Annotated in this window: 53 protein-coding genes, 1 tRNA gene, 1 pseudogene and 1 riboswitch (1 of these 56 only partly in view); of the genes and pseudogenes, 32 read left to right on the top strand and 23 right to left on the bottom strand. The window is 64.6% G+C overall.

Annotated elements, in window-relative coordinates; all coding sequences use genetic code 11:
* The 3 genes from JZZ72_RS15990 to JZZ72_RS15980 all read right to left on the bottom strand — a co-directional run.
* A protein-coding gene (locus JZZ72_RS15990) for a DUF1302 domain-containing protein (RefSeq protein WP_088515274.1) crosses the window boundary here: on the bottom strand, positions 1–160 show its 5' end (the start). The gene continues 1,724 nt to the left of window position 1, outside the view; the window shows 160 of its 1,884 coding nt (coding positions 1–160); the start codon lies at positions 158–160; its stop codon lies beyond the left edge, outside the window.
* A gap of 337 nt (positions 161–497) precedes the next feature.
* Complete coding sequence (locus JZZ72_RS15985) at positions 498–2,180, bottom strand: fatty acid--CoA ligase (protein WP_054916228.1); 1,683 nt, start codon at positions 2,178–2,180, stop codon at positions 498–500.
* Positions 2,181–2,312: 132 nt separating this feature from the next.
* On the bottom strand, positions 2,313–2,942 hold the full coding sequence (locus tag JZZ72_RS15980) for a LysE family transporter (RefSeq protein WP_043864359.1): 630 nt from the start codon (positions 2,940–2,942) through the stop codon (positions 2,313–2,315).
* A gap of 188 nt (positions 2,943–3,130) precedes the next feature.
* Here JZZ72_RS15980 and JZZ72_RS15975 point away from each other — a divergent pair, with 188 nt between their 5' ends.
* The 3 genes from JZZ72_RS15975 to JZZ72_RS15965 all read left to right on the top strand — a co-directional run bounded on the left by JZZ72_RS15975 (position 3,131) and on the right by JZZ72_RS15965 (position 5,969).
* Positions 3,131–4,093 (top strand): 2-hydroxyacid dehydrogenase, encoded by a 963-nt coding sequence (locus JZZ72_RS15975; RefSeq protein WP_054916229.1) that lies wholly within the window; start codon positions 3,131–3,133, stop codon positions 4,091–4,093.
* 42 nt (positions 4,094–4,135) lie between these two features.
* Positions 4,136–5,134 (top strand): class I SAM-dependent methyltransferase, encoded by a 999-nt coding sequence (locus JZZ72_RS15970; RefSeq protein ID WP_043864357.1) that lies wholly within the window; start codon positions 4,136–4,138, stop codon positions 5,132–5,134.
* Between the two features lie 38 nt (positions 5,135–5,172).
* Positions 5,173–5,294: riboswitch (yybP-ykoY riboswitch) on the top strand.
* 87 nt (positions 5,295–5,381) lie between these two features.
* Positions 5,382–5,969, top strand: coding sequence for a TMEM165/GDT1 family protein (locus tag JZZ72_RS15965; RefSeq protein WP_043864356.1), 588 nt, complete (start codon positions 5,382–5,384; stop codon positions 5,967–5,969).
* An 87-nt stretch (positions 5,970–6,056) separates the two neighbouring features.
* Here the strand turns inward: JZZ72_RS15965 and JZZ72_RS15960 are convergent, their stop codons facing one another.
* The gene (locus JZZ72_RS15960; RefSeq protein WP_043864476.1) at positions 6,057–6,872 is read right to left on the bottom strand and encodes a M48 family metallopeptidase; all 816 of its coding nucleotides are present in this window, start codon (positions 6,870–6,872) and stop codon (positions 6,057–6,059) included.
* Between the two features lie 154 nt (positions 6,873–7,026).
* Between JZZ72_RS15960 and JZZ72_RS28305 the strand changes: the two are divergent.
* Positions 7,027–8,313, top strand: a pseudogene (locus JZZ72_RS28305) (HAMP domain-containing protein); the annotation flags it as partial.
* A 12-nt stretch (positions 8,314–8,325) separates the two neighbouring features.
* Positions 8,326–9,168: a methyl-accepting chemotaxis protein gene (locus JZZ72_RS28300; RefSeq protein WP_408004346.1), complete on the top strand. Its 843-nt coding sequence runs from the start codon at positions 8,326–8,328 to the stop codon at positions 9,166–9,168.
* Between the two features lie 31 nt (positions 9,169–9,199).
* Here the strand turns inward: JZZ72_RS28300 and JZZ72_RS15950 are convergent, their stop codons facing one another.
* The 3 genes from JZZ72_RS15950 to JZZ72_RS15940 are packed head-to-tail and all read right to left on the bottom strand — an operon-like array spanning position 9,200 to position 10,272.
* Positions 9,200–9,820, bottom strand: coding sequence for an SOS response-associated peptidase (locus tag JZZ72_RS15950; protein WP_043864354.1), 621 nt, complete (start codon positions 9,818–9,820; stop codon positions 9,200–9,202).
* Between the two features lie 9 nt (positions 9,821–9,829).
* Positions 9,830–10,090, bottom strand: a complete 261-nt coding sequence (locus JZZ72_RS15945) for a putative signal transducing protein (RefSeq protein WP_043864353.1) — start codon at positions 10,088–10,090, stop codon at positions 9,830–9,832.
* Positions 10,090–10,272, bottom strand: coding sequence for a CPXCG motif-containing cysteine-rich protein (locus JZZ72_RS15940; protein WP_054916232.1), 183 nt, complete (start codon positions 10,270–10,272; stop codon positions 10,090–10,092). The genes JZZ72_RS15945 and JZZ72_RS15940 overlap by 1 nt, the downstream gene beginning before the upstream one ends.
* A 123-nt stretch (positions 10,273–10,395) precedes the next feature.
* Between JZZ72_RS15940 and JZZ72_RS15935 the strand changes: the two genes are divergently transcribed.
* Positions 10,396–11,559, top strand: coding sequence for a 1-acyl-sn-glycerol-3-phosphate acyltransferase (locus JZZ72_RS15935; RefSeq protein WP_043864351.1), 1,164 nt, complete (start codon positions 10,396–10,398; stop codon positions 11,557–11,559).
* 107 nt (positions 11,560–11,666) lie between these two features.
* On the opposite strand, the gene JZZ72_RS15930 is transcribed toward JZZ72_RS15935, so the two are convergent.
* On the bottom strand, positions 11,667–11,927 hold the full coding sequence (locus JZZ72_RS15930; RefSeq protein ID WP_054916233.1) for a hypothetical protein: 261 nt from the start codon (positions 11,925–11,927) through the stop codon (positions 11,667–11,669).
* 163 nt (positions 11,928–12,090) lie between these two features.
* On the opposite strand from JZZ72_RS15930, the gene JZZ72_RS15925 reads away from it, so the two are divergent.
* Complete coding sequence (locus JZZ72_RS15925; RefSeq protein WP_043864349.1) at positions 12,091–12,297, top strand: hypothetical protein; 207 nt, start codon at positions 12,091–12,093, stop codon at positions 12,295–12,297.
* A 72-nt stretch (positions 12,298–12,369) separates the two neighbouring features.
* On the opposite strand, the gene JZZ72_RS15920 is transcribed toward JZZ72_RS15925, so the two are convergent.
* Positions 12,370–12,954 (bottom strand): YajG family lipoprotein, encoded by a 585-nt coding sequence (locus tag JZZ72_RS15920; RefSeq protein ID WP_043864348.1) that lies wholly within the window; start codon positions 12,952–12,954, stop codon positions 12,370–12,372.
* A 791-nt stretch (positions 12,955–13,745) separates the two neighbouring features.
* Here JZZ72_RS15920 and mqo point away from each other — a divergent pair.
* The gene (gene mqo / locus JZZ72_RS15915) at positions 13,746–15,251 is read left to right on the top strand and encodes a malate dehydrogenase (quinone) (protein ID WP_043864347.1); all 1,506 of its coding nucleotides are present in this window, start codon (positions 13,746–13,748) and stop codon (positions 15,249–15,251) included.
* Between the two features lie 54 nt (positions 15,252–15,305).
* On the opposite strand, the gene JZZ72_RS15910 is transcribed toward mqo, so the two are convergent.
* The 3 genes from JZZ72_RS15910 to JZZ72_RS15900 form a co-directional block, all read right to left on the bottom strand.
* On the bottom strand, positions 15,306–15,593 hold the full coding sequence (locus tag JZZ72_RS15910) for a PA4642 family protein (RefSeq protein ID WP_054916234.1): 288 nt from the start codon (positions 15,591–15,593) through the stop codon (positions 15,306–15,308).
* Positions 15,594–15,664: 71 nt separating this feature from the next.
* Complete coding sequence (locus JZZ72_RS15905; RefSeq protein ID WP_054916235.1) at positions 15,665–16,132, bottom strand: hypothetical protein; 468 nt, start codon at positions 16,130–16,132, stop codon at positions 15,665–15,667.
* 154 nt (positions 16,133–16,286) lie between these two features.
* The gene (locus JZZ72_RS15900) at positions 16,287–16,844 is read right to left on the bottom strand and encodes a hypoxanthine-guanine phosphoribosyltransferase (RefSeq protein WP_043864344.1); all 558 of its coding nucleotides are present in this window, start codon (positions 16,842–16,844) and stop codon (positions 16,287–16,289) included.
* Positions 16,845–17,009: 165 nt separating this feature from the next.
* Between JZZ72_RS15900 and upp the strand changes: the two genes are divergently transcribed.
* Both upp and JZZ72_RS15890 read left to right on the top strand, forming a co-directional pair.
* Positions 17,010–17,648, top strand: coding sequence for a uracil phosphoribosyltransferase (gene upp / locus JZZ72_RS15895; protein WP_043864343.1), 639 nt, complete (start codon positions 17,010–17,012; stop codon positions 17,646–17,648).
* A gap of 2 nt (positions 17,649–17,650) precedes the next feature.
* On the top strand, positions 17,651–18,925 hold the full coding sequence (locus JZZ72_RS15890; RefSeq protein WP_043864342.1) for a uracil-xanthine permease family protein: 1,275 nt from the start codon (positions 17,651–17,653) through the stop codon (positions 18,923–18,925).
* A gap of 87 nt (positions 18,926–19,012) precedes the next feature.
* Here JZZ72_RS15890 and hemH read toward each other — a convergent pair whose 3' ends face one another.
* Both hemH and JZZ72_RS15880 read right to left on the bottom strand, forming a co-directional pair.
* Complete coding sequence (gene hemH / locus JZZ72_RS15885; RefSeq protein WP_043864341.1) at positions 19,013–20,029, bottom strand: ferrochelatase; 1,017 nt, start codon at positions 20,027–20,029, stop codon at positions 19,013–19,015.
* Positions 20,030–20,041: 12 nt separating this feature from the next.
* Entirely contained in the window at positions 20,042–20,944 is a 903-nt protein-coding gene (locus tag JZZ72_RS15880) for a TIGR01777 family oxidoreductase (RefSeq protein WP_043864340.1), read from the bottom strand.
* Between the two features lie 185 nt (positions 20,945–21,129).
* Here JZZ72_RS15880 and JZZ72_RS15875 point away from each other — a divergent pair, with 185 nt between their 5' ends.
* From JZZ72_RS15875 to JZZ72_RS15855, 5 genes are all read left to right on the top strand, one after another.
* A complete protein-coding gene (locus JZZ72_RS15875; protein WP_043864339.1) occupies positions 21,130–22,116 on the top strand; it encodes an NAD(P)/FAD-dependent oxidoreductase in 987 nt (328 codons plus the stop codon).
* 112 nt (positions 22,117–22,228) lie between these two features.
* A complete protein-coding gene (locus tag JZZ72_RS15870) occupies positions 22,229–23,185 on the top strand; it encodes a YbgA family protein (protein ID WP_043864338.1) in 957 nt (318 codons plus the stop codon).
* The gene (locus tag JZZ72_RS15865) at positions 23,175–24,065 is read left to right on the top strand and encodes a MerR family transcriptional regulator (RefSeq protein ID WP_043864337.1); all 891 of its coding nucleotides are present in this window, start codon (positions 23,175–23,177) and stop codon (positions 24,063–24,065) included. The genes JZZ72_RS15870 and JZZ72_RS15865 overlap by 11 nt, the downstream gene beginning before the upstream one ends.
* Positions 24,066–24,093: 28 nt before the next feature.
* Entirely contained in the window at positions 24,094–25,521 is a 1,428-nt protein-coding gene (gene phrB / locus JZZ72_RS15860; protein WP_210014691.1) for a deoxyribodipyrimidine photo-lyase, read from the top strand.
* A 10-nt stretch (positions 25,522–25,531) separates the two neighbouring features.
* Positions 25,532–26,233 (top strand): SDR family NAD(P)-dependent oxidoreductase, encoded by a 702-nt coding sequence (locus JZZ72_RS15855; protein WP_160296671.1) that lies wholly within the window; start codon positions 25,532–25,534, stop codon positions 26,231–26,233.
* 57 nt (positions 26,234–26,290) lie between these two features.
* Here JZZ72_RS15855 and JZZ72_RS15850 read toward each other — a convergent pair whose 3' ends face one another.
* The 6 genes from JZZ72_RS15850 to hemA all read right to left on the bottom strand — a co-directional run bounded on the left by JZZ72_RS15850 (position 26,291) and on the right by hemA (position 31,644).
* Positions 26,291–26,809 carry an acyloxyacyl hydrolase gene (locus JZZ72_RS15850; protein ID WP_043864335.1) on the bottom strand — a complete coding sequence of 173 codons (519 nt, stop codon included), beginning with the start codon at positions 26,807–26,809 and terminating at the stop codon, positions 26,291–26,293.
* Positions 26,810–26,923: 114 nt separating this feature from the next.
* Positions 26,924–27,715 carry a glutamate racemase gene (gene murI, locus JZZ72_RS15845; RefSeq protein ID WP_058540662.1) on the bottom strand — a complete coding sequence of 264 codons (792 nt, stop codon included), beginning with the start codon at positions 27,713–27,715 and terminating at the stop codon, positions 26,924–26,926.
* Positions 27,708–28,463 carry a molybdopterin-synthase adenylyltransferase MoeB gene (locus tag JZZ72_RS15840; RefSeq protein WP_054916242.1) on the bottom strand — a complete coding sequence of 252 codons (756 nt, stop codon included), beginning with the start codon at positions 28,461–28,463 and terminating at the stop codon, positions 27,708–27,710. The genes murI and JZZ72_RS15840 overlap by 8 nt, the downstream gene beginning before the upstream one ends.
* Positions 28,457–29,287: a peptide chain release factor N(5)-glutamine methyltransferase gene (prmC, locus tag JZZ72_RS15835; RefSeq protein WP_058540645.1), complete on the bottom strand. Its 831-nt coding sequence runs from the start codon at positions 29,285–29,287 to the stop codon at positions 28,457–28,459. The genes JZZ72_RS15840 and prmC overlap by 7 nt, the downstream gene beginning before the upstream one ends.
* Positions 29,288–30,370, bottom strand: coding sequence for a peptide chain release factor 1 (gene prfA, locus JZZ72_RS15830; protein WP_054916244.1), 1,083 nt, complete (start codon positions 30,368–30,370; stop codon positions 29,288–29,290).
* Positions 30,367–31,644, bottom strand: coding sequence for a glutamyl-tRNA reductase (gene hemA, locus JZZ72_RS15825; protein ID WP_043864331.1), 1,278 nt, complete (start codon positions 31,642–31,644; stop codon positions 30,367–30,369). The genes prfA and hemA overlap by 4 nt, the downstream gene beginning before the upstream one ends.
* A gap of 177 nt (positions 31,645–31,821) precedes the next feature.
* On the opposite strand from hemA, the gene JZZ72_RS15820 reads away from it, so the two are divergent.
* The 9 genes from JZZ72_RS15820 to JZZ72_RS15780 all read left to right on the top strand — a co-directional run bounded on the left by JZZ72_RS15820 (position 31,822) and on the right by JZZ72_RS15780 (position 41,021).
* On the top strand, positions 31,822–33,552 hold the full coding sequence (locus JZZ72_RS15820; protein ID WP_054916245.1) for a tetratricopeptide repeat protein: 1,731 nt from the start codon (positions 31,822–31,824) through the stop codon (positions 33,550–33,552).
* A gap of 4 nt (positions 33,553–33,556) precedes the next feature.
* Positions 33,557–34,174 (top strand): lipoprotein insertase outer membrane protein LolB, encoded by a 618-nt coding sequence (gene lolB, locus JZZ72_RS15815; RefSeq protein ID WP_043864329.1) that lies wholly within the window; start codon positions 33,557–33,559, stop codon positions 34,172–34,174.
* Entirely contained in the window at positions 34,174–35,022 is an 849-nt protein-coding gene (gene ispE / locus JZZ72_RS15810) for a 4-(cytidine 5'-diphospho)-2-C-methyl-D-erythritol kinase (protein ID WP_043864328.1), read from the top strand. Before lolB ends, ispE begins: the two co-directional genes overlap by 1 nt.
* 34 nt (positions 35,023–35,056) lie before the next feature.
* Positions 35,057–35,131 (top strand) — tRNA-Gln (locus tag JZZ72_RS15805).
* Between the two features lie 47 nt (positions 35,132–35,178).
* On the top strand, positions 35,179–36,120 hold the full coding sequence (locus tag JZZ72_RS15800) for a ribose-phosphate pyrophosphokinase (RefSeq protein ID WP_010225730.1): 942 nt from the start codon (positions 35,179–35,181) through the stop codon (positions 36,118–36,120).
* A gap of 138 nt (positions 36,121–36,258) precedes the next feature.
* Positions 36,259–36,855, top strand: coding sequence for a 50S ribosomal protein L25/general stress protein Ctc (locus JZZ72_RS15795; RefSeq protein WP_043864327.1), 597 nt, complete (start codon positions 36,259–36,261; stop codon positions 36,853–36,855).
* Between the two features lie 75 nt (positions 36,856–36,930).
* Positions 36,931–37,515, top strand: a complete 585-nt coding sequence (pth, locus tag JZZ72_RS15790) for an aminoacyl-tRNA hydrolase (RefSeq protein ID WP_043864326.1) — start codon at positions 36,931–36,933, stop codon at positions 37,513–37,515.
* Between the two features lie 21 nt (positions 37,516–37,536).
* The gene (gene ychF / locus JZZ72_RS15785) at positions 37,537–38,637 is read left to right on the top strand and encodes a redox-regulated ATPase YchF (protein ID WP_054916246.1); all 1,101 of its coding nucleotides are present in this window, start codon (positions 37,537–37,539) and stop codon (positions 38,635–38,637) included.
* A gap of 179 nt (positions 38,638–38,816) precedes the next feature.
* The gene (locus JZZ72_RS15780; protein WP_058540633.1) at positions 38,817–41,021 is read left to right on the top strand and encodes an OsmC domain/YcaO domain-containing protein; all 2,205 of its coding nucleotides are present in this window, start codon (positions 38,817–38,819) and stop codon (positions 41,019–41,021) included.
* Between the two features lie 99 nt (positions 41,022–41,120).
* Here the strand turns inward: JZZ72_RS15780 and metE are convergent, their stop codons facing one another.
* Positions 41,121–43,409 carry a 5-methyltetrahydropteroyltriglutamate--homocysteine S-methyltransferase gene (gene metE / locus JZZ72_RS15775; RefSeq protein ID WP_210014690.1) on the bottom strand — a complete coding sequence of 763 codons (2,289 nt, stop codon included), beginning with the start codon at positions 43,407–43,409 and terminating at the stop codon, positions 41,121–41,123.
* A gap of 208 nt (positions 43,410–43,617) precedes the next feature.
* Here metE and JZZ72_RS15770 point away from each other — a divergent pair, with 208 nt between their 5' ends.
* The 5 genes from JZZ72_RS15770 (at position 43,618) to JZZ72_RS15750 (ending at position 50,230) form a co-directional block, all read left to right on the top strand.
* On the top strand, positions 43,618–44,994 hold the full coding sequence (locus JZZ72_RS15770; RefSeq protein ID WP_043864322.1) for a pyridoxal-phosphate dependent enzyme: 1,377 nt from the start codon (positions 43,618–43,620) through the stop codon (positions 44,992–44,994).
* Entirely contained in the window at positions 44,991–46,157 is a 1,167-nt protein-coding gene (locus JZZ72_RS15765; RefSeq protein WP_210014689.1) for a trans-sulfuration enzyme family protein, read from the top strand. Before JZZ72_RS15770 ends, JZZ72_RS15765 begins: the two co-directional genes overlap by 4 nt.
* Positions 46,158–46,258: 101 nt before the next feature.
* Entirely contained in the window at positions 46,259–46,789 is a 531-nt protein-coding gene (locus JZZ72_RS15760; RefSeq protein ID WP_210014688.1) for a sigma-70 family RNA polymerase sigma factor, read from the top strand.
* Positions 46,786–47,754: a FecR domain-containing protein gene (locus tag JZZ72_RS15755; protein ID WP_229589133.1), complete on the top strand. Its 969-nt coding sequence runs from the start codon at positions 46,786–46,788 to the stop codon at positions 47,752–47,754. Before JZZ72_RS15760 ends, JZZ72_RS15755 begins: the two co-directional genes overlap by 4 nt.
* An 85-nt stretch (positions 47,755–47,839) precedes the next feature.
* On the top strand, positions 47,840–50,230 hold the full coding sequence (locus JZZ72_RS15750; protein WP_210014687.1) for a TonB-dependent siderophore receptor: 2,391 nt from the start codon (positions 47,840–47,842) through the stop codon (positions 50,228–50,230).
* Positions 50,231–50,237: 7 nt separating this feature from the next.
* On the opposite strand, the gene JZZ72_RS15745 is transcribed toward JZZ72_RS15750, so the two are convergent.
* Both JZZ72_RS15745 and JZZ72_RS15740 read right to left on the bottom strand, forming a co-directional pair.
* Positions 50,238–51,593 carry an amidase gene (locus JZZ72_RS15745; RefSeq protein WP_054916250.1) on the bottom strand — a complete coding sequence of 452 codons (1,356 nt, stop codon included), beginning with the start codon at positions 51,591–51,593 and terminating at the stop codon, positions 50,238–50,240.
* A gap of 13 nt (positions 51,594–51,606) precedes the next feature.
* Positions 51,607–52,938, bottom strand: coding sequence for an MFS transporter (locus JZZ72_RS15740; protein WP_043864317.1), 1,332 nt, complete (start codon positions 52,936–52,938; stop codon positions 51,607–51,609).
* 247 nt (positions 52,939–53,185) lie between these two features.
* Between JZZ72_RS15740 and JZZ72_RS15735 the strand changes: the two genes are divergently transcribed.
* From JZZ72_RS15735 to JZZ72_RS15725, 3 genes are all read left to right on the top strand, one after another.
* Entirely contained in the window at positions 53,186–54,184 is a 999-nt protein-coding gene (locus JZZ72_RS15735; RefSeq protein ID WP_229589130.1) for a LacI family DNA-binding transcriptional regulator, read from the top strand.
* A gap of 110 nt (positions 54,185–54,294) precedes the next feature.
* Positions 54,295–54,810 carry a sigma-70 family RNA polymerase sigma factor gene (locus JZZ72_RS15730; RefSeq protein ID WP_043864315.1) on the top strand — a complete coding sequence of 172 codons (516 nt, stop codon included), beginning with the start codon at positions 54,295–54,297 and terminating at the stop codon, positions 54,808–54,810.
* A complete protein-coding gene (locus JZZ72_RS15725; protein ID WP_058540627.1) occupies positions 54,797–55,753 on the top strand; it encodes a FecR domain-containing protein in 957 nt (318 codons plus the stop codon). Before JZZ72_RS15730 ends, JZZ72_RS15725 begins: the two co-directional genes overlap by 14 nt.
* Positions 55,754–55,866 lie beyond the last annotated feature (113 nt).

Genomic DNA, 55,866 nt, shown 5'->3' with positions numbered 1-55,866 from the left:
CCGTCGACCAGCTGGCCCCCACGGACAGCGACGAGTCGAACTGACCTTCGATTTCACCGATGTTGAAACTGACGCCGAATGCAGGGCCGGCGAGCGTAGAAGCGAGGCTGACGGCCAATGGCAATTTCGCCCGGCGCCAGAACAGATTTACTGATGTCATCGACGCTACTCCATGTACTTTATTTTTATGGCAGTGAGTCCTTTGAGAAACGCATCGAACGACCGACGTGAATACGCCTGCTGGTCGACCAACGTGGCAGTGCGCAGTCATTTGCGCGGGCCCCCGTCCCTAAAAATCCCCTGACCCGACTATAGCCAGCAGGTACCTGTGCTTGATCCCTCTAAAGTGTGATTTGCACGTTGGTACTACACCCAAAGAGCTGATTCGCTCGCCAACTGCGCGGGCAGCGGCAAGGATGGCCTATTTTTTCGCTTTGACAAGGCGCGCAGGTGTCTGGCGCAAGGGTCGCACCCGCCAGGGCGCGACCGGCCCGCCTTCAGAGGGTGGACAGAAATGCGCTGTTGCTGGCCTGCCAGTGGCTGATGTCGACGCGGATGCGCTTCTTGTCCAGCTTGCCCACGCTGGTCTTGGGAATTTCGGTAACAAGGGCGATCTGGCTGGGGATTGCCCACTTGTTGATCATGCCCAGCTCCACGTAGGGCTTGAGGTGCTCCTTGAGCTCGCGGGCGTCGATGCTGGTGCCGTCACGCACCACCAGCAGGGCAAACGGACGCTCGCCCCACTGCGGATCGGGTACACCCACCACCGCCACTTCGCGCACCGAGGGGTGGCGGCTGACGAGGTCTTCGAGGGCCAGCGACGACACCCACTCCCCGCCGGTCTTGATCACGTCCTTGATGCGATCGCGGATATCGACCACGCCCATGCTGTCGATGGTCGCCACATCCCCGGTGTGCAGCCAGCCGCCCTGCCACAGCTCGGCGCCTTTCTCCGGTTCGCGGAAATACCCCATGCTCAGCCACGGCGCGCGTAGCACCAGTTCGCCCTGGGACTCGCCGTCAGCCGGCAGGAAGCCGCCTTCGGCATCCATCACCGCGGCCTCCACCAGCGGCACCGGCACGCCGGCCTTGATGCGATAGCTGATGCATTCGTCGTCGCTGCCGGCCAGCAGCTCTTCGTTGAGGTGGGCACAGGCCACCAGCGGGCAGGTTTCCGACATGCCATAGGCCGCCGTGAGCTGGATGCCCTGGGCCTTGGCCGACTCATACAGGGCGCGGTTGAGCGAGCTGCCGCCGATGATGATCTTCCAGCCGCCGAAATCCTGGCCCTGCGCGCCCTTGGCGTTGAGCAGCATCTGCAGGATGGTCGGTACGCAGTGCGAGAAGGTGACCTTTTCGTCCCGCCACAGCTGACACAGCATCTCCGGCTCGTAGCGCCCCGGGTAGACCTGCTTGAGCCCGAGCATGGTGGCCACGTAGGGGATGCCCCAGGCGTGCACGTGGAACATCGGGGTGATGGGCATGTACACATCATCGGTGCCCAGCAGGCGGATGCTGTCGATGCTGCCGGTCACGGTAGCCACGCCCAGGGTGTGCAGCACCAGCTGGCGGTGGGTGAAATACACCCCCTTGGGGTTGCCGGTGGTACCGGTGGTGTAGAAGGTGGTGGCCACCGAGTTCTCGTCGAAGTCGGGGAAGTCGTAGGTGGTGGCCGCGCCGGCCAGCAAGTGCTCGTACTCGCCCACCAGGTTCGGCAGTTCGGCATGCTTGTCGGGGCCGTCGGTGAGCAGCAGGGTCTTCTCGACCGTGGTCAGTTGCGGCGCGATGGACTGATACAGCCCGATGAAATCGCTGTTGACCAGTACGAAGCGGTCTTCGGCGTGGTTCATGGTGTAGAGGATCTGCTCGGGCGACAGGCGCACGTTGATGGTGTGGGCCACCGCGCCGATCATCGGGATGGCGAACATGCACTCCAGGTAGCGATGGCTGTCCCAGTCCATCACCGCCACGGTGTCGCCGGCCTTGACCCCGGCTGCGGTGAGCACGTTGGCCAGGCGCGCGATGCGCTCGCTCAGGGTCAGATAGTTGTAGCGCAGCTGATCGCGGTACACGATCTCGCGGGTTTTCTCGTAGCGGCTGCCCGACATCAGCAGGCGCTTGATCAGCAGCGGGTATTCGTAAGCGCCCGCAGCGGGGGCGATAATCCTGGTTTGCAGCATGGGAGTCCCTTTTTCGAGTACGCAGGCATGGCAATACGGCGCTTACTCTAGAACGGGACGGGGGCGCTCAAATCAGCCAAAGGAATGATTTGCGCGCCCGCAGGGATGACAGGCCAATGGCCATCAACCGCCTCAGTGCATCTCGGTGAAGGCGATCTTGATACCCAGCGCCACCAGCACCGCGCCCATGCCGCGATCGAACCAGTGGCCCATGCGCGCAAAGCCGGAGCGCACGCGGGCGTGGCTGAACAGCAGGGCCACCAGGCAGAACCACAGGCCGGTGGCCAGCGCCAGGTAGGCCCCGTAGCCGGCCTGTATCAGCAGCGGCGTGTGCGGGTTGATCACCACCGTGAACAGCGACAGGAAGAACAGCGTGGCCTTGGGGTTCAGGCCGTTGGTCATGAACCCTGCCACAAAGGCGGCACGCGGGGTGCGCGCCACGGTCGAGACCTGCACGCTCTCGCTGCCGGCAGGCGCCGGGCGGGCACGCAGGGCCTTGATGCCGATGTACACCAGGTAGGCCGCAGCCAGCCACTTGAGCACGTTGAACAGCATGATCGACTGCGACACGATCAGGCCGATGCCCAGCAGCGAATAGCCCACATGCAGGAAGATCGCCGTGCCCACGCCGAAGGCGGTCCAGGTACCGGCGCGCCGACCGTGGGTAACACTTTCGCGCACCACCACCGCAAAGTCCGGGCCGGGGCTGGCCACGGCCAGCAGGTGGATCAGCGCAACGGTGAGAAATTCTGCCCAGTACATGGGGTGACGCTCCTGGCAAACGATCGGGTGGCGTACCTTACCCACTGCCTGGCAGTTCTGAAAGATACAGTTACAAGTGAATCGGCACAGTCACCTCCCGTGCAGCCGGATGCCTGGCTTTACGCCCACGGCGATGCAGGCTCTAATGCCCCACTACCTGCTCAAACCACACCCCAGGAGCCTGCCCCATGACCTTGCGCCGCGCTGTATTCCTCGACCACAGCTCCCTGGACCTGGGCGACCTCGACCTGAGCCGCCTGCGCGGCTGCTTCGATGAACTGCAGTTGCACCCGGCCACTGCCCCCCACGAAGTGGCCGAGCGTCTGCAGGGCGCGAGCGTGGCGATCACCAACAAGGTGCACCTGGACGCCGCCGCCCTCGCCGCCTGCCCCGACCTCAGGCTGATCCTGGTGTCGGCCACCGGCACCAACAACGTCGACCTGCAGGCCGCGCGCGCCCAGGGCATCGTGGTCAGCAACTGCCAGGGCTACGGCACGCCCTCGGTGGCGCAGCACACCCTGGCCCTGCTGCTGGCGCTGGCCACTCGCCTGCCCGATTACCAGCAGGCGGTGGCCGACGGCAAATGGGCCCAGGCCAGGCAGTTCTGCCTGCTCGACTTTCCCATCGTCGAACTGGAGGGCAAGACCCTCGGCCTGCTCGGCCACGGCGAACTTGGCGGTGCGGTGGCGCGCCTGGCCGAAGCTTTCGGCATGCGCGTGCTGTCCGGCCAGTTGCCCGGCCGCCCGGCCCGCGATGATCGCCTGAGCCTGGCCGAGCTGCTGCCGCAGGTGGATGCGCTGACCCTGCACTGCCCGCTCAACGACAGCACCCGCAACATGATCGGCGCCGCCGAGCTGGCCCTGCTCAAGCCCGGCGCGTTCGTGGTCAACACCGCCCGTGGCGGGCTGATCGACGAGCAGGCGCTGGCCGACGCACTGCGCAGCGGGCACCTGGGTGGCGCCGCCACCGACGTGCTCAGCGTGGAGCCTCCGGTCAATGGCAACCCCCTGCTGGCAGGCGATATCCCGCGCCTTGTGGTCACCCCGCACAGTGCCTGGGGCGCGGTCGAGGCGCGCCAGCGCATCGTCGGCCAACTGGCCGAGAACGCCGAAGCCTTCCTGCAGGGCAACCCGCGCCGAGTGGTCAGCTGAGTTCTGCTAGAATTCGCGACTTTTTGCAGAGGGGCGCCGACCATGGACCCGCGTAGTGAAGTGTTGCTCCGTCAGGCCGAGCTGTTCAAAGGCCCCGTGTTGCTGGCCGGCCTGCCCGCCGACGACCTGCTGGGCAGCCTGCCCGATGCCCGCGCCTGGAGCTGGCACGCCGGCGACCAGGCCGCGCTCGAGGCGCGTTTTGCCGGGCGCAGTCACTATGGCGTGGAGGTGCCGCCGGTGGCTTTCGACGGCGCCGTGCTGTTTCTGCCCAAGTCCCGCGATCTGGCCAACTACCTGCTCAATGCCCTGGCCTCGCGCCTGGGTGGGCGCCAGCTGTACCTGGTGGGTGAAAAGCGCGGGGGTATCGAGGGTGCGGCCAAGCAGCTGCACGCCTTCGGCAAGCCGCGCAAACTCGACAGTGCACGCCATTGCCAGCTGTGGCAGGTCACGGTGGACACCCCGCCAGAGGCGCAGCCGCTGGAAAGCCTGGCGCAACGATTCGAACTGCCACTGGCCGAAGGCCCGCTGCAGATCGTGAGCCTGCCCGGGGTCTTCAGCCATGGCCGGCTGGACCGCGGCAGCGCGCTGCTGCTGGATAACCTCGAGCAACTGCCCGTGGGCCATGTGCTGGACTTTGGCTGCGGCGCGGGCGTACTCGGCGCAGCGATCAAGCGCCGCTACCCACAAAGCCGGGTAACGCTGCTGGACGTGGATGCCTTCGCCGTGGCCAGCAGCCGCCTGACCCTGGCCGCCAATGGCCTGGAGGGGGAGGTCATCGCCGGTGACGGCATCGATGCCGCGCCCCGCGAGCTGAACGTGATCCTGAGCAATCCGCCGTTTCACACCGGGGTTCACACCAATTACCACGCCTCGGAAACCTTGCTGAAAAAATCGGCCGATCATCTGAAAAAAGGCGGCGAACTTCGACTTGTGGCCAACAGCTTCCTGCGGTACCAACCGCTCATCGAAGGCGCCTTGGGCAACTGCCTGATTCGCGACGAGGGACAAGGCTTTCGGATCTACCAGGCCACACGAACTTAAAAACTTCGCTTGCCCAAACGGTTTTGCCTAGGCAGAATCCGCTCCGTCCTAGGGGAGTAGTCTCCCGCGAGCACCCAGCTCGCCCGGTACGCGTCAACATACTTGGTCCTCAGACCATGGCGCGTACGACCCACGGTCCGCACAGACGGATCCAGGGTTTGACAAGACCTATGACACGCACACCTTACCCGGGGCGGGAAGGCTGTACGTGTCATAGCCGTGTCGACCCGCCCCCGTAGGAATCCTGATGCTGGAATCATTGCTGGTCCCCACCGCCATCGTTGCGCTCGCCGAAATCGGCGACAAGACGCAACTGCTCGCGCTCATCCTCGCTGCACGCTTTCGCAAACCCTGGCCGATCATCGCCGGTATCGTTGCCGCGACCCTGGCCAACCATGCGGCGGCCGGTGCGGTGGGTGCGTGGTTCGGCAGTTTCTTCTCGGAGGCCACGTTGCACTGGATCCTGGCCGCAAGCTTTGCCGCCACGGCCCTGTGGACCCTGGTGCCGGACAAGATGGATGACGATGAAGCCAGTACGGCGCGGCGCTTCGGCCCGTTCCTGACCACGCTGATCGCGTTCTTCATTGCCGAGATCGGCGACAAGACGCAGGTGGCCACGGTGATGCTGGCGGCGCAGTACCCGCACCTGATCATGGTGATCATCGGTACCACCCTGGGCATGCTGATTGCCAACGTACCGGTGGTGCTGGCGGGCAATTTTGCCGCCGAGAAGCTGCCGTTGACCCTGATCCGTCGCCTGGCGGCCACGGCATTCGTGGTGCTGGCGCTGGTGGCGGTGTATTCGGCGATGAAGGTCAGCGGGTGGGTGGGCTGATACCGGCTAGCGTGTGAAGCATTCGCCGGCAAGGCCGGCTCCTACAGGTTCAGGTAGGAGCCGACAGTGCCGGCGAAGGTCACGGCGCTATTTTCTGGCTTGCTCGTACAACGGCATCACCTTGGGAATCGCCGCCTGCAACGACGCGATACGGCTGCTCGAAGCCGGGTGAGTACTCATGAACTCAGGCTGCGAACCACCCGACGCTTCGGTCATCTTGTTCCACAGGCTGATCGCCGCATTCGGGTTGTAGCCCGCACGCGCCGCCAGCTCCAGGCCGATCAGGTCGGCTTCGTTCTCGTTGCTGCGGCTGTTGGGCAAGGTCATGCTGTACTGCACCACGGTGTCGGCCAGCGCCAGGCTGTCCTGGCCCAGGCCGAACAGGGCACCTGCGCCCTGGCGCGCCATCTCAACACCATAGGCCTTGGACATCGCCTCGCGACCATGCTCGCGCAGGGCGTGGGCGATCTCGTGGCCCATCACCGCCGCGATCTCGTCGTCGGTCAGCTTGAGCTTGTCGATCAGGCCGGTATAGAAAATGATCTTGCCACCCGGGCCGCAGTTGGCATTGAGCTCGTCGCTCTTGATCAGGTTGACTTCCCATTTCCACTGCGCCGCATCGGGGCGGAACTTCGGCGCCTGCACGATCAGCCGATCGGCAATGGCCTGCACCCGCTTGGCGGTGGCACTGGTCTTGTCGAGCATACCCTTGGTGGATGCCTCGCCCAGGGTCTGCTGGTACGACTGCGCGTACATCTGGTTGACCTCATCGGTCGACAGCATGCTGAACATGTACTGCTTGCGCTCCACGCCTACCGCTCCACCACTGGTGGTGTTCACGGCCTGGCAACCGGCCAGCAGCACACTGGCGCTCAGGGCACCGATAACAACTGATCTACGCATGAAAACACTCCCTTCGAACATGCGGCGTATCCTAGGCCGCGCATCATAAACGCGCTACAGCCGTTCGCGAAGAATTGCATCGCCACACTCATGCTTTGCCCCCGGCGCGCCGATAACGCCCAGACAGGCGACCCTCTTTGCGCTCGGAGCTCCCATGAAGTTCAAGTCGATCCAGTTTTCCGTGGCCGCGCTGGCCGGTGCCATCGTGCTGAGCATCGTTGCAGCACTGGTGCTATACGCAGTGTATTCCGGTGCCCGCACCCAGACGCTGGTGCACAACCGCACCCAGCAACAGTTCGAGGCAGTGATCGAGCAACGCCTGACGGCCCTGGCCCAGACCCAGGTCAGCCAGATCCAGCGCAGCCTCGAGGCGCCGCTGCTGATCGCCCGCGGCCTGGCCACCACCAATGCCCTGATCGGCATGCAGGATGCTGCCGGCAACCCGCAGCTCAAGCTCGAACGCGAACAGATGATCGCCCTGCTCAGGCAGACCGCCCTGGACAACCCGCTGCTGCTGGGCGTTTACGTGGGCTGGGAGCCCAACGCGCTGGACCACGACGATGCCCGCTATGCAGGCAGCACGCTGGCGGGCGTCAACCCGCAGAGCGGGCGCTTTCTGCCGTGGTGGTACCGTAACGACGACGGTAGCCTGACCCTCGACAAACTCCAGGATGTGGACGACCGTACCCTGCTGCCCACGGGCGTGCGCACCAGCGAGTACTACCTGTGTTCCAAGGAGACCGGCAAGGCCTGCGCCATCGACCCGGCCCCGTACCAGGTGGGCAACAAGACCGTGATGCTGGCCTCGTTCGTCGAGCCGATCATGGTCAACGGCCAGTTCCAGGGCATCGCCGCCGCCGACCTGTCGCTGAACTTCATCCAGGATATGCTCAAGGCCGCCGACGCCCAGCTGTATGACGGCGCGGGCGAGATGGCGCTGCTGTCCAACAACGGACGCGTGGTGGCCTACACCAAGGATGCGAGCACGTTCGGCAAAAAAGCCAGCGATGTGCTGCAACCCGATGAAGTGGCGGTGCTCGGCAACCTGTCGGGCAAGGCGCTGCACTACGAAATCGACCATGCCAGCGGACAGATCGAGCTGTTCGTGCCATTTGCCGTGGGCAACACCGCCTCGCGCTGGACCTTGCTGCTGCAACTGCCGGTCAGCGCGGTGATGGCCGACCTCGACGCGCTGCAGCGCGAAATGAGCGCCCAGCGCAGCACCGACCTCACCGGCATGATCGTGGTCGGCCTGGGCATCGCCGGGCTTGGCCTGCTGGTCATCTGGCTGCTGGCCCACGGCATCGCCCGGCCGCTGCGCCAGATGGTCGGCATGCTGGACGACATCGCCCAGGGCGAAGGTGACCTGACCCGGCGCCTGAGCAGTGATCGCGCCGACGAACTGGGCGCCATCGCCCGTGGCTTCAATACATTCCTGAGCAAGCTGCAGGCAATGATCAGCCAGGTGGTGGTGTCGGTGCAGAAGGTCAGCGACTCGTCCGAGCACACCGCCGACATCGCCATTCGCACCAACCAGGGCGTGCACAAGCAGATGGCCGAAATCGACCTGGTGGCCACTGCGGTGCATGAAATGACCGCGACCGCCCAGGACGTGGCGCGCAATGCCACCCATGCGGCGCAAGCGGCCAGCAATGCCGACCAGGCCGCCAACCAGGGCCTGGAGATCGTGCGCAACACCTCCACCTCGATCAGCGCCCTGGCCGAGGAGATCGGCCGTGCGGTGGGTGTGGTACAGGCCCTGGCGCGCGACAGCGAGAACATCAACGCGATCCTGGTGGCGATTCGTGCAATTGCCGAACACACCAACCTGCTGGCGCTCAACGCGGCCATCGAGGCGGCGCGAGCCGGTGAACAGGGACGCGGGTTTGCCGTGGTGGCCGATGAAGTGCGCAACCTGGCGCAGAAGACCCAGCAGGCTACCGAAGAGATCCAGCAGATGATCCAGCAGTTGCAGCAGGGCACACGGGATGTGGTGCAGGTAATGGAGGACAGTCAGGGCAAGACCGAAGTCAGCGTGCAACAGGCGGCGCAGGCGGCCCAGGCGCTGGAGAGCATCACCCGGGCGGTGTCGGTGATCAACGACATGAACACCCAGATCGCCAGCGCGGCGGAGGAGCAGAGCGCAGTGGCCGAGGACATCAACCGCAACGTGATCAATATCGGCCAGGTGGCCAATGAAGTGGCTGGCGGGGCGGATGAGTCAAGCGCGGCGAGCGCGGAGCTGACCAAGCTGGCGGAGCAGCAGCGCCGGTTGATCAATCAGTTTCGCGTCTGAGCCAGAAGCTTCGCCGGCAAGGCCGCGACACCTAGGCTGGGGTCAGGCACTCCGGCGCATTCAACTTCGGATCATTCACCAGGTTCGCCAGCACCCGCTCGCGCAAGGCGGCCTGCGGGCCAGCGAGCAATTCCTGCAACTTCACCAGCGGCGTCTGCGGGTCCAGCCACGCGGCCTGCCCTGCCGCATCCAGAATCAGCGGCCGGCGCTGGTTGACTGCGGCCTGGGTCACCACCGCCGTGCTCAGCCACACCTGGTCCTGCACCGGGTAGGCCTCCCACACGCCGGCAAAGAACAGCGAAGACCCCTCGCCCGGCGTCAGCCAGTACGGCCGCTTGCGCGCCGTGCCGCGCCACTCGTAGAAGCCGTTGGCCGGCAGCAGGCAACGGCGCAGGCGAAACGCTTCGCGAAACATCGGTTGCTCGGCCAGGGTCTCGGCGCGCGCCTGGGCCGGGGTGCGCGACAGGTCGGTCAGCCACGCCGGGGTCAGCCCCCAGCGCGCCCGCGCCAGCTCCAGCTGGCCTTCGCGCTGACGCTGGATCAGCACCGAGGCGCCGGGCGAGATGTTCCATTGCGCCTGCTGGTCAGGCGGGAACCCGGGCAGCGCGGCAAACGCCGAAGACCAGCGAAACAGGGCGTAACGTCCACACATGAGCAAAACCTAGCAAATCAGTATTCCCGGAAGGCTCTCCGGCTCGTCGCCAGGAAGCGGCTGGGCGCCATTGTACGCGGCGATCAGCTGGCGTGCGTATTCGGCCTGCGCATCGGGCACCGCCAGGCCCAGCAGCCCCTGCATCGGCAGCTCGCCCACGGCGCCCATCAGGTCGCGCCCACTCAGGTGCGCCTGGATCCCTTCGCTGCGCAGCATGCCGATCAGAAGCTCGGCCTCCAGCAGACTTTCCGGCTCGTAGATACGCTGCATCACTCGTCCTCGCGCTTGACGTCCAGCATCCACTCCTCGCCATGCACCTGCAGCACGAACACGATCGGCCGGCAACAGACCTGGCAGTCCTCGATATAGCTCTGGTCGCCACCGGACAGGTCAACGGTAGTTTCCACTTGCTCACCGCAGTAAGGACAATCATAGAAAGCAGATTCCACCATCGCAGTCTCCCAGGTGACTTGTGCGTATAATTGCCGGTCTATTTACAGGCCTTGCCGGTGTCTGAGCCGTTTTTCAGTCCGCAGCCCTACTATTACCCTAGCCGTTTCCAACAAGAGAGCATGATGGGCGAATTCGATGCCATCCGACCGTACAACGACGCCGAGGTGCCCGCCGTGCTGGCGCGCCTGCTCAGCGACCCGGCATTTCTGGATATCCTCACCCACTTTCGCTTCCCGCGCATGGCCGGGGCTTTCGGATGGCTGCTCAAGCCGCTGATCGCCCGGCGCCTGCGCAAGGAATTTGCCGGGGTCAGTTGCGTATCGACCCTGCAGGACAAGGTCGAATACTACGTCGACCACACCATCGACCGCGCCACCGACGGGGTGACCTACACCGGTGTCGAGCAGTTCAAGTCCGGCAGTGCCTACCTGTTCCTGGCCAACCACCGCGACATCGTGATGGACCCGGCCTTCGTCAACTATGCGGTGTACCACGCCGGCCTGCCGACCCCGCGCATCGCGATCGGCGACAACCTGCTGCAAAAGCCGTTCGTCAGCGACATGATGCGCCTGAACAAGAGCTTCATCGTGCACCGCTCGATCACCGGGCGGCGCGAAAAGCTGGCGGCCTATCAGCTGCTGTCGGCATACATCAACCACTCGATCCGCAACGACTGCGCCTCGATCTGGATCGCCCAGGCCGAGGGCCGCGCCAAGGATGGTGACGACCGCACCGATTCGGCGATCCTCAAGATGTTCCACATGAGCCGCAAGGACGAACCGTTCGGCGCAGTGATCCAGTCGCTGAACCTGAGCCCGGTGTCGATCAGCTATGAGTACGACCCGTGCGACCAGGCCAAGGCCCGCGAGCTGTACATCCGCGCCACCACCGGCACCTACAGCAAGGCGCCTGGCGAGGATGACGTGAGCATCGCCCAGGGCATCACCGGCTACAAAGGTCGCGTGCACATCAACTTCGCCCCGCCGGTGAGCGAGTACTTCGAAGACACCAAGCAACTGGCGGCGGAAATCGATCGGCAGATACTGGGTGGCTACCGGTTGTTCCCGGTGCATTACCTGGCGTATGCACAGTGGGCCGATGCCGACCCGCAGTTGCAGGTGCCCAGGGCCGCCGAGGTGTTCCCGGCCGATGAGCTGGCCCGAGCCCAGGCCGAGTGGCAGCGGCGCCTGGATGCCTGCCCGGTGGAACACCAGCCGTACCTGGTGCTGCAGTATGCGATGCCGGTGCGCAACCAGTACCGCGTCAAGGCGGGGTTGGCGCTCTAGAGCGCGTCGCCCGTATCGCGGGTCAAGCCCGCTCCCACAGGGATATCACTGGCTTTGAGTACAGTGCAGAACATGTGGGAGCGGGCTTGACCCGCGATGGCTTCACCTCAGATCCAGGTACTGAACCACGACAGCAGCAGCGCCATCGCCAGGCACGAAAACCCCAGGATGTAGTAGAACCGGTTCACCCGCAGGTTCATCCCCTCCACCATCACCTCATCACGCGCCAGCCCCGCCAGCGCCTGCGCGCCACGGCGCCGCGCCGCTTGCAACAGCAACCCGCCAGGGCAGGTAATCAACAAGGCCAGCACATTGATCAGCTTGGCCGGGTGGGCCGCCAGCAGCCCCCACATCACTTGCAACGACATCGCACAACCTCGATAAAAAACCAGACCTCGACACGCCGCGCATTCTACCCAAGCGCCAGCGGCTCTCTCGTACTTTGCGACCGATGACAATTAAATCCGGCCGTCACACGTTCGTCATCCCGACAAGCCACTCTATTGCCCTTCAACACTCAGGGAGCTTGTCATGCTGCACGCCGAAAACCAGGACCGCCTCTATCTGATCGCCCCCAGCGATGAACAACAGGCCTTGATCGACGGCCTGGCGTTCAACGTCCAGGACCGCCAGTGGCTGGTGTACTGCGCACTTGGCGGGCATGCCCACCATGACCTGCCGGAGGTCGACCAGGGCACCGGCATCAGCCTGCTGGACTTCTACGTCGAAGCCGCCTGAGCAGGTCACGCCCACTAAAAAGCCCGATGCCTGCAACGAGGCATCGGGCTTTTTCATTTGCCGTCAGCGGGTTTACTCGCCCAGTACCTGACCGACCGTCGGGTCCTTGAACAGGCGGGTCAGGGCGTCGCTGAGCACGTCACCCACCAGCTTGGTGTTGGTTTCCTGGTTGGGCGCCATGCCGAAGCGCTGGTCCAGCGAGGCGCCGTAGCGACCGCTGTAGCGGCGGTTGGCATTGGACACGTCGGCACGGAAGGTGGCGCCGATGGTGGCCTCGGTCACGTACAGGCCTTCCTTGGGCGACTGGTACTTCAGCTCGGCCAGGGTCACGGTCAGCTGCGGGGCGTTGTAGGCGTTCGCCGTGGGCGTGAAGCCCAGCAGGCGCACCGCTGCCTCGGCCTGGGCCTGCAGCTTGGGCACGATGTCATTGCCGTTCACGGTGATGGCGCTGGTTTCCGGGTACAGCCCGCCGCGGGTACCCAGGGTTTGCGAAGGACGACCATCGACCACCTTGACCACCACCGGCTGGCCACGACCCACGGGCGCGAGCTGGGCAGTGAGTTTGGGTTGCGGGCTGAGTTGTTGCGGGCTGTGGGCACAACCGACCAGGGTCAGGCTGGTGACAGCGATCAAACCGAACAACAAACGTTGCAACATGCTCATCTCTCCAGGAATAGCAGCAAAGGTCGCCAGTATAACCACCCGGGACCACCCCAGCCATCGGGGCCAGCCACTGTCACAATCGTTTCATCATCGACCGCGTAGACTGCCCACCTGCGCCGGTGAACGCTCTGTTCAGCCGCCTGCCCCCTGCAGGCCAGCCCGCCACGGCGTGGCCGGCGAAGCAAAGCGCAACAAAAGTCGTTAATAAAGATCGTTTCTGCCCGCGACCTCGTTATAATCTCCCCCCGATTATAAGGACGTCTCCTGATCGGGCCTCGCAGCACCGCCAATGCCATTGCATCGGCATCCCCGAATCGCCCACAGAGAGCCGCCCACACAGGTCTTGCCAAGCTGGTGTGCCCGCGTTCCTTCGGCGCTCTGCTCTGCCTGAACCTGCCGGGTTTGCCATCGTGCACACCCTTTTTGAGGTTCACGACTCCAAAAGAGCGTGAAAAAACGGTTTTCACAACTTCACGAGAGTGTGGCGAGCAATGAACAGTCTGGCATGTGTAAAAGCAGCAACTGCGTCCCTGAAAGCCCCAAACAGCTGGCAACAGCACTCATCTGCGATGGGTGACTAAGGCCGGTCCATAGCGCACGATGGACACCTTGACCATAAGTCGAATTGCCGCACGGGCGGTAAAATGCGTTCATAGGCAACGCAAAGCCCGGTTGGTGGTGTCCGCGGAAGTTGAAAAACCTGCGAAGTAGCGGACATGGAAATCCCGGCCAAGCCTGGGAGCCATGCTGTCAATTTGGTGCTGAAGATTTTTGGAGACGCGTTAATGGCGCAGAACGAAGCAGTCGATGTAGTACTGGTAGGGGCCGGCATCATGAGTGCCACCCTGGCCGTACTGCTCAAGGAACTCGACCCGGCGATGAAGCTGGAAGTCGTCGAGTTGATGGATTCGGGTGCCGCGGAAAGTTCCAACCCGTGGAACAACGCCGGGACCGGCCATGCCGGGCTGTGTGAGCTGAACTACACGCCGCAGGCCGCCGACGGCAGCATCGACATCAAGAAAGCGGTGCACATCAATACCCAGTTCGAGGTATCCCGGCAGTTCTGGGCCTACCTGAGCAAAAAGGGCGCCTTCAAGAACCCGCGTGCCTTCATCAACCCGATCCCGCACCTGAGCTACGTCGAAGGTGACAAGGGCGTCGCGTTCCTGAAAAAGCGGTTTGAATCGCTCAAGCCTCACCACGCCTTCGCCGAGATGGAATACACCGAAGACAAGGCGCTGATGAACGAGTGGATGCCGCTGATGATGCCGGGCCGCCCCGCCGACCAGCACATCGCCGCCACCCGCGTGATGAAAGGCACCGACGTCAACTTCGGCGCCCTGACCAACAAGCTGCTCAAGCACCTGGCCGACACCCCCGAGTCGCAGGTCAAGTACAGCAAGAAGGTCACCGGCCTGCGCCGTAACGGCAGCGGCTGGACCGTCACCATCAAGGACGTCAACAGCGGCAGCAGCCGCGACGTCGATGCCCGCTTCGTGTTCCTCGGCGCCGGTGGCGCGGCCCTGCCGCTGCTGCAGCTGTCGGGCATCGAGGAGAGCAAGGGCTTCGGCGGTTTCCCGGTCAGCGGCCAGTGGCTGCGCTGCGACAACCCCGAGGTGGTCAAGCGCCACCAGGCCAAGGTCTACAGCCAGGCCGCCGTGGGTTCGCCGCCGATGTCGGTACCGCACCTGGATACCCGCGTCGTCGACGGCAAGACCTCGCTGCTGTTCGGCCCGTACGCCGGCTTCACCACCAAGTTCCTCAAGCACGGCTCGTTCCTCGACCTGCCGCTGTCGGTGCGCCTGGGCAATATCGGGCCGATGCTGGCCGTGGCCCGCGACAACTTCGACCTGACCAAGTACCTGGTCAGCGAGGTGATGCAGTCGATGGAACAGCGCCTGGAATCGCTGCGTCGCTTCTACCCTGAAGCCAAGGCCGAAGACTGGCGCCTGGAAGTGGCCGGGCAACGGGTGCAGATCATCAAGAAAGACCCGAAAAAAGGCGGCATCCTGCAGTTCGGCACCGAACTGGTGGCGGCCAAGGACGGCTCGCTGGCCGCCCTGCTGGGCGCCTCGCCGGGTGCTTCGGTCACCGTGTCGATCATGCTGGAACTGATCGAACGCTGCTTCCCCGAGCAGGCCAAGGGCGCCTGGGCGGCCAAGCTCAACGAGATCTTCCCGGCACGGGAGAAGGTCCTGGCGACCGACGCTGCGCTGTACCACAAGATCAGCGCGCAGAACGACGAGGCCCTGGGCCTGGTCGAGAACCAGCCGACGCAAAGCTACGCGTAAGCGTGATGCATGAAAAAACGCCCCTCGGGGCGTTTTTTCATGGCTGCGATGTACTCACTTGCGGGCGCTGTCGATGATCTCGATGTACTCGGGCGCATTGCGCTGGTCGCCGATCACCTGGGCGAAAGTGTTGCCGTGCTCGTCCTTGCCGTCCACATCGTATCCGGCCTCGACGAAGAAGCCGACGAAACGTTCGAAGTCATCGATGCGCAGGCCGCGATAGGCCTTGATCAGTTTGTGGTGCGAGGGCGAGCTGGCATCGGCCGGTTCGAACTGGAGAAACGACTTGATGTAGTCGTCGCTGATCTCATCACCAATCACTTGCTTCTTGTCTTTACGCATTGCCGACTCCAACTGAACCATCACGGACATTTTTCACGGGCCGGCAGTTTACCCCCCGGCAGCGCTGTGGCTCAACGCGCGCGTAGGGTGCCGGTGTGCACATCGGCCCAGATATGACCGTTGGCATAGCTGAGGAACTGCACGTACAGGGTGTCGTTGCGCAGCAGGTCGAGAATCACCCGGTACTGGCTGGCGGGATAGTTGAGGGTCAGGGTGCGGCTCTTGGCGTCGAACGCCGGTTTGCGCAGGCTCTTGCCTTCGCCGTCGAAGCTGATCAGCACCTCGCTGATGGTGGCGCCCTTGTTCAGGGGCTTGCCCTTGAGGCGCATCAGCACCGGTGCCGTGACCGGTATCGGTTGCTGGTTGGACTGTCGCTGGTTGCCGACCACCACCGAATACTGGGTCACCTGCAGCAGTTGCTGGGCTTCGGGGGTTTCCTGGCGCAGGGTAAGGTCGTCGGGCGGCAGGAACTGGCTGTGCAGCGGCGCGGCGGCCAGGGGCAGGCTGGTCAGCAGCAGGAGGGCGAGGATGGCGCGCATGGCAGGCTCCTTGGGGGCGGCCTGGCACTCTAGCATGAGAAATGTACGAAGCTGACGGCCTCTTGTGGGAGCGGGCCTGACCCGCGATGCAGGCACCGCAAACAGCTGATACCGCATCGACCCTTTCGCGGGCCAAGTCAGCTCCCACCCGGTTTTACATGCCCTTCACGGCATAGATGCCCGCCGCATTGCGCCAGTAGCCCTTGTAGTCCATGCCGTAGCCGAACACATAGCGGTCAACGCAGCTCAAACCGCAGTAGTCGGCCTTCAGGTCAGGGCTGGCCTTGCGGTCGTGGTCCTTGTCCACCAGCACCGCGCTGTACACCGCCTTGGCACCGGCATGCTTGCAGAAGTCGATGATGGCGCTGAGGGTGTGCCCTTCGTCGAGGATGTCGTCGATGATCAGCACTTCGCGATCGATGAACGACACTTCGGGCTTGGCCTTCCAGAACAGGTCACCGCCGCTGGTCTGGTTGCGGTAGCGCGTGGCATGCAGGTAGGACGCCTCCAGCGGGAACTGCAAATGGGTCAGCAGCTTGCCGGAGAAGATCAGGCCACCGTTCATCACGCAGAACACCACCGGGTTGCGGTCGGCCAGGTCGGCGGTGATCTGCGCGCCCACACGGGCAATCGCCGCTTCGACTTCGGCTTCGCTGTGCAGGCAGTCTGCTTCACGCATGACTTGACGGATATGCTCGAGATCAGCGGACATGACGCTCTCCAGGGGGCTGCGGTTGAGAAAAGCGGGCAAAGGTACGCACCCTCACGCATCAGATCAAGCATTTATGGACTAACGTGCACAATGCCTATAGGACACCTGCGGCCGAATAGATTACTCTAGCGCGGTTTTTTTGCCCGCCCCCCGGAGCCTTTCCCTATGCCAACCCGTGAGATCCGCCATCCGCTGATCCGTCACAAGCTCGGCCTGATGCGCCGCGCCGATATCAGCACGAAGAATTTTCGCGAACTCGCCCAGGAAGTCGGCGCGCTCCTGACGTACGAGGCAACCAAGGATCTGCCGCTGGAAAGCTACGACATTCAAGGCTGGTGCGGCACCGTACAGGTCGAGAAGATCGCCGGCAAGAAGATCACCGTGGTGCCGATCCTGCGCGCCGGTATCGGCATGCTCGACGGCGTGCTCAGCCTGATCCCGGGCGCCAAGGTCAGCGCCGTGGGCGTTGCCCGCAACGAGGAAACCCTCGAAGCGCACACCTACCTGGAAAAACTGGTACCCGAGATCGACGAGCGCCTGGCCATGATCATCGACCCGATGCTGGCCACCGGCAGCTCCATGATCGCCACCATCGACCTGCTGAAGAAGGCCGGCTGCAAGGACATCCGCGCCATGGTGCTGGTGGCAGCGCCCGAAGGCATCGCGGCGGTCGAGGGTGCACACCCCGACGTGCGCATCTACACCGCCTCGATCGATGAACGCCTGAACGAACACGGCTACATCATTCCCGGCCTGGGCGATGCAGGCGACAAGATCTTCGGCACCAAGCAGAAGGACACCTGAACATGCAGGACGAGTTCAACGACCCGCTCTGGCGCCAGGTCGTCTCCGGCGCGCAGATGCTCTTCGTGGCATTCGGCGCGCTGGTGCTGATGCCGCTGATTACCGGCCTCGACCCCAACGTTGCGCTGTTCACTGCGGGCCTGGGGACTCTGCTGTTCCAGGTGGTCACTGGCCGTCAGGTGCCGGTGTTCCTCGCCTCCAGCTTTGCCTTCATCACCCCCATCATTCTCGCCAAGGGCCAGTTCGGCCTGGCCGAGACCATGGGCGGGGTGATGGCGGCCGGGTTCGTCTACACCTTCCTGGGCCTGGCCGTGAAGATCAAGGGCACCGGCTTCATCGACCGCCTGCTGCCGCCGGTGGTGATCGGCCCGGTGATCATCTCGATCGGCCTGGCGATGGCGCCGATTGCCGCCAACATGGCCATGGGCAAGGCCGGCGACGGCGCCGAACTGCTGCCCTACAGCACCGCGATGATGATCTCGATGCCGGCGCTGCTCACCACCCTCATCGTGGCGGTGTTCGGCAAGGGCATCTTCCGCCTGGTGCCGATCATTGCCGGGGTGCTGGTGGGCTTTGGCCTGTCGTTCTACTTCGGTGTGGTCGACACCGCCAAGATCGCCGCCGCCCCCTGGCTGGCCCTGCCGCACTTCACCGCGCCGGCCTTCAACTGGCAGGCGATCCTGTTCATCGTACCGGTGGCCCTGGCCCCGGCGATCGAGCATATCGGCGGCGTGATTGCAGTGGGCAGCGTGACCGGTCGCGACTACCTGAAAAAGCCCGGCCTGCACCGCACCCTGCTGGGTGACGGCATCGCCACCACCACCGCCGGCCTGTTCGGCGGCCCGCCCAACACCACCTACGCCGAAGTGACCGGCGCGGTGATGCTGACCAAGAACTACAACCCCAAGATCATGACCTGGGCGGCGGTGTTCGCCATCAGCCTGGCCTTCGTCGGCAAGTTCGGCGCGTTGCTGCAGAGCATTCCGGTGCCGGTGATGGGCGGCATCCTGTGCCTGCTGTTCGGCTCGATCGCGGCAGTGGGCATGAACACCATGATCCGCCACAAGATCGACCTGAGCGAAGCGCGCAACCTGGTGATCGTCTCGGTGACCCTGGTGTTCGGGATTGGCGGTGTGCTGGTCGGCACCGGTACCGGCCCGGACGACTGGGGCCTGAAGGGTATCGCGCTGTGCGCCGTGGTGGCCATTGCGCTCAACCTGCTGCTGCCGGGTAATGACGGCTGGAAGAACAAGGTGCTGGACGACCATTTGCCTTGATCTGAAACGCTTCGCCGGCAAGGCCGGCTCCTACAGGGGTTCGCGCAAACCTGTAGGAGCCGGCCTTGCCGGCAAACGCTGCACTACCTAACCCGCCTGCTCACACAACTGCGTAAGCGCCTCCACCCACTGCGGGTGATCATTCAGGCACGGCACCAGCACCAGCTCTTGCCCGCCCGCCTCGACAAACTGCTCGCGCCCGCGATCGCCGATTTCTTCCAGCGTCTCGATGCAGTCGGCCACGAACGCCGGGCACATCACCAGCAGCTTCTTGACGCCTGCCTTGCCCAGCTCGTCCAGGCGCGCCTCGGTGTAGGGTTCGATCCACTTGGCCCGGCCCAGCCGCGACTGGAACGACACCGACCATTGGCCCTCGGCCAGGCCCATCTTCTGCGCGAACAACTGTGCCGAACGCAGGCACTGCGCGCGATAACACACCGCCAGCACCTCGGGCGAAGCGTTGCGACAGCAGTCGGCATTCTGGAAACAATGCGAACCGGTAGGGTCGAGTTTCTTCAGGTGCCGCTCGGGCAAACCGTGAAAGCTCAGCAGCAGGTGATCGAAGCCCTGCTCCAGGTACGGCCTGGCACTGGCCACCAGCGCGTCGATGTACAGCGGCTGGTCATAGAACGGACGCAGCACCGGCATCTGCAATGCCAGCTTGTGCTCGGCCACCACGGCCTTGGCCTGCTCGATCACGGTGGTCACGGTGCTGTCGGCAAACTGCGGGTACAACGGCGCCAGGGTCACCTTGGTGACGCCCTGGCCGGCCAGACGCTGCAACACCGTGGACAGCGAAGGCTCGCCATAGCGCATGGCGATTTCCACTGGGCCATGGGCCCAGTGCGCGCCCATGGCCTGCTGTAGGCGCCGGGTCAGCACCACCAGCGGCGAGCCTTCCTCCCACCAGATGGAGGCATAGGCGTGGGCCGACTGCTCCGGACGCTTGATCAGGATCAGCGAGACCAGCAGGCGACGCACCGGCCACGGCAGGTCGATCACATACGGGTCCATCAGAAACTGGTTGAGGTAACGACGCACGTCGGCGACGGAAGTGGAAGCCGGTGAACCCAGGTTGACCAGCAGCAGAGCATGATCGGTCATGCAACATCCTTTTCAGAGGCGCGCGGACAAGTCATCCAGCGCCGATTGCACATCGTTGTAACGGAACGTGAAGCCTGCCGCCAGCAAGCGCACCGGGCGCGCCCGCTGGCCACCCAGCAGCAATACCGACAGTTCGCCGAGCCCGGCGCGCAGCACCAGCGCCGGCAACGGCATGAACGCCGGGCGGTGCAGCGCGCGCCCCAGGCGTCGGGCAAATTCGCGGTTGCGCACCGGCTCCGGCGCGCAGGCATTATAAGGACCGCTGGCATCCTCGCGCTGCAACAGAAAATCAATCAGGGCGATTTGGTCGTCCAGATGGACCCACGGCATCCACTGGCGACCACTGCCAATCGGCCCGCCCAGCCCGAGCTTGAACGGCAGGCGCAGGCGCGACAAAAAGCCGCCCTCGGCCGCCAGCACCAGCCCGGTACGCACCAGCACCACCCGCATGCCCAGGGCCTCGGCGCGCAGCGCGGTTTCTTCCCAGGCAATGCACAGCTGGCTGGCAAAGTCCTCCTTGACCGGCTGCGACAGCTCGGTCAGCTCGCGCTCACCACCATCGCCATACCACCCTACCGCCGACCCCGAGATCAGCACCGCAGGGCGCTGCTGCCGGCCTTGCAGCCAGGCGATCAACTGCTCGGTGAGGGTGATGCGGCTAGCCCATAGCAGCGCGCGTCGGTGCGACGTCCAGGGGCGATCGGCAATCGGCGCACCGGCCAGGTTGACCACGGCGTCCACCGGCTCCTCGCCCAGTTCGTCGAGCCGGGCAATGCCGCGCACCCCTGCCCCGCACACCTGAGCGACCTGCGCCGGACGCCGGCTCCACACCGTCAGGCGGTAACCCTTGTCCAGCCAGAAGCGGCAAAGGTGTCTGCCGATCAGGCCCGTACCACCGGTCAGCAATATATGCATGGCTGTGTCCTCACATGGCGCGCGCTGGTCTATTTTTAAGTTCAAGGCACTTTTTTGACCGAACGCTCTCGGATAAACATAGGCCAACCTGCAACGTCGAGCGGAATCATCTTATACAAGCTGGAGATATTGTACAGGCTTGTCGGGCAGCGTAGGCTGTTTCCAAAAGGTTCGAAGAGGCCATCATGACTGTTCCTATCGCAATCATCGGTGCCGGCATCGCCGGCCTGTCCGCCGCCCAGGCCCTGCAGAAGGCCGGGCACACCGTGCACCTGTTCGACAAGGGCCACGGCAGTGGCGGACGCATGGCCAGCAAACGCAGCGAAGCCGGCGCCCTGGACCTGGGCGCGCAGTACTTCACGGCCCGCGACCGACGTTTCGTCGAACAGGTCCAGGCCTGGCAGGCCAAGGGCTGGGCGGCCGAATGGAAGCCGCAACTGTACAACTACCGCGAAGGTCAGCTGACCCCCTCGCCGGACGAGCAGATCCGCTGGGTGGGTGTACCGCGCATGAGCGCCATCACCCGCGGCCTGCTCAAGGATGTCACCGTCAACTTCAATTGCCGCATTGCCGAGGTGTTCCGCGGCAAGCAGTACTGGCACCTGCAGGACACCGAGGGCGGCAGCCACGGGCCGTTCAGTCGCGTCATCATTGCGGTGCCGGCGCCCCAGGCCACGCAGTTGCTCAGCGCCACCACCAAGCTGGCCGGCATGGCCGCCAGCGTGCAGATGGAGCCCACCTGGGCCATTGCGCTGGGCTTCGATACGCCCCTGGACACCCCCATGCAGGGCTGCTTCGTGCAGGGCTGCGACCTCGACTGGCTGGCGCGCAACCGCAGCAAGCCCGGGCGTGACGAAAAACTCGACACCTGGGTCCTGCACGCCACCGCCAGCTGGAGCAAGCAACACATCGACCTGTCGCGCGAGGCCGTGATCGAGCACCTGCTGGGCAACTTCGCCGAACTGGTGGGCTGCGCCGTGCCGGCCCCCACCTTCACCCTGGCCCATCGCTGGTTGTATGCCCGCCCGAGCAGCAGCCATGAATGGGGCGCCCTGGCCGATGCCGACCTGGGCCTGTACGCCTGCGGCGACTGGTGCATGTCGGGGCGCGTCGAGGGCGCATGGCTCAGCGGCCAGGAAGCGGCGCGGCGCCTGCTCGAACACCTGGAATGACCCCTGCACCGGCTGAAGCTGTACAGAACATTTGACTTGTACAACACGTTATCTATGATGAGCGAAGCTGTACATAATTTTGTTTCTGTACAAATTTCAGTCGAGAGCGACCATGGCGGCCACCAGACCAAAGATTGCCATCAGTGCATGCCTGACCGGCGAAGAGGTCCGCTACAACGGCGGGCACAAGGCCTCGCGCCTGTGCAATGAAGTGCTGGCCGAACACTTCGACTTCATCGGCATCTGCCCCGAGGTCGCCATCGGCCTGGGCACACCTCGCCAGGCCATCCGCCTGACCGGTGACCCGGCCAACCCCAGGGCCGTGGGCAGCCGCGATGCCAGCCTGGACGTCAGCCAGGCACTGGATGCCTACGGTGCAGAAATGGCCGGGCAACTGACCGACATCTGCGGCTACATCTTCATGCAGAAATCGCCATCCTGCGGCCTGGAACGGGTCAAGGTGTACCAGGCCAACGGCTACCCGGCCACCGAAGGCGGTCGCGGCCTGTATGCCGCACGGTTCTGCGCCCAGCGCCCCGACCTGCCGGTCGAAGAGGATGGCCGGCTGTGCGATCCGGTACTGCGGGAAAACTTCATCACCCGGGTGTATGCCTACGCCGACTGGCAGCAATTGCTGGCAGGCGGGCTCAGTCGTCATGCCCTCATCGCCTTCCACTCGCGCTACAAGTACCAGCTGATGGCGCACAACCCCCAGCAGTACAAGGTGCTGGGCAAGTTGCTGGGCAGCATGCAGCGCCAGGACGACCCCACCCAGATCGGCCCACGGTATTTCAGCCAGCTGATGAGCGCCCTGAGCCGCTGCGCCAGTCGCGGCACCCACGGCAACGTGCTGATGCACCTGAGCGGCTACCTGCGCCGGTTTCTCGACCCCCGCGACAAACAGGAAATCCGCGCCCTGATCGACCAGTACCAGGCCGGCATCGTCCCGCTGGTGGTGCCGCTGACCCTGCTCAAGCACCACCTGCGCCGCCACCCCGACCCCTACCTCATGCAGCAGGTCTATCTGCAACCGCACCCGGAAAACCTGAGCCTGCGCAATGCCATCTGAAGACGACCTGCTGCCCATTCGTGAAGTCACCCGCCTGACCGGGGTCAACCCCGTGACCCTGCGCGCGTGGGAGCGTCGCTACGGGCTGATCGTGCCGCAGCGCACCGGCAAGGGTCACCGGCTCTACAGCGCCGCACACGTGCAGCGCATCCAGCAGATTCTGCAATGGCTCAACCGCGGAATCGCGGTGGGCCAGGTCAAGCCGCTGCTCGACACCTCCCCAGCAGTGCAACCCGCACCCGGCAACGACGACTGGCACACCCTGCGCCTGCAACTGGTCGACTGCATCGCGCAACTGGCCGAACGCCGACTCGACCAGCTGTTCAACCAGGCCATGGCCCTCTACCCCGCCGCCACCCTGTGCGAGCAACTGTTGCTGCCGTTGCTGCAAGAACTCGACACCCGCTGGCACGGGCACTTTGCCGCCCGCATGGAGCAGGTGTTCTTCCATACCTGGCTGCGCAGCAAACTTGGCGTGCGGGTGTATCACAACAATCGTCAGCTGAACGCCGCGCCCGCCCTGCTGGTCAACGCCTCGGCCCTGCCATTCGACCCGCAGCTGTGGCTGTGCGCCTGGCTGCTCAGTGATGCCGGCTGCGCGGTCGAGGTATTCGACTGGCCGCTGCCACCTCGAGAGCTGGCGTTTGCCGTGCAGCAGCTCAAACCCTGTGCGTTGGTGATGTGCCTGAACGCGGCGCTCGATCCGCGTGAACTGCAGCGCAGCCTCAATGCGATCGATCTGCCGACCCTGCTGCTGGGCAGCATGGCCGCGCTCTACAAGGAGCATGCCGAGGCGGCGGGCCTGCAGGCAGGCAACGTGCATCTGCCGTCCTCTGTGGTGGCGCTGCCCGCCCTGTTGCTGGGCCTGCTGGCCACCTGACGTCTCCCCCACATTCACAGGATTTCGTATGCAACTGATCTGGCTGCGCAACGACTTGCGCGTTCACGACAACACTGCGCTGGCCGCTGCCTGCTCGCGCGGCCCCACCCTGGCGGTGTGGCTGGTAAGCCCCGGGCAGTGGCTCGCCCACGACGACGCCCCGTGCAAGGTGGACTTCTGGCTGCGCAACCTGCACAGCCTGCGCCAGTCACTGGACGCCCTGAACATTCCCCTGCTGATTGTGCCTGCCGACCAGTGGGCCGATGCGCCTCGGGTGCTGCTCGCGCTGTGCAGGCAACATGCGGTCAGTGCCGTGCACCTGAACGAGGAATACGGGGTACACGAACAACGTCGCGATCAGGCCGTGCAGCAGGCATTGCGCCAGGCCGACATCCAGGTGCACAGCTACCTGGACCAGTTGCTGTTCAAGCCCGGCAGCATCCTGACCCGCAGCGGCGGTTACTTCCAGGTGTTCAGCCAGTTTCGCAAGGTGTGCTACGAACGGCTTCACCTGGGGCTTCCCTCACGGGTATCGGCGCCGGCAGCCCAGGCCCGGCTGGCCATTGCCAGCGACACCGTCCCCACCCAGGTGGCCGGCTTCGAGACGCCGCCCGACGCGTTGCGCACGCTGTGGCCGGCAGGCGAGGATGAAGCCGCACGCCGCCTGGCGCGCTTTGTCGACGAGGCCATCGAGGATTATCCGGTACAGCGCGACCTTCCTGCCGTGCCTGGCACCAGCCAGCTGTCGGCCTACCTCGCCGCCGGGGTGATCTCCCCCCGCCAGTGCCTGCATGCCGCCTTGGCCTGCAACTTCGGCGAATTCGACAGCGGGAATGCCGGCGCCATCACCTGGATCAACGAACTGCTGTGGCGCGAGTTCTACAAGCACATCCTGGTGGGCTACCCGCAGGTTTCCCGCCACCGTGCCTTCAGGTCACATACCGAAGCCCTGCCCTGGCGCAACGCGCCACAGGACCTGCTGGCCTGGCAACAGGGCTGCACCGGCATCCCTATCGTGGATGCGGCCATGCGCCAGTTGCTCGCCACAGGCTGGATGCACAATCGCCTGCGCATGGTCACGGCCATGTTTCTGACCAAGAACCTGCTGATCGACTGGCGTGAAGGCGAACGCTTCTTCATGCGCCACCTGATCGACGGCGACCTGGCCGCCAACAACGGCGGCTGGCAGTGGAGCGCCTCGACCGGTACCGACGCCGTGCCCTACTTTCGGATCTTCAATCCGGTGAGCCAGTCGCAACGCTTCGACCCTGCAGGGCGATTTCTGAAGCACTGGCTGCCTGAACGCGGCAACCTGGACCACAAGGCCGTCCATTTACCCAATGTCCAGAACGATTTGTTTGCAATAGATGTCTATCCTCATGCAATTGTAGACTTAAGTTCTAGTCGCCAACGCGCACTGGATGCGTTCAAACACTTACCTAAACGCAACGATTGAGGAAAGGATCTTGAGCAGTGATCGACCTCGGCGCATCTGGATTACCGGTGCCAGCAACGGACTTGGGCATGCCTTGGCAGAGGCGCTGCTTGAACAGGGCTGCAAGGTGGCGCTCAGTGTTCGCAATCGCGACGATGCACACCCCCTTGAGACCGACTATCCCGGTAGGGTCCTTGTACTTGCCGGCGACCTGCACCAGTTGCCGCAGGCCAGGCGCGCCTGCGCCACCCTGACCGAACAATGGCAGGCCATCGACGGCCTGATCGTCAACGCCGGCACCTGCGACTACCTGCCGTTGCCGATTACCCAGACACTGCTGCAGGACGTGGTGCGAAGCAACCTGGCCGCCGCCTCGCACTGCCTCGAAGGCGCGCTCCCCCTTCTGGACAAGGGGCGCGCCCCGCAGGTGGTGGGGATTCTCAGTGCGTACTCTGCCCTGCAGCTGGGCGAGCCCGGCCAGCCGCGGCGCCCTGCCAACAGCATCGCGTCACTGTTCGAAGACGCCCGCCCCCTGCTGGTCGCACACGGCATCGACCTGACCATCGTGGCCCCTCAGACACCTGCACAGGCCATGAACACACCCACTGCCATCCCGGATGAGTGGGACGCCAGTTCGGCTGCCAGCGCCATCCTGCAACGCCTGGGCGAACGCCCGCAGCAGTTGACCCTGCAGGCGTTAGCGGTCAATGAGCTGTGGCCGCTGCCAAAATGAAAAAAGGCCCTGACGCAAGTCAGGGCCTTTTTCGTGGTGCAGGGTACCGGCCGACCGTCAGAGCGGCATGCGGTAGTGCAGCGAATAGCTTTCCACGCCATCGTTGGGGCTTTGCAGGCCCGCGTTCGAATAGTGGATGGCGCGCACGCCTACCTCGTGTCCGCCCGCGAAGCGCAAGCCGAACCCGATGCGGTCTTCGAACTGGAACGACGAGCCGAGCTTGTTGGTTTCAAGCTTGGTGCTGGAGAAGGCCGCTACACCGATACCCGCCTCGATGTAGGGTTTGACCGACTCACCGGCGAACTCGTAGACGAACACGGGCGCGAACGAGAGGCTGTGGTTGCTGGAAGTCTTGTCGCCGTCCCAGTAGGTGTAGGCACCATCCCAGTAGCCGGTCACGCGGCCGACGCTGGTCTGCCACCAGCTGGCGTCCCAGTTGGACTGCAGCCCAAGGCGATAGACCATGGTCGAATCACCGGTCTGCCCTACGGAAAACGAGGCGTCAGCGGCGTTTGCGGTGAAAGAGTGCCCCAGGGTAACGGCTGCAATCGCAGCCAAGCAAAGCAGTTTCTTCATGAGAAACGTCCCTTTTCCTAAATGCTGTTGTGGTTTTGTGTCTCATCAGACGATTGAATAGAAATCGGCAGTAGTACGATAGTTCAGGAAAAAAATGCATTTTTCACAGTTTTTTTACAAGTCGAAGCTTCGCACACTGTCAGATTTATTCCACAACATCGGCAGAATCTTTACCAAATGTGCCGGACTGCCGCTGGTCCAGAACTGCGCAGGCTGCGCCGGGCCGTGGGCCAGCAGGGCCCGTTCACCCAGCAAACGCTGGAGTTGCCGGGCCACCGCAGCGCCGGTATCGATGATGGCCACGGCCGGCGGCACCATGTGCGCGAGCAGCGGTTTCAGGAAGGGGTAATGGGTGCAGCCCAGGATCAGGGTGTCGCAGCCGGCGGCCAGCAGCGGCTCGACATAGCCCTGCAGCAACTGGCGCAGCGCGGGGCTGTCCAGGTCGCCCGCCTCGATCAGTTCCACCAGCCCCGGGCACGGCTGGGTAACTACACGAACGTCGCTGGCAAAGCGATCCAGCAACGCGGCGAACTTGGCGCTCTGCAGGGTGCCGGTGGTTGCCAGCACCCCTACCACTCCACTGCGGGTGGCCGCTGCCGCCGGCTTTACCGCCGGCTCCATGCCCACCAGCGGCCAGTGCGGGTAGCGCTCGCGCAGATCGGCCACCGCCGCCACGGTGGCGGTGTTGCAGGCCAGCACCATGGCCTTGGCGCCCTGCTGCTGAAAGAATTCGGCTACCAGGCGGCAGCGCTGGCGGATGAACTCGGGCGACTTCTCGCCATAGGGAATATGCCCGCAGTCCGCCACATACAGTAGCGACTCGTCGGGCAACAGGCGGCTGATTTCCGCCAGCACCGACAGCCCACCCACGCCGGAATCGAACACCCCGACCGGCGCTTCACGCATGGCCGGCGCCACACACGCTGCAGGCCGGGTCGCGCTTGACCCGCAGCTCGCGAAACCGCGTCCCCAGGGCATCGACGAGCAGCAGGCGACCCACCAGCGGCTCGCCAAACCCGGCCAGCAGCTTCAAGGCCTCCAGCGCCTGCAGGCTGCCCACCAGGCCTACCAGCGGGCCGAGCACACCGGCTTCGCTGCAGGTCAGCTCGGCTTCGCTGCCATGCCCGTACAGGCAGTGGTAGCAGGGGCTGAGCGGGTTGCGCGGATCGAACACCGACAGCTGGCCTTCCAGGCGAATGGCCGCACCGCTGACCAGCGGCTTGCCGGCCGCGACGCAGGCAGCGTTCACCGCCTCGCGGGTGGCAAAGTTGTCACAGCAGTCCAGTACCAGGTCGACCGCCCCCACCGCCTGGGCCAGGGAGTCGTCATCCAGGGCCTGGCGATGGGCAACCAGGGCGACCTGCGGGTTGATCGCCTGCAGCCGGGCCATGGCCGAATCGACCTTGCTCAGGCCCACGGCGGCCGTGTCGTGCATCACCTGGCGTTGCAGGTTGGTCAGGTCGACCGTGTCGAAGTCGGCCAGGTGCAGCTCGCCGACCCCGGCCGCCGCCAGGTACAGCGCCACCGGCGAACCCAGGCCGCCCAGGCCGACGATCAGTACCCGGCTGCCCTTGAGGCGCAACTGCCCGTCGATATCCACCTGGGCCAACAGGATCTGCCGGCTGTAGCGCAACAGCTCCTCGTCGTTCAGCATGCCAGGCGCCCGAGGCTGATGCGCTCATGGCCGCCAAGGTCGGTGCGGCTCTGGATCTGCTCGAACCCGTGTCGCGCCAGCAGTTCGCGCACCGCTGCAGCCTGGTCATAGCCATGTTCCAGCAGCAGCCAGCCGCCGGGCAGCAGGTGCTGCGGGGCCTGTGTGATGATCTGGCGCAGGTCGTCGAGCCCGTCGCTGCCGGCCACCAGCGCACTGCTGGGCTCGAAGCGCACGTCGCCGGCCGCCAGGTGCGGGTCCTGCTCGGCGATGTAGGGCGGATTGCTGACGATCAGCGCAAAGCGCTGCCCTTGCAGGGCGTCGAACCAGTGGCTGGCAAGCACCTTGGCGTTGTCCAGCTGCAAACGCTGGCGGTTGCGCTCGGCCAGGGCCACGGCTTCGGGCACCCGGTCGACGGCCGTCACCTGCCAGCCGCCGCGCTCGCTGGCCAGGGCCAGGGCGATGGCGCCGCTGCCCGTGCCCAGGTCGAGCACCTGCAATGGCGTTGCCGGCAGCAGCTCAAGGGCGACCTCCACCAGCAGCTCGGTGTCCGGCCGCGGGATCAGCGTGTGCGGGGCCACTTCCAGGTCAAGCTTCCAGAAGCCCTGCTGGCCGAGGATATAGGCCACCGGCTCGCCTTCGCTGCGTCGCTGCAGGTAGGTGGCGAAGGTCGCGGCCGCTTCGCTGCTGACGATGCGCTCGGGCCAGGTGTGCAGGTAGCTGCGCGATTTGCCGATGGCCGCAGCCAGCAGCAGCTCGATATCCAGGCGCGCGGTGGGCGAGTCGGGTAGCTGCGCCCCGCGCAGCAGGCTGGCAATGATGGTCATTTACTCACCCAGTGCGGCCAGTTGATCGGCCTGGTATTCGGACAGCAGCGGCTCGATGATCGCATCGACGCCGCCCGCCAGTACTTCATCCAGCGAGTACAGGGTCAGGTTGATGCGGTGATCGGTCACCCGGCCCTGTGGATAGTTGTAGGTACGGATACGCTCGGAGCGGTCACCCGAGCCCACCAGCAGCTTGCGCTCGCTGGCGATCGCGTTCTGCGCGGCACTGGTCTGCATGTCGTTGAGCCTGGCCGACAGCCAGGACATCGCACGGGCGCGGTTCTTGTGCTGCGAGCGCTCTTCCTGGCATTCGACCACGATGCCGGTGGGCAAGTGGGTGATGCGGATGGCCGAGTCGGTCTTGTTCACGTGCTGGCCGCCCGCGCCGGAGGAGCGGTAGGTGTCCACCCGCAGGTCGGCCGGGTTGATCTCGATGGCCACCTGCTCGTCGGGCTCGGGCAGCACCGCCACGGTGCACGCGGAGGTGTGGATGCGGCCCTGGGACTCGGTTTCCGGCACCCGCTGCACGCGGTGTGCGCCAGACTCGAACTTGAGCTTGCCGTACACGCTGTCGCCCTCGACGCGGGCGATGATTTCCTTGTAGCCGCCGTGCTCGCCCTCGTTCTCGGAGAGGATTTCCAGGCGCCAGCCGCGACGCTCGGCATAACGCGAGTACATGCGGAACAGGTCGCCGGAGAAGATCGCCGCCTCGTCGCCACCCGTGCCGGCACGGATCTCGAGGAACACGTTGCGCCCGTCGTTGGGGTCCTTGGGCAGCAGCATGCGTTGCAGTTGCCCTTCGATAGCGGCCAGTTGCTCCTTGGCCTCGCGCACTTCCTCGACCGCCATTTCGCGCAGGTCCGGGTCGCTGTCCTTGAGCAAGGCCTGGGCGCCCTCCAGGTCAGCCTGCACCTTGCGCCACTGCGCGTAGGTCTGTGCAACGGGCTCGACCTCGGCATATTCGCGCGAGTAGGCACGAAAGCGCGTCTGGTCCGAAATCACTTCGGCGTCACCCAGCAGGGCGGTCAATTCCTCGAAACGGTCCTGGAGCGTGTCCAGTTTATTCAGCAGCGACGCTTTCATTGCGGGGTTTTATCCGTGGAGCCCTCGTTGAGGGCAAAGAGTTCCTGGGCCATGGCCAGCGCATCGAGGCGGCCTTCGGCAGACAGCTTTTTCAGTTGCACGCTCGGCGCGTGCAGCAACTTGTTGGTCAGCCCGCGGGCCAGCTGCGCCAGCACCTCTTCGGCGTTGCTGCCGTTGGCCAACAGGCGCTGGGCCTTTTGCAGCTCTTCGTCGCGCAGGCGCTCGCTCTGCTGGCGGTAGGCCTTGAGCACATCCACCGCAGCCAGCTCGCGCAGGCGCAGCATGAAGTCCTCGGCGCCCACGGTGACCAGCTCTTCGGCGGCCTGGGCGGCGCCCTGGCGGCTCTTGAGGTTTTCGGCCACCACATCGTGCAGGTCGTCGACGGTGTACAGGTACACGTCGTCCAGCTCGCCCACCTGCGCCTCGATGTCGCGGGGCACGGCGATGTCGACCATGAAGATCGGCTTGTGCCGGCGCTGCTTGAGTGCACTCTCGACCGCGCCCTTGCCCAGGATCGGCAACTGGCTGGCAGTGGAACTGATCACGATATCGCTGTTGACCAGCTCCTGCGGGATGTCCGACAGCAGCACCGCATGGGCACCGAACTGCTCGGCCAGGGTGCTGGCGCGCTCCAGCGTGCGGTTGGCCACCACGATGCGGCGCACGCCCTGCTCGTGCAGGTGTCGCGCCACCAGCGTGATGGTTTCGCCGGCACCGATCAGCAGGGCCTGGCTGCGGCCCAGGTCGCTGAAGATCTGCTTGGCCAGGCTCACGGCGGCAAATGCCACCGACACCGGGTTTTCACCGATGGCGGTATCGGTACGCACCTGCTTGGCGGCGCTGAAGGTCGCCTGGAACAGGCGCCCCAGCAGCGGGCCGATGGTGCCGGCCTCGCGCGCCACGGCATAGGCCGATTTCATCTGGCCGAGGATCTGCGGCTCGCCCAGCACCAGCGAGTCGAGCCCGGAGGCCACCCGCATCATGTGCCGCACGGCGCCATCATCTTCATGGATATAGGCGCAGGCGCGCAGTTCATCCAGGCTCAGCTTGTGATAATCGGCCAGCCAGCGCAGTACGCTGTCCGCCGCCAGGTGATCCTGTTCGATGTACAGTTCGCTGCGATTGCAGGTCGAAAGGATCGCAGCTTCGCGGCTGGCGGTCAGTCGACACAGCTGCTGCAAGGCTTCGACCAGCTGCTCGGGCGTAAACGCCACGCGCTCGCGTACGTCTACCGAGGCAGTCTTATGGTTGATACCGAGGGCAAGAAAGGCCATTCAAGGTCGCTGATTGTGACGAGAAGCCGATAATTGTCCTACTTCGCCGGATAGAGAACAACCACCGCTCGTTATTGTCTCTTATAGTCTGTATCCAAAAGCCCCATCGACGATGGGTTTGCCATGATCCTTGTGTCATGATGATCCGACCGCAGGTAAGCCGCCCAAATCCTCCCTATGAATAGATCTTCCGCGTTATTCCTCGCCTTTGCCTTGCTCCAGGGTTGCCAGACGCTGACCCCGGGCGCCCGGGACGCCACGGCGCCTGCCGACGATGCGGCCACGGTCGCCGAGGCCAAGAAGCCCACGGTGTACGGCTCGTTCACCCAGGACACGGTGTACAGCCTGTTGACCGCCGAGCTCGCCGGGCAGCGCAACCGCTTCGATATCGCCCTGGACAACTACGTCACCCAGGCGATCAAGACCCAGGACGCGGGCATTTCCGAGCGGGCATTTCGCATTGCCGAGTACCTGGGCGCCGATCAGGCCGCCCTCGATACCGCACTGATATGGGCCAGGAACGACCCCGAGAACCTCGACGCACAACGCGCCGCCGCCATCCAGCTGGCGCGCAGTGGACGCTATGACGATTCGATGGTGTTCATGGAGAAGGTGCTGCAGGGTCAGGGCGACACGCATTTCGACTTTCTCGCGCTGTCGGCGGCCGAAACCGACCAGGACACCCGCGACGGCCTGCAGAAAAGTTTCGACCGCCTGCTGGTAAAGTACCCCGACAACAGCCAGCTGGTGTTCGGCAAGGCCCTGCTGCTGCAGCAGGACGGCAAGTCCGAGGCCGCCCTGGCGCTGCTCGAAGCCCACCCGCCGGCGGACGGTGAAATTGCCCCGATCCTGTTGCGTGCGCGCCTGCTGCAATCGCTTGACCGTGGCCCCGAAGCCCTGCCGCTGCTGCGCAAGGCCATCGCCCGCAACCCCGACGACAAGCGCCTGCGCCTGACCTACGCGCGCACCCTGGTGGAGCAGGACCGCATCGACGACGCCAAGGTCGAGTTCGCCAACCTGCTGCAGCAATACCCCGAAGACGACGAACTGCGCTATTCGCTGGCGCTGGTGAGCATCGAGGCCAAGGCGCTCGACGAAGCCACCAGCTACCTGCAGGAACTGATCGAGCGCGACAGCCACGTGGATGCGGCGCACCTGAACCTGGGGCGCATCTTCGAAGAGCGCAACGATTCCGAAGCGGCCCTGACCGAGTACGCCCTGGTCGGCCCTGGCAACGACTACCTGCCCGCGCAACTGCGCCAGGCCGACATCCTGATTGCCAACGGGCGCACCGACGAGGCCAGCCGGCGCCTTGCCGAAGCCCGCGAGGCGCAGCCGGACTACGCGATCCAGCTGTACCTGATCGAGGCCGAAACCCTTGGCAACAATGACAAGGACGCCCAGGCCATGCAGGTGTTGCAGGCAGCGATCCGGCAGTACCCGGACGACCTGAGCCTGCTGTACAGCCGTGCCATGCTCGCCGAGAAGCGCGACGACCTGGCCCAGATGGAAAGGGACCTGCGCAGCATCCTGCAACGCGAACCGGAAAACGCCATGGCGCTCAATGCGCTGGGCTACACCCTGGCCGACCGTACCACCCGCTATGCCGAAGCCAAGGGCCTGATCGAGAAAGCCCTGCAGATCAACCCCGAAGACCCGGCCGTGCTCGACAGCCTGGGCTGGGTCAACTACCGCATGGGCAACCTGGACGAGGCCGAGCGCCTGCTGCGCCAGGCCCTGGAGCGCTTCCCCGACCACGAGGTCGCGGCGCACCTGGGCGAAGTGCTGTGGGCCAACGGCAAGCGTCGTGAAGCCCGCCAGGTTTGGGCCAAGGCCTTCGAAGGCCAGCCCGACAGCCCTATTCTGCGCAAGACCGTCTTGCGCCTGACCGGATCCGAGACTCTATAAGCTTATGTTACTGCGCCATTTCATCACCTTCAGCCTGATCGCCGTGCTTGCCGGCTGTTCCAGCTTCGGCTCCCGCGAGGCCGTGCAGGGCCAGGGCAACGCGCAACTGTGGCGTGAACACAAACAGCAGTTGAGCACCCTCGACGGCTGGCAGATCAACGGCAAGGTGGGCATCCGCGCACCGAAAGACTCCGGCAGTGGCACCCTGTTCTGGCTGCAACGCCAGGACTACTACGACATTCGCCTGTCCGGCCCGCTGGGTCGCGGCGCCGCACGGCTCACCGGCCGTCCGGGCCAGGTGGTGCTGGAAGTGGCCAACCAGGGCCGTTTCGAGGCACAAAGCCCGGAAAGCCTGCTGGCCGAGCAACTGGGCTGGGAACTGCCGGTGTCGCACCTGGTGTGGTGGGTACGCGGCCTGCCCGCCCCCGACAGCAAGAGCCAGCTGACCCTGGACGGCGACAGCCGCCTGGCCAGCCTCAAGCAGGACGGCTGGAGCGTCGAGTACCTGAGCTACACCGAACAGAACGGCTACTGGCTGCCCGAGCGCCTCAAGCTGCACGGCCAGGACCTCGACGTGACCGTGGTGGTCAAGGAATGGCAACCGCGCCAGCTGGGGCATTGATGATGAGCCGATTGACCCTGCCGGCCCCGGCCAAGCTCAACCTGATGCTGCACATTCTCGGCCGCCGCGACGACGGCTACCACGAGCTGCAGACGCTGTTCCAGTTTCTGGACCATGCCGACGAACTGAGTTTCGACCTGCGCGACGACGGCCAGGTCATCCTGCACAGCGACCTCAAGGATGTGCCCCACGAGAGCAACCTGATCGTGCGCGCGGCGCGCAAGCTGCAGCAACTGACCGGCTGCCCCCTGGGCGTGGACATCTACCTGAAGAAGGTACTGCCCATGGGCGGAGGCATCGGCGGTGGCAGTTCGGATGCCGCCACCACCCTGCTCGGTCTCAACCACCTCTGGCAGCTTGGCTGCAGCGAAGACCAGCTGGCCGAGCTGGGCCTGACACTGGGCGCCGACGTGCCGGTTTTCGTGCGCGGGCACGCGGCGTTTGCCGAAGGCGTGGGCGAGAAGCTCACCCCCGTCGACCCCGAGGAACCCTGGTACGTCGTGCTGGTACCGCAAGTATTTGTAAGTACAGCAGAAATTTTTTCGCATCCGTTGTTGACACGTAATTCACCGCCCATTAAGATGCGCCCCGTTCCCAAGGGAAACAGTCGTAATGACTGCCAACCGGTAGTAGAGCAGAGTTACCCGGAAGTACGTAACTCACTGAATTTACTAGGTAAATTCACGGATGCTAGGCTAACCGGAACTGGAAGTTGTGTGTTTGGGGCCTTCCCAAGCAAAGCTGAAGCTGATAAAGTTTTGGCCCTTCTTACAGAGACCCAAACAGGGTTTGTGGCTAAAGGAAGCAACATCTCAATGTTGCATCGCACGCTGCAAGGTCTGCTCTAGGAATCGAGTATCAGGTACTCGCAGCAACAGATACAGGGGCGTCGCCAAGCGGTAAGGCAGCAGGTTTTGATCCTGCCATGCGTTGGTTCGAATCCAGCCGCCCCTGCCATTTTCCTATACTCATCCAGGTATACCCTCAGCCTTCAGGTACTGCGCGTGTCCAAGATGATGGTCTTTACGGGGAACGCTAACCCCGATCTGGCTCGGCGTGTCGTACGTCAGCTGCATATCCCTCTCGGTGACGTCTCTGTCGGTAAGTTTTCCGACGGCGAAATCAGCACTGAGATCAATGAAAATGTTCGTGGTAAAGACGTTTTCATTATTCAGCCGACTTGCGCGCCAACCAACGATAACCTGATGGAACTGGTAGTGATGGCCGATGCCTTCCGCCGCTCCTCAGCGTCTCGAATCACTGCCGTGATTCCTTACTTCGGATATGCCCGCCAGGATCGCCGTCCGCGTTCGGCGCGTGTAGCTATCAGCGCCAAAGTGGTTGCCGACATGCTCACCGTCGTCGGGATCGACCGTGTTCTCACCGTCGACCTGCACGCTGACCAGATCCAGGGTTTCTTCGATATTCCGGTAGATAACATCTACGGCTCCCCCGTTCTGGTGGATGACATCGAAGACCAGCGTTTCGAGAACCTCATGATCGTGTCCCCGGACATCGGCGGCGTCGTGCGTGCACGTGCTGTTGCCAAGTCCCTGGGCGTCGATCTGGGTATCATCGACAAACGCCGCGAGAAGGCCAATCACTCCGAAGTGATGCACATCATCGGCGACGTCGAAGGACGTACGTGTATTCTCGTCGACGACATGGTCGACACCGCCGGCACCCTGTGCCACGCGGCCAAGGCCCTGAAAGAACACGGCGCGGCAAAGGTTTACGCCTACTGCACGCACCCTGTCCTGTCGGGTCGCGCGATCGAGAATATCGAAAACTCCGTGCTGGATGCACTGGTGGTGACCAACACCATCCCGCTGTCCGCTGCAGCACAAGCCTGTGACCGTATCCGTCAACTGGATATCGCACCGGTCGTGGCCGAAGCGGTTCGCCGCATCAGCAACGAAGAATCGATCAGCGCGATGTTCCGCTGAGGGCCTGGCCCTCGCGAGATCACGTTGACGTAAAGCGCCCCGCCCCAGCACTGGTTGTTGGGGCGGGGCTTTTTTGCCCTCCCCGGTTTGGCGCTGGTCGCAAACGCCGCCGGGGTCTGGCTATTTTGGAGAAACAACATGACTGATTTCACTCTGAACGCCCAAGCGCGTACCGACCTGGGGAAAGGTGCGAGCCGCCGCCTGCGTCGTCTCGCCGCCCAAATCCCTGCCGTTGTCTACGGTGGTGACAAAGAAGCGCAATCCCTGACCATCGTGGCCAAGGAAATCGCCAAGCTGTTCGAAAACGAAGCTGCCTTCAGCCACGTGATCGAACTGAACGTTGACGGCACCAAGCAGAACGTCATCGTCAAGGCCCTGCAGCGTCACCCAGCCAAGCAGTTCATCATGCACGCCGACTTCGTGCGCGTTGTTGCTGGCCAGAAACTGACCGCTATCGTTCCTGTGCACTTCGTCAACGAAGAAGCACCGGTCAAGAAAGGCGGCGAAATCTCCCACGTAGTGTCGGAGATCGAAGTTTCCTGCGAAGCCAAAGACCTGCCTGAGTTCATCGAAGTCGACCTGGCCAAGGCCGAAATCGGCACCATCATCCACCTGTCGGACCTCAAAGCTCCGAAAGGCGTAGAGTTCGTCGCTCTGGCCCACGGTGATGACAAGGCTGTTGCAAACGTTCACGCTCCGCGTGTTGCGCCTGAAGCAGAAGGCGCTGCCGAGTAATCCACTCGACACGCCGGCGTTGACCGGGTTGCAGCCCCGCGCTGCAACCCACAACTCCAAGGAAGAGCCCCTGACGTGACCGCCATCCAACTGATCGTCGGCCTGGGAAACCCCGGCCCCGAATACGAACAGACCCGGCATAACGCAGGGGCTCTTTTCGTGGAACGCATTGCCAGCGCCCAGCGCGTCAACCTGACCGCTGACCGCAAGTATTTCGGCCTGACGGCTAAATTCAGCCATCAGGGCCAGGACGTTCGTCTGCTGATCCCCACCACCTACATGAACCGCAGCGGCCAGGCCGTTGCTGCACTGGCGAACTTCTTCCGCATCCCGCCAGATGCCATCCTGGTGGCCCACGACGAACTCGACCTGCCCCCCGGCGTCGCCAAGCTCAAGAAAGGCGGCGGCCATGGCGGGCACAACGGCCTGCGCGACATCATCGCGCAGCTGGGCAACAACAAAGACTTTCACCGTCTGCGGCTTGGCATCGGCCACCCGGGTGACAGCACCAAGGTGTCCGGTTTTGTCCTTGGCAAGGCGCCCCGCGCCGAGCAGGAAAAACTCGATGCCAGTATCGATTTTGCCCTCGGCGTGCTGCCGGACATCCTCGCCGGCGATTGGACGCGTGCGATGAGAGAGCTGCACAGCCAAAAGGCCTGACTCCACGAAGAGGGATTCACCATGGGTTTCAATTGCGGCATCGTCGGCCTGCCCAACGTCGGCAAGTCCACCCTGTTCAACGCCTTGACCAAATCCGGCATCGCGGCAGAAAACTTCCCCTTCTGCACCATCGAGCCGAACAGCGGCATCGTGCCGATGCCCGACCCACGTCTGGATGCCCTGGCTGCGATCGTCAAGCCCAACCGCGTGCTGCCGACCACCATGGAGTTCGTCGACATCGCCGGCCTGGTGGCAGGTGCGTCCAAGGGTGAAGGCCTGGGCAACAAGTTCCTGGCCAACATCCGTGAAACCGATGCCATCGCCCACGTGGTCCGCTGCTTCGAAGACGAGAACGTGATTCACGTCTCCAACAGCGTCGACCCCAAGCGCGACATCGAGATCATCGACCTGGAACTGATCTTCGCCGACCTGGACAGCTGCGAGAAGCAACTGCAGAAGGTCGCGCGCAACGCCAAGGGCGGCGACAAGGATGCCCTGGCACAAAAGGCCATCCTCGAGAAGTTGATTGCGCACTTCACCGAAGGCAAGCCGGCGCGCAGCCTGATGAAGACCATGGCCGACGACGAGAAGGCGCTGGTACGCGGTTTCCACCTGCTGACCAGCAAGCCGGTGATGTACATCGCCAACGTTGCCGAAGACGGCTTCGAAGACAACCCGCACCTGGACGTGGTCAAGGCCATTGCCGAGGAAGAGGGCGCGATCGTGGTACCGGTCTGCAACAAGATCGAAGCCGAGATCGCCGAGCTGGAAGACGGTGAAGAGAAGGACATGTTCCTCGAAGCCCTGGGCCTCGAAGAGCCAGGCCTGAACCGCGTGATCCGTGCCGGTTACTCGCTGCTCAACCTGCAGACCTACTTCACGGCCGGCGTGCAGGAAGTGCGGGCCTGGACCGTTCGCGTGGGCGCCACCGCGCCTCAGGCGGCCGGCGTGATCCACACCGACTTCGAAAAGGGCTTCATCCGTGCCGAAGTGGTCGCCTACGACGACTTCATCCAGTACAACGGTGAAAGCGGCGCGAAGGAAGCCGGCAAATGGCGTCTGGAAGGCAAGGACTACATCGTCAAGGATGGCGACGTGATGCACTTCCGCTTCAACGTCTAAGCCCCGAGCCGGGTCGCCACGACGCCCGACGCACACCAAACCCCTTGAGCGTTTACGCCTCAGGGGGTTTTGTTTTTACCGGTGTCGGTCACGCCTTCGGGTGACATGCCAAGACTTCCGGGCAAAAAGCCGGATAATGGCGGCCAATTCGTTTCGCACTTTCAGCACGGTATTCCCGCATGGAAATCAAGGTCAATTTTCTCGACAACCTTCGACTTGAAGCCAAGTTCGATGACTTCACGGTGGTGGCCGACCAACCCATCCGCTACAAGGGCGATGGTTCGGCACCCGGCCCGTTCGACTATTTCCTGGCCTCCTCGGCCCTGTGCGCGGCCTACTTCGTCAAGCTGTACTGCGAAACGCGCAACATCCCCACCGACAACATTCGCCTGTCGCAGAACAACATCGTCGACCCGGAAAACCGCTACAACCAGATCTTCAAGATCCAGGTCGAGCTGCCGGCCGACATCTCGGCCAAGGACCGCCAGGGCATCCTGCGTTCCATCGACCGCTGCACCGTGAAGAAGGTGGTGCAGACCGGTCCCGAGTTCGTGATCGAGGAAGTCGACAACCTCGATGCCGACGCCCAGGCCCTGCTGATGCTGGACGCCCAGGCGCAGACGCGCACCGTGATCGCCGGCAAGGACCTGCCGCTGGAACAGACCATCGCCAACATGTCGGGCATCCTCGCCAGGCTGGGGATGAAGATCGAGATCGCCTCGTGGCGCAACATCGTGCCCAACGTCTGGTCGCTGCACATCCGCGATGCGCATTCGCCCATGTGCTTCACCAACGGCAAGGGCGCAACCAAGGAAGGCGCACTGGCCTCGGCGCTGGGCGAGTTCATCGAACGCCTGAACTGCAACTTCTTCTACAACGACCAGTTCTGGGGCGAGGACATCGCCAACGCCGACTTCGTGCACTACCCCGACGAGCGCTGGTTCAAGCCGGGCCGCAAGGACGCGCTGCCGGCCGAGATCCTCGACGCCCACTGCCGCGACATCTACAACCCCGACGGCGAACTGCGTGGCTCGCACCTGTACGACACCAACTCGGGCAACACCGAGCGTGGCATCTGCGCCCTGCCCTTCGTGCGCCAGTCCGATGGCGAGGTGGTGTACTTCCCGTCCAACCTGATCGAAAACCTGTACCTGAGCAACGGCATGAGCGCCGGCAACACGCTGGCCGAGGCGCAGGTGCAATGCCTGTCGGAGATCTTCGAGCGCGCGGTCAAGCGCGAGATCCTCGAAGGCGAGCTGGCCCTGCCCGACGTGCCGCAGGACGTCATCGCCAAGTACCCCGGCATCCTCGCCGGCATCCAGGGCCTGGAGGCCCAGGGCTTCCCGGTGCTGGTCAAGGATGCGTCGCTGGGCGGTGAGTTCCCGGTGATGTGCGTGACCCTGATGAACCCGCGCACCGGCGGCGTGTTCGCCTCGTTCGGCGCGCACCCAAGCCTTGAAGTGGCGCTGGAGCGCAGCCTCACCGAGCTGCTGCAAGGGCGCAGCTTCGAGGGTCTGAATGACCTGCCGCAGCCGACCTTCGAAAGCCAGGCGGTGACCGAGCCGAACAACTTCGTCGAGCACTTCATCGACTCCAGCGGCGTGGTGTCGTGGCGCTTCTTCAGTGCCAGGGCCGACTTCGAGTTCGTCGAGTGGGACTTCTCCGGCCAGGGTGAAAACTCCAACGCCGAAGAAGCTGCCACCCTGTTCGGCATCCTCGAAGGCATGGACAAGGAAGTGTACATGGCGGTGTACGAGCACCTGGGTGCCACCGCCTGCCGCATCCTGGTACCGGGCTACTCGGAGATCTACCCGGTCGACGACCTGGTGTGGGACAACACCAACAAGGCGCTGCTGTTCCGTGCCGACATCCTCAACCTGCACCGCCTGGACGATGACGCCCTGCAAGCGCTGGTCGAGCGCCTCGAAGACAGCGAACTGGACGACTACACCGACATCACCACGCTGATCGGCATCGAGTTCGACGACAACACGGTGTGGGGTCAGTTGACCATCCTGGAGCTCAAGCTGCTGATTCACCTGGCGCTGGAGCGTTTCGAGGAGGCCAAGGAGCTGGTGGAGACCTTCCTGCAGTACAACGACAACACCGTCGAGCGCGGGTTGTTCTACCAGGCGTTGAACGTGGTGCTGGAAGTGGTGCTGGACGACGAGATGGCGCTTGAAGACTACGCCGTCAACTTCCGGCGCATGTTCGGGGACGAGCGCATGGATGCCGTACTGGGCTCGGTGGATGGCAGCGTGCGTTTCTACGGCCTGACCCCCACCAGCATGAAGCTCGAAGGTCTGGACCGTCACCTGCGCCTGATCGACAGCTACAAGAAGCTGCATGCGGCACGTGCCCGTGCGGTAGCGGGCACACGCTGATACAACGCCGATCCTGCAGGCCATGGCCTGCAGGATCGGCGTTGCCAGGCTTGTTCGTTCGCCAACAGGTCGCGGTGGCGGCCAACAAGCCTCGAACGATCACCCCAGCTCGTTGCGCAACAAGCGGGCAGCACTCACCATGTTCGCCAGCGCCGCCTCGGTTTCCGGCCAGCCGCGGGTCTTCAGGCCGCAGTCCGGGTTGACCCACAGGCGCTCGACCGGAATGCGCCGGGCAGCCTTGCGCACCAGCTCGGCCATTTCCGAAGCCTCCGGCACCCGGGGCGAGTGGATGTCGTAAACCCCCGGGCCGATCTCGTTCGGGTAGTGGAAGGCTTCGAATGCCTCCAGCAGTTCCATGTCCGAACGCGAGGTTTCGAGGGTGATCACGTCGGCATCCATGGCGGCAATCGATTCGATCACATCGTTGAACTCGCTGTAGCACATGTGGGTGTGGATCTGGGTTTCGTCGCGCACGCCCGAGGCGCACAGGCGAAACACTTCGGTAGCCCAGTCCAGGTACTGCTGCCACTGCGCCCGGCGCAGCGGCAGGCCCTCGCGAAACGCCGCCTCGTCGATCTGCACGATCTTGATGCCGGCCGCCTCCAGGTCCACCACTTCATCGCGGATGGCCAGCGCCAGTTGCCGCGCCTGCACCTCGCGCGACACATCTTCACGCGGGAACGACCACATCAGCAGGGTCACCGGCCCTGTCAGCATGCCCTTCATCACCTTGTCGGTCAGGCCCTGTGCGTAGCGGATCCACTCCACCGTCATGGCATGCGGTCGACTCAGGTCGCCGAAGATCACCGCCGGTTTCACACAGCGCGAACCGTAGCTCTGCACCCAGCCGAAGCGGGTGAACACGTACCCATCGAGCTGCTCGGCAAAGTACTCGACCATGTCGTTGCGCTCGGCTTCACCGTGCACCAGCACGTCCAGGCCCAGGCGCTCCTGCACCTGCACGGCGTGGCGAATCTCGCTGTGCATCGCCTCCACGTATTGGCCCTCGCTCAGCTTGCCCTGCCTGAACGACTGGCGTGCCAGGCGAATGGAACCGGTCTGCGGGAACGAACCGATAGTGGTGGTCGGCAACAGCGGCAGGTTCAGGCGGGCACGCTGGCGGGCGATTCGCGTGGCAAAGGGCGAGTGGCGCTGGCTGTCCTTCTCGCTGATGGCTGCCACACGGGCCTGCACCGCCGGCTTGTGGATGCGCGTGGAGGCAGCGCGGCTGGCCTGCACCGCACGGCTGCGGGCCAGGGCCTGCACCACCGGGGCCGCCTCGGGCTGGTCGAGGGCATGGGCCAGGATCGCGACTTCCTCGCACTTCTGCACGGCAAAGGCCAGCCAGCTCTTGAGCTCGGCATCGAGCGTGTCTTCACGGCCCAGGTCTACCGGGCTGTGCAGCAGCGAGCACGACGGCGCCACCCACAGGCGCTCGCCCAGGCGTTCATGGGCGTGCTGCAGCACGGCCAGGGCCTTGTCCAGGTCGCAGCGCCACACGTTGCGGCCGTTGACCACACCCAGCGACAGCACCTTGTAGGCCGGCAGGCGGTCGAGAATGGTCGGGTACTGCTCGGGGGCGCGCACCAGGTCGATGTGCAATCCGTCGACCGGCAGGTTGGCCGCCAGCCCCAGGTTCTCCTCCAGGCCACCGAAGTAGGTGGCAACCAGCTTTTTCAGCGGGTCGCGCTGGATCAGGTTGTAGGCACGCTCGAAGGCGTTCTTCCACGCCTGCGGCAGGTCCAGCGCCAGGATCGGCTCGTCGATCTGCACCCACTCCACACCCTGTGCCGCCAGGCGCTGGAAAATCTCGCCGTACAGCGGCAGCAGGCGCTCGAGCAGCTCGAGCTTGTCGAAGTCGCCGCCCTTGGTCTTGCCCAGCCACAGGTAGGTCAGCGGGCCGATCACCACCGGCTTGACGTCGTGGCCCAGGGCCCTGGCCTCGGCCACTTCCTCGAACAATTGTTCCCAGCCCAGGCTGAACTGCTGGTCGGCGCTGAATTCAGGCACCAGGTAGTGGTAGTTGGTGTCGAACCACTTGGTCATCTCCTGGGCATGCGCACCGCCACAACAGCTGTCGCTGACGCCACGCGCCATGCCGAACAGGGTCTGCAGGGTGGCCTTGCCGTGCTGCGGGCGAAAGCGCTCGGGCACCACGCCGAACATCAGCGAATGGGTCAGTACCTGGTCGTACCAGGCAAAATCGCCCACCGGCAGCAACTGGATGCCGGCCTGGCGCTGCAGGGCCCAGTGGGCCTTGCGCAGTTCGCTGCCCACAGCACGCAGGCCCGCCTCGTCGAGCTCGCCTTTCCAGAACGCTTCCTGCGCCTTTTTCAGTTCGCGGTCGCGACCGATACGGGGGAATCCGAGTGAGTGGGCCAATGCCATGACAATGCTCTCCTTAGGGGGTGATGGCAGCCATTGTCGTCAGGGCCGCAGAATGAGACAAACTCATTTAATTTCACATCAAATCAAGTTCTGCTCATGTAAAGACATCGACAGCGCTGCGCCTGGAGGCGCAACCGGCTGGCTGGACAGGGTTGCGAGGCCCCTGATCTGCGCCTAAGGTCAAACGACCCCGAAGCGAGATGACGTCATGCCCAACGCCTCGAACCCCGCCGTACTTGCCCTGATCGGCAACACCCCGATGGTGCAGGTGAGCCGCTTCGATACCGGCCCCTGCACACTGTTTCTCAAACTCGAATCACAGAACCCCGGCGGCTCGATCAAGGACCGCATCGGCCTGGCCATGATCGATGCCGCCGAGCGCGACGGGCGCCTGCGCCCCGGCGGCACCATCGTCGAGGCCACCGCCGGCAACACCGGCCTGGGCCTGGCGCTGGTCGGGCGGGCCAAGGGCTACCGGGTGGTGCTGGTGGTGCCCGACAAGATGTCCACCGAGAAGGTGCTGCACCTCAAGGCCATGGGCGCCGAGGTGCACATCACCCGCTCCGACGTCGGCAAGGGCCACCCCGACTATTACCAGGACGTGGCCGCACGGCTGGCGGCGGACATCCCCGATGCGTTCTTCGCCGACCAGTTCAACAACCCCGCCAACCCGCTGGCCCACGAGACCAGCACCGCCCCGGAAATCTGGGCGCAGACCCAGCACGATGTGGACGCCATCGTGGTCGGCGTGGGCTCGGCCGGCACCCTTACCGGGCTGACCCGTTTCTTCAAGCGCGTGCAGCCGGGCCTGGCCATGGTGCTGGCCGACCCGGTGGGCTCGGTGATGGCCGAGTACAGCCGCAGCGGCACCCTGATCACGCCTGGGGCGTGGGCAGTGGAAGGCATCGGCGAGGACTTCGTGCCCTCGATCGCCGACCTCTCCAGCGTGCGCCAGGCCTACTCGATCAGCGACGAAGAAAGCTTCGAGCATGCGCGTCAGCTGCTGCGCGCCGAAGGCATTCCGGGCGGCTCCTCCACCGGCACCCTGCTGGCCGCCGCGCTGCGCTACTGCCGCGAGCAGACCGAACCCAAGCGGGTGGTCAGCTTTGTGTGCGACACCGGCACGCGCTACCTGTCCAAGGTCTACAACGACCAGTGGATGACCGACCAGGGCCTGCTGCAGCGCACCCGCTACGGCGACCTGCGCGACCTCATCGCGCGGCGCTTCGAGGATGGCCGGGTGATCAGCGTGCGCCCCGACGACACCCTGCTCACTGCCTTCCAGCGCATGCGCCTGGCCGACGTGTCGCAATTGCCGGTGCTGGTCGACGGCCAGCGCCTGGTGGGCGTGATCGATGAATCCGACATCCTGCTGGGCATGCACGAAGACCCGTCGCACTTCTCCCTGAGCGTGGCCAGCGCCATGACCGACCAGCTGGAAACCCTGCCGCCGTCTGCCAGCCTGGCGGCGCTGCAGGCCGAACTGGACCGTGGCCTGGTGGCGATCATTGCCGACGCCTCGGGCTTTCACGGCCTGATCACCCGTGTCGATATGCTTAACCACTTGCGCAGAGCACTCCCATGACCCAGCACGACAAGACCGCCTTCGCCACCCGCGTGATCCATGCAGGGCAATCGCCCGACCCGTCCACCGGCGCGCTGATGCCGCCGATCTATGCCAACTCCACCTACATCCAGCAGAGCCCCGGCGTGCACAAGGGCCTGGACTACGGGCGCTCGCACAACCCCACGCGCTGGGCACTGGAGCGCTGCGTGGCCGATCTGGAGGGCGGCACCCAGGCGTTCGCCTTCGCCTCCGGGCTGGCGGCGATCTCGGCGGTGCTCGAACTGCTGGATGCCGGCTCCCACATCGTTTCGGGCAATGACCTGTACGGCGGCACCTTCCGCCTGTTCGAACGGGTGCGTCGGCGCAGCGCCGGGCACCGCTTCAGCTTCGTCGACCTGTCCGACCTTGCCGCGTTCGAGGCAGCGTTGCAGGACGACACGCGCATGGTGTGCATCGAAACCCCGAGCAACCCGCTGCTGCGCCTGAGCGACCTGGCGGCCATCGCACGCCTCTGCCGCGCACGCGGCATCCTCTGCGTGGCCGACAACACCTTTGCCAGCCCATGGATCCAGCGCCCGCTGGAACTGGGTTTCGACATCGTGGTGCACTCGAGCACCAAGTACCTCAACGGGCATTCGGACGTGATCGGCGGCATTGCCGTGGTGGGTGACAACGCCGAGCTGGCCGAGCGCCTGGGCTTCATACAGAACGCGGTGGGCGCCATCGCCGGCCCGTTCGATGCCTTCCTCACCTTGCGCGGGGTCAAGACCCTGGCCCTGCGCATGGAGCGCCACTGCAGCAATGCCCTGGCGCTGGCGCAGTGGCTCGAACAGCAACCGCAGGTGGCGCATGTGTACTACCCCGGCTTGCCCTCGCACCCGCAGCACGCCCTGGCGCGCCAGCAGATGCACGGTTTTGGCGGGATGATCTCGCTCGACCTGGCTACCGACCTGGCCGGTGCCCGACGCTTCCTGGAACAGGTACAGATCTTTGCCCTGGCCGAAAGCCTGGGCGGTGTGGAAAGCCTGATCGAGCACCCGGCGATCATGACCCATGCCACCATCCCGGCCGACACCCGGGCCGAGCTTGGCATCAGTGATTCGCTGGTGCGGTTGTCGGTCGGGGTGGAGGATGTGGAGGACCTGCGCGCGGACCTGGCGCAGGCACTCGCACGTATCTGACCCCCATCAGCGCAAGCCAGCCCCTTGCTTGCGCTGATTGCCCAATGCCCGCCGGCTGAATATACTTGATAACTATTCTCATTCGGTACGGGCGCCACACGATGACCTCCCCTCCTTGCGGCTACCGTACCAACGTGGCCAGCCTCTACAGCGACAATCACGGCTGGATCCAGCAGTGGCTGGCGCGGCGTCTGGGCAACGTGCACGATGCCGCAGAGCTGGCCCACGACGTATTCCTGCGCCTGCTCGCGCAACCGCGCGAGTTCAGTAGCGACGGGCATGCGCGGGCCTACCTGAGTACGGTGTCCAAACACCTGTATGTGGATTTCCAGCGCCGCAAGCAGGTCGAGCGTGCGTGGCAGCAGACGCTGGCCAACCAGCCGCAACGCATCGCCCCCTCCGAAGAGCACCAGGCGTTGATCCTGGAGACCCTGGGCCAATTGCAGGCCATGCTCGAACGCTTGCCGGCACTTGTGGCCGAAGCCTTTTGCCTGGCGCAACTGCAGGGCCTGAACTATCGCCAGATCGCCACGCAGCTGGGTGTAAGCGAACGCACGGTCACCAAGTACATGGCCCAGGCCATGCTCCAGTGCCTGCTGCTGGAAGTGGAACTGGACGGGGCCTTGCTGTGAGCGCGGCCCTGGATTCTGCCACCCTGGAGCAGGCCGCCGACTGGTTCGCACGCCTGCGCGCCGCGCCAGCCGATGCGGCCTTGCGGGGCCAGTGGCAACAGTGGCTGGAACAACAGGAACAGCACCGTATCGCCTGGACCTACGTGGAGCGCATCAGCCAGCGCTTCGACAGCCTGCAACCGCAAGCCGGGGCGGCGCATCAGACGCTCGCCAGCCTGCGGCGCATGCAACGCTCCCGCCGCCAGGTGCTAAGCAGCCTGTGCGTGCTCAGCGGTGGGGCGACGCTGGGCTGGCTGGGCTGGCAACGCCACTGGGTGGACGACCTGCAAGCGCTCACTGCCGGCACCACCACCGCAGTGGGCGAGGTACGTCGCCAGGTGCTGGCCGACGGCACCCTCCTGTGGCTCAACAGCGCCACCGCCCTGGATGTACAACTGGACGGGCAGCGCCGGCTGCTGACCCTGTACAGCGGTGAAGTGCTGATCGAGACCGCCGCTGAGGCGCGGCCCTTCCAGGTGCAGACCCGGGCCGGCAGCCTGGTGCCCCTGGGTACGCGCTTCAGTGTGCGCCAGCAGGGCGCCCGCACCCTGCTCAACGTGTACGACGGCGCGGTACGCGCCACCTGTGCCGCCAGCGCAATACAGCGGGTGGCCAATGCGGGGCAGGGCCTGGGCTTCGATGCCAGCACCATGGCCGCCACCACGCCGGCCTGCGCCCAACGCCAGGCCTGGAGCCAAGGCCTGCTGGTTGCGCAGGACATGCCACTGGGGGATTTCATTGCAGAGCTGGCCGACCATCGGCGCGGGCACCTGGCGGTGAACCCGCTGATCGCATCGTTAAGGGTCATGGGCACCTACCCGCTCAACGATACCGACCAGGTGCTTGCCATGCTCGAAAGCGCCTTGCCGGTGCGAGTGTCGCGACGCTTCGACTGGTGGGTGACCCTGGAGCCTGCCGAAAAATAAAAAGCGTCAGGTGCTTCCGGTTTTTGCGGCTCATTCGAATTAGAGGAGAACACCCTTTCACCCCTGCGCGCCCGAAGGATTCTGCATGCCACTCGCCTCTGCCCCTGCCCTGTTGAAACGCCCCCTGGCCCTGCTCATTGCACTCGCCAGCGGCGCCGCCACCGCCGCGCCACTGGACATCCCCGCCGGCCCCCTGGCCAGCCAGTTGAACCAGCTGGCAAGCCAGGCCGGTATCTACCTGGCCAGCGACGCCGCCCTGACCGCCGGCAAACAGAGCCGGCCCGTGACCGGTGCAAGTACCCCTGAGCAGGCCCTGCACGGCATGCTTGCCGGCACGGGCCTGAGCGTGGTGCGCACTGGCGAAAACCGCTACCAGCTGATCACCGCCCCCACCGGCAATGCCGTGGAACTGGGCGCCACCAGCATCAACGGCGCAGGCCTGGGCGAGACCACCGAGAACACCGGCGCCTACACCACCGGCCAGACCCGCACCGCCACCAAGCTCGGCCTGTCATTGCGCCAAACCCCGCAGTCGGTCACCGTGATCCCGCGCCAGGTACTGGACGACCACAAGCTTGCCTCGCTCGACGATGTGGTCAAGTTCACCCCCGGCCTGTCGAGCAACCACCGCGACAGCGACCGCTATACCTTCTACTCGCGCGGTTTCCAGATCCAGAACATACAGTACGACGGCATCCCGACCCAGGTGGCCAACGAGTCGCAGCAATTCACCAGCACCCTGTCGGACATGGCGATCTACGACCGTGTCGAAGTGGTGCGCGGTGCCACCGGCCTGCTCAGCGGTGCGGGCTCGCCCTCGGCCACCCTGAACCTGGTGCGCAAGCGGCCCACGGCGGACTTCCAGGGCTACGTCTCGGGAGAAGCCGGGGCCTGGGACCGCTACCGGGGCGAATTCGACGTCGCCGGCCCGCTGACCGACTCGGGTGCGGTGCGCGGCCGCCTGGTCAGCGCCTATGAAACCGCCAACTCGTTCGTCGACTGGTACAAGACCGACAAGCGCGTGATCTACGGCGCACTGGATTTCGACCTGAGCGAAAGCACCCTGCTGCGCGTGAGCCTGGACTACCAGAACAACAACTCCGACGGGGTCAGCTTCGGGCACATTCCGCTGTTCAACAACAATGGCAGCGCGACGAACTTTTCCCGCTCGTTCAACCCCGGAGCCCGCTGGAGCTACCTGGACAACACCCAGTACAACTTCACCAGCGTGCTGGAGCAGAAACTCGCCAACGACTGGAGCCTCAAGGCGTCCTACAGCCACCAGTACGCCTACCGCCGCGGCGTGACCGGTTCGGCCAGTGCCGGGGCGCCCGACCCGCAGACCGGCGCCGGCGTGTCGATGTACATCAACCGCCTGGACAGCTACCAGACCCAGGACAACGCCGATCTGTACGCCAGCGGCCCGTTCGAGCTGGGTGGGCGCGAGCATGAACTGGTGGTGGGTGCCAACATCGCCTACACCCACCTCAACTACCCGACCTATCAACGTGCCAACCCGGCGGTCGACGATATCAACCAGTGGGATGGCAACCCGGGCGGCAAGCCGCACCTGTCCAAGACCGAAGAAAGCCTGACCCGCCTGAGCCAGTCGGGCACCTACACGGCCCTGCGCCTCAAACCCTATGACCCGCTGTCGATCATCCTCGGCACCCGGGTCAGTTGGTGGGATCAGAAAGACGACAGCAGCGACGAACCGACCGGCGCCAGCACCAGCCGCGACCGCACAAAAAAATCCGGCGTGGTCACCCCGTATGCCGGTGTGGTGCTGGACCTGAACGACACCTTCTCGGTGTACGCCAGCTACACCAACATCTTCCAGCCGCAGACCTACTACAAGACTGCCAGCAACACCTCGCTGGAGCCGCTACAAGGCGACAACTACGAACTGGGCATCAAGGGCGAGTTCTACGACGGTGCGCTGAATGCGAGCCTGGCGCTGTTCGAAGTGCAGCAGAAGAACACCCCGCAGTACGTTGGCGAGTCGCCCCAAGGGCGCGAAATCTACCGGGCCATTGCCGGTACCACCACGCGCGGCATCGAAACCGAAGTGTCCGGCGAAGTGCTGTCGGGCTGGAACATCATCGGCGGCTATACCTACCGTGAATCCCACGACAAGGACGGCAATCGGGTCGAAACCAACCAGCCGATGAACCTGTTCAAGCTCGGCACCACCTACCGCCTGCCGGGGCAGCTGAACCGCCTGACCGTGGGCGGCAACCTGGTCTGGCAGAGCGACATCTACGCGGTCAACGGCACCTACGGCACCAAGGCACACCAGGGTGACTACGGGGTGGTCGGGTTGCTGGCCAACTATGCGGTGGATAAACACCTCACGGTCGGCCTGAACCTCAACAACCTGTTCGACACCCATTACTACGACGGCCTGGGCACCTTCAACTCAGGCTCCTACGGCGAACCGCGCAATGCCATGGTGAATGCCAAGTGGACGTTCTGAGGCTGCATCAAGTGCGAACGTAGCGCTGCGCCAGCAACTGCAGCAGCTGATCGTCGGCACCCGCCGCACCGATCACCTGCAGCCCCACCGGCATGCCCCGCACCTGCCCTGCCGGCAGGCTGATGGCCGGCAGGCCGGTGAGGTTCCAGGCACTGGTGTAACTGAGCACTGCAGCACGCACGTCGATACGTTGCTCACCCACCTGTACCTCGCGTGCATCCACCGGCGTCGCGGTGATCGGCACGCTGGCCGAGACCAGGAAGTCATAACGCTCGAACAGCCGCGCCATCGCCGCCTTGAGCCGAGCCTGGCCGGCCTGCGCGCGAATGTACTGCCAGCCCCTGACCTCGCGTGACAGCTCAAGGCGTTCGCGCACCTCCTGCTCGAACAGCTGCGGCGCCGTCTGCATGCGCTCGGCATGCACGTCGTAGGCCTCGGCGCGCTGCAGGGTGAGCAAGGTGTCCTTGAGCTGCGCCACCAACGGCTCCAGCTCGCCGGTCTGCTCCAGTGCATCGCCAAACAGCTGCTGCGCAGCCTGGTACACCTGCCCCTGAACGTCGGCGTCCAATGGCCCGAAAGTGCCCGGCTCGATCCAGCCTACACGCAGCGGGCGACGCAGCGTGGCCGGCGCGCAGGTACGCGCGGCGATCACTTCGAACACTACCCGGGCATCGTCCACATGGTTGGCAATCGGGCCCACGTGGTCGAGGCTCGACGACAGCGGGAACACCCCGTCCAACGGCACGGCAGCGAACGACGGCTTGAAGCCGACCGCGCCGCACAAGGCCGCCGGAATGCGGATCGAGCCGCCGGTGTCGGTGCCCAGCGCCAGCGGCACCATGCCGCTGGCCACCGCCGCTGCACTGCCGGCGCTCGAACCGCCGGTGATGCAGCGCGCATCCCACGGGTTGCGCGCCGCGCCCTGCAGCGAGCGGTCGCCGGTGGGGCCATAGGCGAACTCGTGGGTCAGTGTCTTGCCCACGATTACCGCGCCGCCCTCGCGCAGGCGCTGCACGCACAGGGCGTCCTGCGTGGGGCGAAAGCCTTCGAAGTGCGCCGAACCATAGGTGGTCACGTGGTCGAAGGTGTCGATGTTGTCTTTGATCGCTACCGGTATGCCGTGCAGCGGGCCCAGGTCCAGGCCCTGGGCAAACAGTTCGTCGGCCTTGCGCGCCTGCGCCAGCGACACCTCGGCATCCACGGCGACAAAGGCATTCAGTGCCGGGTTCAGGCGCTCGATGCTGTCGAGCGCGGCCTGGGTCAGCTCGACACTCGTCAGGCTGCCGGCGCGCAGGCGCCGCGCCAGGTCGCCGACCGACAGGCCAAAAAAGTATCCAGTGTGGGTTGGCTTGGCCAGGTTCATACAGGCAACTCCATCAAACCGTTGCAGGTGTAGGGGAAGGGACAACCTGCCGGCTGCCGGGGCGCACCATCAGCATCGCGCTCATGCCCAGGGCCGTGGCCACGGCGGCGGCCACGAACATCGACGAGTAGCCATAGCGCACGGTCAGGTAGCCGGTGAGCATCGGCGCGATGAACGAGGCGGTGTTGGCGATGAAGTGGGTCATGCCGCTGTAGGCACCGACGCGGTTGGATGGCGCGGTGTCGATCACCACGGCCCAGTAGACCGAGTTGGGCAGCGCGTTGAGGGCGTTGGCCAGGGTCATCAGGGCGATCACGCCCCATACGGTCTGGGCCTGCGACACCAGCATGAAGCACAGCGTGGTCAGCAGCAGGCAGGTCGCGGCCAGCCAGCTGCGCGCCACCTTCAGGTTGCCGGTGCGACGCAGCAGCAGGTCGGAGATCTTGCCGCCCAGCAGCACGGTGAAGCAGGCGCCGGTCCACGGGATCATGCCCATGTACCACAGCGACGACAGGTTGTAGTGGAACTCGTCCTGCAGGTACTTGGGGGTCCAGGTCAGCAGCAGGAAGGTGACGTACACGAACGAGAAGTAGCCCACCGCATTGAGCAGCAGGTCCTTGTTCTTGAAGAAGTGCCAGATCGGCGCAACGCTGGTGGTCGGGGTGCTGGCGTTGGCGGCAGCGGCACGCTCCTGGCGCAGGAACTCGCGCTCGGCCTCGGACACCCGCGGGTTTTCATCCGGGGTGTTGGTGAAGCGGGTCATGAAGAAGATCAGCAGCGCCAGGCTGACCACGCCCAGTACCACGAACATGCTGCGCCAGTCGCCGGTCAGGGTCTGCAGGCCGACCGCCACCGGGGCGGTGAGCAAGGCGCCCAGCGGTGTACTGAGCAGGCCCACCGAGACCACGAAGCCGCGTTCCTTGGGCGTGGCCCAGTTGGCCACGCTCTTGTTGATCACCGAGTACGCCGGGCCTTCGGCAAAGCCGAACAGCACGCGGATGGTGGCAAAGCCGGCCATGGCCGAACCGCCCATGAAGGCCAGGCCCATGTCGCCGGCAAAGGCGGTGGCGATCTCGAAGATCGACCAGGTGCCGCCGGCGATCAGCCATACGCGCTTGGCGCCGAAACGGTCGGCCAGGATGCCGCCGATCAACGCACCGACGATGTAGCCGTAGCCGAAATAGCCCAGCACGTTGCCCCAGTCGGCCTTGTCGAAACCGTACTCGGGGAGAATGCTGGCCGAGGCATACGAAATGGCACCACGATCGATGTAGTTGAGCAGCGCCATCAGCATGATCAGGAAGAAAATCTGGTAGCGAAAGCGCGGAACGGGTGGGTTGTTCATAGGGATCTGACTCTTCAAGTGATGGCAGAAGTCAAAAATGCGGCCGCGTCCGGCGTATTTTTATTGTGTTGCCCAAACGTTTGGGTTGAGCGAATGTATTCACACAAAAACATTTAGTCAATCGTTTGGGTAAAGGTTGTTTGCCGAGACAAGCCGTCGATTGGGTTAGAATCGCGCCCCGAAATCAGCCACGGTTGGAAGCCCCTCGAACATGCCCACTCCATCACGCCCTGCCACCTTGAAGTCCATGGCAACCGCCCTCGGGGTGCACGTTTCCACCGTGTCGCGGGTGCTCAATGGCGACCCTGCCGGGGTCGAGCGCGCGGCATCGGCCGAGGTGGTGGCGCGTATTCGCGCGTTGGCGAAAGAGCTGGATTATCGGCCGAACACGCAGGCATCCAACCTGAAGTTGCGCAAAAGCCAGGAGATCTGCGTGCTCATGCCGCGCCTTACCGACCTGGTGATGGCAACCATCTACGACAGCATCGACGCCGCCGCCGAACAGGCTGGCTACCTGACCTTCGTGTCCAATACCGACGATCAGCAACCCCGCCAGCTGGCGCGGGCCGAGCATGCCCTGCGCCGCTCGGTGGCGGGGTTGATCGTGGGCGACTCGCATGTGGGCGAGCAGCAGCCATTGCTGGAGCTGCTGGGGCGCAAGCACATCCCCTACGTGCTGGTCAGCCGGCAGATTGCCGGGCACCTCACGGCGGGCAGCGATGACGAGTTGGGCGGCTGGCTGGCGGCCGAGCACCTGTACCGCCTGGGCTGTCGCGACGTGGCGATCCTGGCGGGCGAGCGGCACGCCTCCACCGGTGCCGACCGCACCCGCGGCTTTACCCGGTACTACCGCGAACAGGGCATTACCCTGCGCCCGGAATGGACGCTCAATGGCCCGTTCGACAGCCTCACCGGGCACAAGCAGGGCGAGTACCTGCTGGGGTTGAACCCGCGCCCCCAGGCGTTTTTCGCGGTGAACGACTTTCTGGCCATCGGCCTGATGGGCGCCGCGCGGGACAAGGGCCTGGAGCCGGGCAAGGACATCGCCGTGGTGGGTTTCAACGACACACCATTGGCCAACGAACTGATCGTGCCGCTGACCAGCGTGCGCCTGCCGCTGGCCGAGATGGGTCGGCATGCGGTGGAGTTGCTGCTCAAGCGCATCAAGGGTGAAGCGGTGGAGTCGATCATTCTGGCGCCGCAGTTGCAGGTGCGGGCGAGCTCGGGATTGCGGGTGGCTGGCTGAAGAACGGCTGGCGAAGAGGCCCGCACGCCCACCAATTGCATCGCGCCCTGCTCCCCGCATAGAATGCGAACGATTCACAATCACTTCTTGCGCGCAGGCCCCGACCGACGATGCCCACCAGCGACACGCTCCCTCCGTCCGAGGTCGACCTGCTCTACCGTACCCACCACTCCTGGCTCAACACCTGGCTGCAGCGCCGCGTTGGCTGTCACGCCCACGCCGCCGACCTGGCCCAGGACACCTTCGTGCGCCTGCTCAAGGCTCGCCACGCGCACCCGCTCAAGCAGCCGCGTGCCTACCTGAGCAGCATCGCCCGCGGCCTGATGATCGACCAGTTCCGCCGCCGCGCGCTGGAACAGGCCTACCTCGAAAGCCTGGCCCACCTGCCCGCCGCGCACGCGCCCAGCGAAGAACAGCGCTGGATGATCCTCGATACCCTGCAACGCCTCGACCGCCTGCTGATGCAGCTCAAGCCACGGGTGCGCCAGGTGTTTCTGCACGCGCAACTGGACGACATGAGCTGCCCGAAAATCGCCGAACAGCTGGGTGTGTCCCGCGCCACGGTGGAGCGCGACCTGGCCAAGGCCATGGGCGTCTGCTATCGGTTGCGCCATGCCCGGGGCTGAGCCAGCACCGGGCCAGGCCCACGTCGAGCAGGCCATCGAATGGCTGGTGCAACTGCGCTACAACACGCCCACCGTACAGGCCGAACAGGCCTTTGGTCGCTGGCTCGACCAGCACCCGCACAACGCCCTGGCCTGGGCCCAGGTCCAGGCCATGAGCGAGGAGTTCAGCAGCCTGCCCCGCGAGCTCAGTCGGCGCACCCTGGAGGGCACGCAGCGACGCAGCATCAGCCGGCGCGACAGCCTCAAACTGCTGGGCCTGCTCGGCGCCGCCGGCACCCTGGGCTGGGTCGGTCGCGAGCCGCTCGGGCTGCCCACCCTGCTGGCCGACAAACACACCGCCACCGGTGAGCGGCGCACCTTCCACAACAACGACGGCAGCGTGATCCAGCTCAACACCGCCAGCGCCATCGACCTGCGCTTCGCGGCCGACCTGCGCGCGCTGAGCCTGATCCAGGGCGAGGTGTCCATCGATACCGGCAACGACCCACGCCCACTGCGCGTGACCACCCGTGACGGTGTACTGCAAACGCAAGGCTCGCAATTGCTGGTACGCGAACGTACCGACGGCACCCTGCTGGCGGTGCGCCAGGGCAGTGTGACGCTGTACCCCGGCAACGGCACCGCGCCGCGCATCGCCCGCCCCGGCGAGCAACTGCTGTACAGCGCCAACGGCCAGGTCGGCCCGGCCGTGACTCACGCCGACCCGTGGGGCTGGCGCGAAGGCGTGCTCAGCGTGCAGCGGATGCCCCTGGGCGAGTTCATCGCCGAGCTGTCGCGCTACCGCCCCGGCGTGCTGCGCTGCGCCGAGGCGGTGGCCGGGTTGAAGGTGTTCGGCACCTATCAGCTGGCCGACACCGACCAGATCCTGGCGCTGGTGGCCGAAGCACTGCCGATTCGCATCGACTACCGCACCCGCTACTGGGTCAGTGTCAGCCCGGCTTGAATCTGTTTGAAAAATAAATGAGGTGGTTTCTCATTCAGCTTCGGCCTGTAGGGATAAAGGCGAAACGTCTGTCTCTTCTCAGGAGCCCCGAATGATCCACCCCAGTGTTGCCC

Origin of the sequence: Pseudomonas palmensis (assembly GCF_017848315.1) — a bacterium.
GTDB classification, from domain to species: domain Bacteria; phylum Pseudomonadota; class Gammaproteobacteria; order Pseudomonadales; family Pseudomonadaceae; genus Aquipseudomonas; species Aquipseudomonas palmensis.
Note: the sequence above shows the minus strand (reverse complement) of the source record. Positions and strands in the feature narration are given on the sequence as shown.

Bases quoted from the DNA above. Each gene is read 5' to 3' on its own strand.
- prmC (WP_058540645.1), bottom strand. From the start codon at position 29,287: ATGACCATCATTGCCAGCCTGCTGCGCGGGGCGCAGCTACCCGACTCG.
- JZZ72_RS15945 (WP_043864353.1), bottom strand. From the start codon at position 10,090: ATGCAGCGTATCTACGAGCCGGAAAGTCTGCTGGAGGCCGAGCTTCTG.
- JZZ72_RS15960 (WP_043864476.1), bottom strand. From the start codon at position 6,872: ATGCGTAGATCAGTTGTTATCGGTGCCCTGAGCGCCAGTGTGCTGCTG.
- JZZ72_RS15865 (WP_043864337.1), top strand. From the start codon at position 23,175: ATGCCATCTGAAGACGACCTGCTGCCCATTCGTGAAGTCACCCGCCTG.
- prfA (WP_054916244.1), bottom strand. From the start codon at position 30,370: ATGAAAGCGTCGCTGCTGAATAAACTGGACACGCTCCAGGACCGTTTC.
- JZZ72_RS15745 (WP_054916250.1), bottom strand. From the start codon at position 51,593: ATGAACCTGGCCAAGCCAACCCACACTGGATACTTTTTTGGCCTGTCG.
- metE (WP_210014690.1), bottom strand. From the start codon at position 43,409: ATGGCATTGGCCCACTCACTCGGATTCCCCCGTATCGGTCGCGACCGC.
- JZZ72_RS15940 (WP_054916232.1), bottom strand. From the start codon at position 10,272: ATGGTGGAATCTGCTTTCTATGATTGTCCTTACTGCGGTGAGCAAGTG.
- JZZ72_RS15910 (WP_054916234.1), bottom strand. From the start codon at position 15,593: ATGCGTAAAGACAAGAAGCAAGTGATTGGTGATGAGATCAGCGACGAC.
- JZZ72_RS15730 (WP_043864315.1), top strand. From the start codon at position 54,295: ATGCCCACCAGCGACACGCTCCCTCCGTCCGAGGTCGACCTGCTCTAC.
- JZZ72_RS15925 (WP_043864349.1), top strand. From the start codon at position 12,091: ATGCTGCACGCCGAAAACCAGGACCGCCTCTATCTGATCGCCCCCAGC.
- hemA (WP_043864331.1), bottom strand. From the start codon at position 31,644: ATGGCCTTTCTTGCCCTCGGTATCAACCATAAGACTGCCTCGGTAGAC.
- JZZ72_RS15740 (WP_043864317.1), bottom strand. From the start codon at position 52,938: ATGAACAACCCACCCGTTCCGCGCTTTCGCTACCAGATTTTCTTCCTG.
- JZZ72_RS15930 (WP_054916233.1), bottom strand. From the start codon at position 11,927: ATGTCGTTGCAAGTGATGTGGGGGCTGCTGGCGGCCCACCCGGCCAAG.
- JZZ72_RS28300 (WP_408004346.1), top strand. From the start codon at position 8,326: ATGATCAGCCAGGTGGTGGTGTCGGTGCAGAAGGTCAGCGACTCGTCC.
- JZZ72_RS15970 (WP_043864357.1), top strand. From the start codon at position 4,136: ATGGACCCGCGTAGTGAAGTGTTGCTCCGTCAGGCCGAGCTGTTCAAA.
- ychF (WP_054916246.1), top strand. From the start codon at position 37,537: ATGGGTTTCAATTGCGGCATCGTCGGCCTGCCCAACGTCGGCAAGTCC.
- JZZ72_RS15735 (WP_229589130.1), top strand. From the start codon at position 53,186: ATGGCAACCGCCCTCGGGGTGCACGTTTCCACCGTGTCGCGGGTGCTC.
- JZZ72_RS15780 (WP_058540633.1), top strand. From the start codon at position 38,817: ATGGAAATCAAGGTCAATTTTCTCGACAACCTTCGACTTGAAGCCAAG.
- JZZ72_RS15725 (WP_058540627.1), top strand. From the start codon at position 54,797: ATGCCCGGGGCTGAGCCAGCACCGGGCCAGGCCCACGTCGAGCAGGCC.
- JZZ72_RS15750 (WP_210014687.1), top strand. From the start codon at position 47,840: ATGCCACTCGCCTCTGCCCCTGCCCTGTTGAAACGCCCCCTGGCCCTG.
- JZZ72_RS15980 (WP_043864359.1), bottom strand. From the start codon at position 2,942: ATGTACTGGGCAGAATTTCTCACCGTTGCGCTGATCCACCTGCTGGCC.
- JZZ72_RS15820 (WP_054916245.1), top strand. From the start codon at position 31,822: ATGAATAGATCTTCCGCGTTATTCCTCGCCTTTGCCTTGCTCCAGGGT.
- JZZ72_RS15875 (WP_043864339.1), top strand. From the start codon at position 21,130: ATGACTGTTCCTATCGCAATCATCGGTGCCGGCATCGCCGGCCTGTCC.
- JZZ72_RS15935 (WP_043864351.1), top strand. From the start codon at position 10,396: ATGGGCGAATTCGATGCCATCCGACCGTACAACGACGCCGAGGTGCCC.
- phrB (WP_210014691.1), top strand. From the start codon at position 24,094: ATGCAACTGATCTGGCTGCGCAACGACTTGCGCGTTCACGACAACACT.
- JZZ72_RS15900 (WP_043864344.1), bottom strand. From the start codon at position 16,844: ATGTCCGCTGATCTCGAGCATATCCGTCAAGTCATGCGTGAAGCAGAC.
- JZZ72_RS15795 (WP_043864327.1), top strand. From the start codon at position 36,259: ATGACTGATTTCACTCTGAACGCCCAAGCGCGTACCGACCTGGGGAAA.
- JZZ72_RS15765 (WP_210014689.1), top strand. From the start codon at position 44,991: ATGACCCAGCACGACAAGACCGCCTTCGCCACCCGCGTGATCCATGCA.
- JZZ72_RS15880 (WP_043864340.1), bottom strand. From the start codon at position 20,944: ATGCATATATTGCTGACCGGTGGTACGGGCCTGATCGGCAGACACCTT.
- JZZ72_RS15760 (WP_210014688.1), top strand. From the start codon at position 46,259: ATGACCTCCCCTCCTTGCGGCTACCGTACCAACGTGGCCAGCCTCTAC.
- JZZ72_RS15890 (WP_043864342.1), top strand. From the start codon at position 17,651: ATGCAGGACGAGTTCAACGACCCGCTCTGGCGCCAGGTCGTCTCCGGC.
- JZZ72_RS15840 (WP_054916242.1), bottom strand. From the start codon at position 28,463: ATGCTGAACGACGAGGAGCTGTTGCGCTACAGCCGGCAGATCCTGTTG.
- JZZ72_RS15850 (WP_043864335.1), bottom strand. From the start codon at position 26,809: ATGAAGAAACTGCTTTGCTTGGCTGCGATTGCAGCCGTTACCCTGGGG.
- ispE (WP_043864328.1), top strand. From the start codon at position 34,174: ATGATGAGCCGATTGACCCTGCCGGCCCCGGCCAAGCTCAACCTGATG.
- JZZ72_RS15770 (WP_043864322.1), top strand. From the start codon at position 43,618: ATGCCCAACGCCTCGAACCCCGCCGTACTTGCCCTGATCGGCAACACC.
- JZZ72_RS15965 (WP_043864356.1), top strand. From the start codon at position 5,382: ATGCTGGAATCATTGCTGGTCCCCACCGCCATCGTTGCGCTCGCCGAA.
- JZZ72_RS15905 (WP_054916235.1), bottom strand. From the start codon at position 16,132: ATGCGCGCCATCCTCGCCCTCCTGCTGCTGACCAGCCTGCCCCTGGCC.
- JZZ72_RS15985 (WP_054916228.1), bottom strand. From the start codon at position 2,180: ATGCTGCAAACCAGGATTATCGCCCCCGCTGCGGGCGCTTACGAATAC.
- JZZ72_RS15920 (WP_043864348.1), bottom strand. From the start codon at position 12,954: ATGTTGCAACGTTTGTTGTTCGGTTTGATCGCTGTCACCAGCCTGACC.
- hemH (WP_043864341.1), bottom strand. From the start codon at position 20,029: ATGACCGATCATGCTCTGCTGCTGGTCAACCTGGGTTCACCGGCTTCC.
- mqo (WP_043864347.1), top strand. From the start codon at position 13,746: ATGGCGCAGAACGAAGCAGTCGATGTAGTACTGGTAGGGGCCGGCATC.
- JZZ72_RS15870 (WP_043864338.1), top strand. From the start codon at position 22,229: ATGGCGGCCACCAGACCAAAGATTGCCATCAGTGCATGCCTGACCGGC.
- murI (WP_058540662.1), bottom strand. From the start codon at position 27,715: ATGCGTGAAGCGCCGGTCGGGGTGTTCGATTCCGGCGTGGGTGGGCTG.
- lolB (WP_043864329.1), top strand. From the start codon at position 33,557: ATGTTACTGCGCCATTTCATCACCTTCAGCCTGATCGCCGTGCTTGCC.
- JZZ72_RS15950 (WP_043864354.1), bottom strand. From the start codon at position 9,820: ATGTGTGGACGTTACGCCCTGTTTCGCTGGTCTTCGGCGTTTGCCGCG.
- JZZ72_RS15975 (WP_054916229.1), top strand. From the start codon at position 3,131: ATGACCTTGCGCCGCGCTGTATTCCTCGACCACAGCTCCCTGGACCTG.
- upp (WP_043864343.1), top strand. From the start codon at position 17,010: ATGCCAACCCGTGAGATCCGCCATCCGCTGATCCGTCACAAGCTCGGC.